Source organism: Cellulosimicrobium sp. NPDC030954, assembly GCF_055571305.1.
Genome location: NZ_JBVIFN010000003.1, coordinates 343,413 through 400,000, shown reverse-complemented (window position 1 = coordinate 400,000; position 56,588 = coordinate 343,413). Strand labels below are relative to the sequence as shown.

At 75.5% G+C, this 56,588-nt stretch carries 52 protein-coding genes, 1 tRNA gene and 1 pseudogene (2 of these 54 cut by a window edge); 39 read left to right on the top strand and 15 right to left on the bottom strand.

Going from position 1 to position 56,588, the window contains the following annotated elements; all coding sequences use genetic code 11:
* Positions 1-50 carry the end of a PD-(D/E)XK nuclease family protein gene (locus tag ACZ402_RS09475; RefSeq protein WP_375823116.1) on the top strand. The gene continues 3,424 nt to the left of window position 1, outside the view, so 50 of the gene's 3,474 nt are visible here — the last part of the coding sequence; the start codon falls outside the window, past its left edge; it ends in the stop codon at positions 48-50.
* Positions 47-3,517, top strand: coding sequence for a UvrD-helicase domain-containing protein (locus ACZ402_RS09470; protein WP_375823115.1), 3,471 nt, complete (start codon positions 47-49; stop codon positions 3,515-3,517). The genes ACZ402_RS09475 and ACZ402_RS09470 overlap by 4 nt, the downstream gene beginning before the upstream one ends.
* A gap of 68 nt (positions 3,518-3,585) precedes the next feature.
* On the opposite strand, the gene ACZ402_RS09465 is transcribed toward ACZ402_RS09470, so the two are convergent.
* Positions 3,586-4,506 carry a phosphotransferase gene (locus ACZ402_RS09465; protein WP_375823114.1) on the bottom strand — a complete coding sequence of 307 codons (921 nt, stop codon included), beginning with the start codon at positions 4,504-4,506 and terminating at the stop codon, positions 3,586-3,588.
* A gap of 71 nt (positions 4,507-4,577) precedes the next feature.
* Between ACZ402_RS09465 and nudC the strand changes: the two genes are divergently transcribed.
* Positions 4,578-5,612 (top strand): NAD(+) diphosphatase, encoded by a 1,035-nt coding sequence (gene nudC, locus ACZ402_RS09460; protein ID WP_375823113.1) that lies wholly within the window; start codon positions 4,578-4,580, stop codon positions 5,610-5,612.
* Between the two features lie 82 nt (positions 5,613-5,694).
* On the opposite strand, the gene ACZ402_RS09455 is transcribed toward nudC, so the two are convergent.
* Entirely contained in the window at positions 5,695-5,961 is a 267-nt protein-coding gene (locus ACZ402_RS09455) for a mycoredoxin (RefSeq protein ID WP_375823112.1), read from the bottom strand.
* A 181-nt stretch (positions 5,962-6,142) separates the two neighbouring features.
* Between ACZ402_RS09455 and ACZ402_RS09450 the strand changes: the two genes are divergently transcribed.
* The 3 genes from ACZ402_RS09450 to ACZ402_RS09440 all read left to right on the top strand — a co-directional run bounded on the left by ACZ402_RS09450 (position 6,143) and on the right by ACZ402_RS09440 (position 9,138).
* Positions 6,143-8,197, top strand: coding sequence for an ATP-dependent helicase (locus tag ACZ402_RS09450; RefSeq protein WP_375823111.1), 2,055 nt, complete (start codon positions 6,143-6,145; stop codon positions 8,195-8,197).
* Positions 8,198-8,363: 166 nt separating this feature from the next.
* Positions 8,364-8,519 (top strand): hypothetical protein, encoded by a 156-nt coding sequence (locus tag ACZ402_RS09445; RefSeq protein WP_375823110.1) that lies wholly within the window; start codon positions 8,364-8,366, stop codon positions 8,517-8,519.
* A gap of 181 nt (positions 8,520-8,700) precedes the next feature.
* Complete coding sequence (locus tag ACZ402_RS09440) at positions 8,701-9,138, top strand: WhiB family transcriptional regulator (protein ID WP_374614382.1); 438 nt, start codon at positions 8,701-8,703, stop codon at positions 9,136-9,138.
* Here ACZ402_RS09440 and ACZ402_RS09435 read toward each other — a convergent pair.
* Positions 9,112-10,257, bottom strand: coding sequence for a ThiF family adenylyltransferase (locus ACZ402_RS09435; RefSeq protein WP_375823109.1), 1,146 nt, complete (start codon positions 10,255-10,257; stop codon positions 9,112-9,114). The genes ACZ402_RS09440 and ACZ402_RS09435 overlap by 27 nt on opposite strands.
* 236 nt (positions 10,258-10,493) lie before the next feature.
* Here ACZ402_RS09435 and ACZ402_RS09430 point away from each other — a divergent pair, with 236 nt between their 5' ends.
* The gene (locus ACZ402_RS09430) at positions 10,494-11,078 is read left to right on the top strand and encodes a YgjP-like metallopeptidase domain-containing protein (protein WP_375823108.1); all 585 of its coding nucleotides are present in this window, start codon (positions 10,494-10,496) and stop codon (positions 11,076-11,078) included.
* A 16-nt stretch (positions 11,079-11,094) separates the two neighbouring features.
* Here ACZ402_RS09430 and ACZ402_RS09425 read toward each other — a convergent pair whose 3' ends face one another.
* Positions 11,095-12,645: a zinc-dependent metalloprotease gene (locus ACZ402_RS09425; RefSeq protein ID WP_375823107.1), complete on the bottom strand. Its 1,551-nt coding sequence runs from the start codon at positions 12,643-12,645 to the stop codon at positions 11,095-11,097.
* A 165-nt stretch (positions 12,646-12,810) separates the two neighbouring features.
* Here ACZ402_RS09425 and ACZ402_RS09420 point away from each other — a divergent pair, with 165 nt between their 5' ends.
* On the top strand, positions 12,811-13,809 hold the full coding sequence (locus ACZ402_RS09420) for an NAD-dependent epimerase/dehydratase family protein (RefSeq protein ID WP_375823106.1): 999 nt from the start codon (positions 12,811-12,813) through the stop codon (positions 13,807-13,809).
* Positions 13,810-13,899: 90 nt separating this feature from the next.
* The gene (locus ACZ402_RS09415) at positions 13,900-15,006 is read left to right on the top strand and encodes a YlbL family protein (RefSeq protein WP_375823105.1); all 1,107 of its coding nucleotides are present in this window, start codon (positions 13,900-13,902) and stop codon (positions 15,004-15,006) included.
* Positions 15,007-15,021: 15 nt separating this feature from the next.
* On the opposite strand, the gene ACZ402_RS09410 is transcribed toward ACZ402_RS09415, so the two are convergent.
* The gene (locus tag ACZ402_RS09410; RefSeq protein ID WP_375823104.1) at positions 15,022-15,630 is read right to left on the bottom strand and encodes a PPA1309 family protein; all 609 of its coding nucleotides are present in this window, start codon (positions 15,628-15,630) and stop codon (positions 15,022-15,024) included.
* A 155-nt stretch (positions 15,631-15,785) separates the two neighbouring features.
* Here ACZ402_RS09410 and ACZ402_RS09405 point away from each other — a divergent pair, with 155 nt between their 5' ends.
* The 9 genes from ACZ402_RS09405 (at position 15,786) to ACZ402_RS09365 (ending at position 24,667) form a co-directional block, all read left to right on the top strand.
* Entirely contained in the window at positions 15,786-18,830 is a 3,045-nt protein-coding gene (locus tag ACZ402_RS09405; RefSeq protein WP_375823103.1) for a UPF0182 family membrane protein, read from the top strand.
* Between the two features lie 120 nt (positions 18,831-18,950).
* Positions 18,951-19,991 carry an aldose 1-epimerase gene (locus ACZ402_RS09400; RefSeq protein ID WP_375823102.1) on the top strand — a complete coding sequence of 347 codons (1,041 nt, stop codon included), beginning with the start codon at positions 18,951-18,953 and terminating at the stop codon, positions 19,989-19,991.
* Between the two features lie 62 nt (positions 19,992-20,053).
* Positions 20,054-20,127: transfer RNA gene (locus ACZ402_RS09395), tRNA-Met, on the top strand.
* Positions 20,128-20,420: 293 nt separating this feature from the next.
* Positions 20,421-20,627 carry a type II toxin-antitoxin system VapB family antitoxin gene (locus tag ACZ402_RS09390; protein WP_465285855.1) on the top strand — a complete coding sequence of 69 codons (207 nt, stop codon included), beginning with the start codon at positions 20,421-20,423 and terminating at the stop codon, positions 20,625-20,627.
* Positions 20,624-21,037, top strand: a complete 414-nt coding sequence (locus ACZ402_RS09385; RefSeq protein ID WP_375823100.1) for a PIN domain-containing protein — start codon at positions 20,624-20,626, stop codon at positions 21,035-21,037. The genes ACZ402_RS09390 and ACZ402_RS09385 overlap by 4 nt, the downstream gene beginning before the upstream one ends.
* A 156-nt stretch (positions 21,038-21,193) precedes the next feature.
* Positions 21,194-22,075 carry an ABC transporter substrate-binding protein gene (locus ACZ402_RS09380; protein ID WP_375823099.1) on the top strand — a complete coding sequence of 294 codons (882 nt, stop codon included), beginning with the start codon at positions 21,194-21,196 and terminating at the stop codon, positions 22,073-22,075.
* Positions 22,076-22,082: 7 nt separating this feature from the next.
* Positions 22,083-23,012: an amino acid ABC transporter permease gene (locus tag ACZ402_RS09375; RefSeq protein ID WP_375823098.1), complete on the top strand. Its 930-nt coding sequence runs from the start codon at positions 22,083-22,085 to the stop codon at positions 23,010-23,012.
* Positions 23,009-23,812 (top strand): amino acid ABC transporter ATP-binding protein, encoded by an 804-nt coding sequence (locus ACZ402_RS09370; protein WP_375823097.1) that lies wholly within the window; start codon positions 23,009-23,011, stop codon positions 23,810-23,812. The genes ACZ402_RS09375 and ACZ402_RS09370 overlap by 4 nt, the downstream gene beginning before the upstream one ends.
* A 279-nt stretch (positions 23,813-24,091) precedes the next feature.
* A complete protein-coding gene (locus tag ACZ402_RS09365) occupies positions 24,092-24,667 on the top strand; it encodes a hemerythrin domain-containing protein (protein WP_375823096.1) in 576 nt (191 codons plus the stop codon).
* A gap of 7 nt (positions 24,668-24,674) precedes the next feature.
* Here ACZ402_RS09365 and ACZ402_RS09360 read toward each other — a convergent pair whose 3' ends face one another.
* A complete protein-coding gene (locus ACZ402_RS09360; RefSeq protein ID WP_375823095.1) occupies positions 24,675-26,882 on the bottom strand; it encodes a serine/threonine-protein kinase in 2,208 nt (735 codons plus the stop codon).
* A 97-nt stretch (positions 26,883-26,979) separates the two neighbouring features.
* On the opposite strand from ACZ402_RS09360, the gene ACZ402_RS09355 reads away from it, so the two are divergent.
* The 3 genes and pseudogenes from ACZ402_RS09355 to ACZ402_RS09345 form a co-directional block, all read left to right on the top strand.
* A complete protein-coding gene (locus ACZ402_RS09355; RefSeq protein ID WP_375823094.1) occupies positions 26,980-28,983 on the top strand; it encodes a thioredoxin domain-containing protein in 2,004 nt (667 codons plus the stop codon).
* 73 nt (positions 28,984-29,056) lie between these two features.
* Positions 29,057-29,533, top strand: coding sequence for a dsRBD fold-containing protein (locus ACZ402_RS09350; protein WP_375823093.1), 477 nt, complete (start codon positions 29,057-29,059; stop codon positions 29,531-29,533).
* A pseudogene (locus tag ACZ402_RS09345) lies at positions 29,530-29,766 on the top strand (acylphosphatase); the annotation flags it as partial. The gene ACZ402_RS09350 and the pseudogene ACZ402_RS09345, both read left to right, overlap by 4 nt.
* A gap of 72 nt (positions 29,767-29,838) precedes the next feature.
* Here the strand turns inward: ACZ402_RS09345 and ACZ402_RS09340 are convergent.
* Positions 29,839-30,957, bottom strand: a complete 1,119-nt coding sequence (locus tag ACZ402_RS09340; RefSeq protein ID WP_375823092.1) for a M15 family metallopeptidase — start codon at positions 30,955-30,957, stop codon at positions 29,839-29,841.
* 147 nt (positions 30,958-31,104) lie between these two features.
* On the opposite strand from ACZ402_RS09340, the gene ACZ402_RS09335 reads away from it, so the two are divergent.
* On the top strand, positions 31,105-32,235 hold the full coding sequence (locus ACZ402_RS09335; protein WP_375823091.1) for a DUF2235 domain-containing protein: 1,131 nt from the start codon (positions 31,105-31,107) through the stop codon (positions 32,233-32,235).
* 166 nt (positions 32,236-32,401) lie between these two features.
* Complete coding sequence (locus ACZ402_RS09330) at positions 32,402-32,950, top strand: DsbA family protein (protein WP_375823090.1); 549 nt, start codon at positions 32,402-32,404, stop codon at positions 32,948-32,950.
* 50 nt (positions 32,951-33,000) lie between these two features.
* Here the strand turns inward: ACZ402_RS09330 and nhaA are convergent, their stop codons facing one another.
* Positions 33,001-34,416 (bottom strand): Na+/H+ antiporter NhaA, encoded by a 1,416-nt coding sequence (gene nhaA / locus ACZ402_RS09325; RefSeq protein ID WP_375823089.1) that lies wholly within the window; start codon positions 34,414-34,416, stop codon positions 33,001-33,003.
* Positions 34,417-34,834: 418 nt separating this feature from the next.
* On the opposite strand from nhaA, the gene ACZ402_RS09320 reads away from it, so the two are divergent.
* The 4 genes from ACZ402_RS09320 (at position 34,835) to ACZ402_RS09305 (ending at position 38,710) form a co-directional block, all read left to right on the top strand.
* Positions 34,835-35,314, top strand: a complete 480-nt coding sequence (locus ACZ402_RS09320; RefSeq protein WP_375823088.1) for a nucleoside deaminase — start codon at positions 34,835-34,837, stop codon at positions 35,312-35,314.
* A gap of 68 nt (positions 35,315-35,382) precedes the next feature.
* Complete coding sequence (locus ACZ402_RS09315; protein ID WP_375823087.1) at positions 35,383-36,858, top strand: NCS2 family permease; 1,476 nt, start codon at positions 35,383-35,385, stop codon at positions 36,856-36,858.
* An 83-nt stretch (positions 36,859-36,941) separates the two neighbouring features.
* Positions 36,942-38,246, top strand: coding sequence for a molybdopterin molybdotransferase MoeA (locus ACZ402_RS09310; protein ID WP_375823086.1), 1,305 nt, complete (start codon positions 36,942-36,944; stop codon positions 38,244-38,246).
* 53 nt (positions 38,247-38,299) lie between these two features.
* A complete protein-coding gene (locus ACZ402_RS09305; RefSeq protein WP_375823174.1) occupies positions 38,300-38,710 on the top strand; it encodes a molybdenum cofactor biosynthesis protein MoaE in 411 nt (136 codons plus the stop codon).
* Positions 38,711-38,907: 197 nt separating this feature from the next.
* On the opposite strand, the gene ACZ402_RS09300 is transcribed toward ACZ402_RS09305, so the two are convergent.
* The gene (locus ACZ402_RS09300; RefSeq protein WP_375823085.1) at positions 38,908-39,180 is read right to left on the bottom strand and encodes a DUF4564 domain-containing protein; all 273 of its coding nucleotides are present in this window, start codon (positions 39,178-39,180) and stop codon (positions 38,908-38,910) included.
* Between the two features lie 98 nt (positions 39,181-39,278).
* Positions 39,279-40,385, bottom strand: a complete 1,107-nt coding sequence (gene moaA, locus ACZ402_RS09295) for a GTP 3',8-cyclase MoaA (RefSeq protein WP_375823084.1) — start codon at positions 40,383-40,385, stop codon at positions 39,279-39,281.
* 258 nt (positions 40,386-40,643) lie between these two features.
* Here moaA and ACZ402_RS09290 point away from each other — a divergent pair, with 258 nt between their 5' ends.
* The 3 genes from ACZ402_RS09290 to ACZ402_RS09280 are packed head-to-tail and all read left to right on the top strand — an operon-like array spanning position 40,644 to position 45,843.
* Positions 40,644-42,023 carry an XdhC family protein gene (locus ACZ402_RS09290; protein WP_375823083.1) on the top strand — a complete coding sequence of 460 codons (1,380 nt, stop codon included), beginning with the start codon at positions 40,644-40,646 and terminating at the stop codon, positions 42,021-42,023.
* Positions 42,014-42,889 carry an FAD binding domain-containing protein gene (locus tag ACZ402_RS09285; RefSeq protein WP_375823082.1) on the top strand — a complete coding sequence of 292 codons (876 nt, stop codon included), beginning with the start codon at positions 42,014-42,016 and terminating at the stop codon, positions 42,887-42,889. The genes ACZ402_RS09290 and ACZ402_RS09285 overlap by 10 nt, the downstream gene beginning before the upstream one ends.
* Positions 42,886-45,843 carry a molybdopterin-dependent oxidoreductase gene (locus ACZ402_RS09280; RefSeq protein WP_375823081.1) on the top strand — a complete coding sequence of 986 codons (2,958 nt, stop codon included), beginning with the start codon at positions 42,886-42,888 and terminating at the stop codon, positions 45,841-45,843. The genes ACZ402_RS09285 and ACZ402_RS09280 overlap by 4 nt, the downstream gene beginning before the upstream one ends.
* A gap of 51 nt (positions 45,844-45,894) precedes the next feature.
* Here ACZ402_RS09280 and ACZ402_RS09275 read toward each other — a convergent pair whose 3' ends face one another.
* On the bottom strand, positions 45,895-46,608 hold the full coding sequence (locus tag ACZ402_RS09275) for a nucleotidyltransferase family protein (protein ID WP_375823080.1): 714 nt from the start codon (positions 46,606-46,608) through the stop codon (positions 45,895-45,897).
* 148 nt (positions 46,609-46,756) lie between these two features.
* Here ACZ402_RS09275 and ACZ402_RS09270 point away from each other — a divergent pair, with 148 nt between their 5' ends.
* Positions 46,757-48,082: a GYF domain-containing protein gene (locus ACZ402_RS09270; RefSeq protein WP_375823079.1), complete on the top strand. Its 1,326-nt coding sequence runs from the start codon at positions 46,757-46,759 to the stop codon at positions 48,080-48,082.
* A 3-nt stretch (positions 48,083-48,085) separates the two neighbouring features.
* Here the strand turns inward: ACZ402_RS09270 and ACZ402_RS09265 are convergent, their stop codons facing one another.
* Positions 48,086-48,496, bottom strand: a complete 411-nt coding sequence (locus ACZ402_RS09265) for a winged helix-turn-helix transcriptional regulator (RefSeq protein WP_375823078.1) — start codon at positions 48,494-48,496, stop codon at positions 48,086-48,088.
* Between the two features lie 141 nt (positions 48,497-48,637).
* Between ACZ402_RS09265 and ACZ402_RS09260 the strand changes: the two genes are divergently transcribed.
* Positions 48,638-49,516 (top strand): SDR family oxidoreductase, encoded by an 879-nt coding sequence (locus ACZ402_RS09260; protein WP_375823077.1) that lies wholly within the window; start codon positions 48,638-48,640, stop codon positions 49,514-49,516.
* A 63-nt stretch (positions 49,517-49,579) separates the two neighbouring features.
* Here the strand turns inward: ACZ402_RS09260 and ACZ402_RS09255 are convergent, their stop codons facing one another.
* On the bottom strand, positions 49,580-49,963 hold the full coding sequence (locus ACZ402_RS09255) for a universal stress protein (protein WP_375823076.1): 384 nt from the start codon (positions 49,961-49,963) through the stop codon (positions 49,580-49,582).
* Between the two features lie 43 nt (positions 49,964-50,006).
* The gene (locus ACZ402_RS09250; RefSeq protein WP_375823075.1) at positions 50,007-50,912 is read right to left on the bottom strand and encodes an IclR family transcriptional regulator; all 906 of its coding nucleotides are present in this window, start codon (positions 50,910-50,912) and stop codon (positions 50,007-50,009) included.
* A gap of 73 nt (positions 50,913-50,985) precedes the next feature.
* On the opposite strand from ACZ402_RS09250, the gene eda reads away from it, so the two are divergent.
* Together eda and ACZ402_RS09240 are read left to right on the top strand one after the other, a co-directional pair.
* Positions 50,986-51,645 (top strand): bifunctional 4-hydroxy-2-oxoglutarate aldolase/2-dehydro-3-deoxy-phosphogluconate aldolase, encoded by a 660-nt coding sequence (eda, locus tag ACZ402_RS09245; RefSeq protein ID WP_375823074.1) that lies wholly within the window; start codon positions 50,986-50,988, stop codon positions 51,643-51,645.
* A gap of 3 nt (positions 51,646-51,648) precedes the next feature.
* Positions 51,649-52,770 (top strand): PfkB family carbohydrate kinase, encoded by a 1,122-nt coding sequence (locus tag ACZ402_RS09240; RefSeq protein WP_375823073.1) that lies wholly within the window; start codon positions 51,649-51,651, stop codon positions 52,768-52,770.
* 54 nt (positions 52,771-52,824) lie between these two features.
* Here ACZ402_RS09240 and ACZ402_RS09235 read toward each other — a convergent pair whose 3' ends face one another.
* Positions 52,825-53,619, bottom strand: a complete 795-nt coding sequence (locus ACZ402_RS09235; protein WP_375823072.1) for an SDR family NAD(P)-dependent oxidoreductase — start codon at positions 53,617-53,619, stop codon at positions 52,825-52,827.
* A 105-nt stretch (positions 53,620-53,724) separates the two neighbouring features.
* Between ACZ402_RS09235 and ACZ402_RS09230 the strand changes: the two genes are divergently transcribed.
* The 5 genes from ACZ402_RS09230 to ACZ402_RS09210 form a co-directional block, all read left to right on the top strand.
* Positions 53,725-54,342, top strand: a complete 618-nt coding sequence (locus tag ACZ402_RS09230; RefSeq protein WP_375823071.1) for a TetR/AcrR family transcriptional regulator — start codon at positions 53,725-53,727, stop codon at positions 54,340-54,342.
* Positions 54,343-54,451: 109 nt separating this feature from the next.
* Entirely contained in the window at positions 54,452-54,823 is a 372-nt protein-coding gene (locus ACZ402_RS09225) for a hypothetical protein (protein ID WP_375823070.1), read from the top strand.
* Between the two features lie 136 nt (positions 54,824-54,959).
* Positions 54,960-55,424 (top strand): TFIIB-type zinc ribbon-containing protein, encoded by a 465-nt coding sequence (locus ACZ402_RS09220; RefSeq protein ID WP_375823069.1) that lies wholly within the window; start codon positions 54,960-54,962, stop codon positions 55,422-55,424.
* Between the two features lie 25 nt (positions 55,425-55,449).
* Complete coding sequence (locus ACZ402_RS09215) at positions 55,450-56,220, top strand: SDR family NAD(P)-dependent oxidoreductase (RefSeq protein WP_375823068.1); 771 nt, start codon at positions 55,450-55,452, stop codon at positions 56,218-56,220.
* Positions 56,221-56,241: 21 nt separating this feature from the next.
* Positions 56,242-56,588, top strand: the start of a protein-coding gene (locus ACZ402_RS09210) for a bile acid:sodium symporter family protein (RefSeq protein ID WP_375823067.1). 640 nt of this gene lie beyond the right edge of the window; only the first 347 of its 987 coding nucleotides appear in the window; the start codon lies at positions 56,242-56,244; its stop codon lies off the right edge, out of view.

Below are 56,588 nucleotides of genomic sequence, written 5' to 3'. Positions count from 1 at the left end.
TGCGGCGCGCGTGCCCCGTGCAGCCCGAGGGCAGGAGGGTCGTGGCGTGAGCAGCGAGCTGTTCGAGCTCCCGGAACCGGACGCGACGCGTGGGTCGGTCCGGCTGGTCGCGGCCGACGGGGTCGCGGTCGAGGCGACGGCGCCCGGGGCGGGCACCGTCGAGCCGCCCCGTCCGACGCTGTCCGCGACCCGCATCGCGGACCTGCTGGGCCGGCCCCGCCCGACGCCGGAGCAGGTCGAGGTGATCGAGGCGCCGCTCGAGCCGACGCTCGTCGTCGCCGGGGCGGGCTCGGGCAAGACGGAGACCATGGCGGCGCGCGTCGTCTGGCTCATCGCGAACGAGCTCGTCGCGCCGGACGCGGTGCTCGGCCTGACCTTCACGCGCAAGGCCGCGGGCGAGCTGTCCGAGCGCGTCCAGGTGCGGCTCGCGCAGCTCGCCCGCGCCCGCGGCGGCGCGTCGTCCGCCCTGTCGCTGCTCGACCGCCCGACGGTCGCCACCTACAACGCCTACGCCGCGTCGCTCGTCGGCGACCACGGTCTGCGCGTCGGCGTCGAGCCCGGGGCGCGGCTGCTGGGCGAGGCGCAGCAGTGGCAGCTCGCGTCGGAGGTCGTGGAGGGCTGGGACGACGACCTCGGCACGGACCGCGCGCTGAGCACGGTCGTCGCGGCGGTGCTCGGGCTGTCGGGCGCGCTCGGCGAGCACCTCCTCGAGCCCGCCGACGCCCGCGACCGCCTCGCCGGCATCGTCGAGCAGCTCGACGCGCTCCCGCTCGGTCCGCGGCAGAAGGCCCGGACCAAGGAGGTCGAGAAGCTCGTCGGCGACGTCGCCGAGCGCGTCCGGCTGCTCGACGTCGTCGCGGAGTACCGGCGCCGCAAGCGCGCCACGGACTCCCTTGACTTCGGCGACCAGGTGGCGCTCGCGGCCCGGCTCGCGCGCGAGGTCCCGGTCGTGGGGGAGACGGAGCGCGCCCGGTTCCGCGTCGTCCTGCTCGACGAGTACCAGGACACGTCGCACGCGCAGGTCGAGCTCCTCGCGGGCCTGTTCGGCGGCGGGCACCCCGTGACGGCCGTCGGCGACCCGCACCAGTCGATCTACGGGTGGCGCGGCGCGAGCGCGGGCGGCCTCGCGCGGTTCCCCGAGCGGTTTCCGCGCTCGACGGGCGACCGGTCGGCGGTGCGCTTCCTGTCGACGTCGTGGCGCAACGACGCCGCGGTGCTGGCCGCGGCCAACGTCACCGCGGGCCCGCTGCGGGCGGCGGGGGCGGGCGGCCGCGACCGGGTCGAGGTGCCCGCGCTCGCGCTGCGCCCGGGCGCGGGGCCGGGCGCGGTGTCCGCGCACGTCGCGGCCACCGCCGAGGAGGAGGCCGGGGCCGTCGCGGAGCTCGTCGCCGCGCGCTGGCGACCGGCGAGCGCCCCCGGTGGGCGCGTCACGGCCGCGGTCCTGTGCCGCAAGCGCAGCCAGTTCGCCGCGGTCGAGGTGGCGCTGCGGCGCCGCGGCCTGCCGGTGGAGGTCGTGGGCCTCGGCGGTCTCCTGACGACGCCGGAGGTCGTCGACGTCGTCGCGCTCCTCGAGGCGGTGCACGACCCGTCGCGCGGCGACGCGCTCGTCCGCCTCCTCACGGGTCCCCGGCTCAACCTCGGGTCGGCGGACCTGCACGCCCTGGGCAGCCGCGCCGCGGACCTCGCGCGGCACGAGGGCGCGCTCGGGTCGCGCCGTCGCGCGGTGGGACCGACGGACGGTGCCGAGCTCGTGGTCGTGGAGGGCGACGTGGCCGACCACCGCTCGATCGTCGACGCCCTCGACGACCTTCCGGAACCGGGCGAGCCCGCCGCCGACGGCCGCACGCTCACGCCGCAGGGTCACGCCCGCCTGTCGGCGCTGGCCCGCACCCTGCGCGCGCTGCGCGGGCTCACGTACCTGTCGCTGCCGGAGCTCGTCGTCGAGGCGGAGCGCGCGCTCGGTCTCGACGTCGAGGCCGTGACGAACGAGGCGCTGCTCGCGTCGCGCCGGCTCGCGGACCCGGAGGCCGTGAGCGACCGCGCGCGGGAGCACCTCGACGCGTTCCGCGACGTGGCCGCGACGTTCACCCAGACGGCGGACGTCGTGACGCTGGGTGCGTTCCTGGCGTGGCTCGGGGTCGCGTCGACGCGCGAGAACGGGCTGGACCTGCCGGTGCGCGAGCCCGACCCGGACGCCGTGCAGGTCATCACCGCGCACGCCGCGAAGGGGCTCGAGTGGGACGTCGTCGTCGTCCCGGGGCTCGTCGACGGCGTGTTCCCGACGACGGCGCAGTCGTCCTCGGGGGTGCGCGCGGACAGCGGCTGGCTCACCGACGTGAGCCAGCTCCCGTACCCGCTGCGCGGCGACGCCGCCGACCTCCCGGAGTTCCGCTTCGACCTCGCGTCCGACACCAAGGAGCTCGTGGTGCGGCGCGACGAGTTCCGCGCGGCGAGCGGCGAGCACCAGCTCGCGGAGGAGCGCCGGCTCGCCTACGTCGCGTTCACCCGGGCGCGCCGCGAGCTGTACCTCATGGCCTCGTGGTGGCAGACGGGCTCCCGCCCGCGCGTGCTCTCGCCGTTCCTCCTCGAGCTCGTGGAGTCCGGGGTCGTGGCGGCGGACGGGTGGTCGGCCCCGCCCGGGCCCGACGACACGAACCCTCTGGAGGACGTCGAGGTCACGGGGGAGTGGCCCGCGCCCGACGACGCCCCCGACGGGTCGGCCCGCGCCCTCCTGCGCGACACCGCGGCCGCGGTCGAGCGCGCAGCCTTCGTCCGCGCGGGCGGGAGCGGTCCCGCGGGGCTCACCGCGCCTGCGGGCGTGCTCGTCGACGCCGAGGGGCGCGACCTCGTCGCGCTCGCCCGGGTCCTGCTCGCGGAGCGGGCCGAGCGCTCGGGCCGGGAGGTCGAGCTGCCCGCGCACGTCTCGGCGTCGAGCCTCGTGCGGCTCGCGGCCGACCGCGACGAGTACGCGCTGCACCTGCGGCGCCCGGTCCCGGTCGAGCCCACGGTGCACGCGCGCCGCGGCACGCGGTTCCACCTGTGGGCCGAGCGCTACTTCACGACGTCGTCGCTCCTGGACGTCGAGGACCTCCCCGGCGCGGACGACGACGACCTGGACCCGGACGCGGACCTCGAGACCCTGCAGCGGACGTTCCTCGCGTCGGAGTGGGCGAGCCGGACCCCGGTCGCGGTCGAGGTCGACGTCGAGACCCCGGTCGGCGGCACGGTGCTGCGCTCGCGCATCGACGCGGTGTTCCCCGAACGGCCGGAGCACGCCGGCGGGGCGCGCGACGCCGTCGTGGTCGTCGACTGGAAGACGGGACGGGCACCGTCGGACGCCGCCGCGCGCAGCGTGCGCGAGGTGCAGCTCGCCGTCTACCGGCTCGCGTGGTCGCGGTGGACAGGGCTGCCGCTGGAGAAGGTGAACGCCGCGTTCTACTACGTCGCGTCCGACGAGACGGTGCGCCCGCGCCGGCTCCTGGGCGAGGCGGAGATCGAGGCGCTGCTGGCGGGCTGACCGGTGGGACCGGCCCGCGCGGACGTGGGCGTGGTCCGGCCGGGGCCGACCAGCGCCAGGACGACGCGTCAGTCGTCGGTGTCCTGCGTGGCGTCGTCGAGGTCGGCGAGCATGTCCAGCGCGTCGGCGACGACGTCGTCGAGCCCGTGCCGGACGCCGTGCAGGAGCCAGCGGGCGAGCGCGAGCTCGCCGACGAGGAGCGCGCGGTCCACGAGGTTCTTGTCGGTGAGCTCGGTGCGGCGCAGCTGGTACGCCTCCATGATCGAGTCGATCGCCTCGGGCGGCGCGGAGACGAGCAGCCACGCGAGGTCGTCCGCGGGGTCCGCGACGCGCGCGCTCGCCCAGTCCGTCACGGCGACGACGCGGCCGCGCGCGACGAGGACCTGCTCCGGGCCGAGGTCCCCGTGCACGACGACCGGCTGGAACCGCCACAGCGACACGTCCTCGAGCGCCGTCTCCCAACGGCGCAGGAGGGTCGTCGGCACCTTGCCGGTCGCGGCAGCCTCGTCGAGCTCCGCCATCCGCCGGGCGCGGTACTCCTCGACGTCGTACCCGGGCAGCCCCGCGTCGTCGACGATCGTGCGGGGCAGCTCGTGGATCGACGCGAGGACGCGACCGAGGTCGGCGGCGAGCCCGGGTCCGGGGCGCAGCGCGTCGACGTCGAGCGTCGTCCCGTCGAGCGCCGGGTGCACGATCGCGCGACCACCCTCCGGCAGGAGCGCGGTCCCGCTGATGCGGGGCACCGAGAAGGACAGCACGCCGGTGTCGGCGTAGAGCTGGAGCGAGGTGAGCAGCTCCGCCTCCGCCTCGAGGGCGGCCCCGGCCTGGAGGCTGCGCGGGGCGCGCACGGTCCACCGGGCGCCGTCGGCGTCGGTCACGACGGCGGTGTCGTAGTCGCCAGGGTCCTCGACGGCCAGCGCGCTGCGGGCGTCGAGACCCGGCACGGCGGCGGTCGCGAGCGCGGCGAGGGTCAGCGGAGAGCGAGGCACCCGACCACGGTAGTCGCTCCCCGCCCGCCGCCCGGGGCACCCACGCCGGTCGCGTGGCCTACGGTCGGAGGGTGACCACCCCCGCCACCCCGCCGTCGTCGGGCACGCTGCCCGTGACGACCCTCCGCGACCTCCCGCTCCCGCTCGACGGCGCGGTCCTGGACCGCGCGGCCCACCGCCGCGGCGAGCCGGACCTCGTGCGCGTGCTGCGCGGCGAGGCCTCGACGCGCGTCGTGCTCGTCCACCGGGGCCGCCTCGCGCTCGCCGGCCCGGGACCGACGGACGGCGTCGCGCTGCTCGACCCGGCAGACCTGGCCGACGTCGGTGCCGCCGCCGACGAGGACCAGGCGCGCTGGCTCTTCCTCGGCGAGGGGGACGGCACGACATACCTGGCGCTCGTCCTGCCCGACGACGCCGACGCGGAGGAGGTCGACATCGAGGGCGTCGACGCCTCCGACCCGTTCGCCGTGCTCGCGCGCGAGCGGTCGTGGTCGGGGCTGCGCGAGCTCGTCGGCGGGCTCGGCGCGCCGCTCGCGGGTCTCGCGACGGAGGCGGTCGCGCTCGCGGCGTGGCACGCGAACCACACCCGGTGCCCGCGCTGCGGCGGCCGGACGACGGTCGAGAACGGCGGGTGGACGCGGCGCTGCGTGGCGCAGGGCGTGGAGCTGTACCCGCGCACGGACCCGGCCGTCATCATGACGGTCGTGCACGGGGAGGGCGACGACGAGCGGCTGCTGCTGGGCCACGCGGCGCACTGGCCCGAGCGGCGCTTCTCGACGCTCGCCGGGTACGTCGAGCCCGGCGAGTCGCTCGAGAGCGCGGTGCGACGGGAGGTCGCGGAGGAGGCGGGCGTCGTCGTCGGCGAGGTCGCCTACCGCGGGAGCCAGCCCTGGCCGTTCCCGGCGTCGCTCATGCTCGGGTTCGCCGCCCGGGCGCTGACGACCGACCTGCACGTCGACGGCGTCGAGCTCACCGACGCGCGGTGGTTCACGCGCGCCGAGCTCGCCGCCGCGGTGCGCGCGGAGGAGGTGCTGCTCCCGGGCCGCGCGTCGATCGCGCGCTCGCTGGTCGAGGACTGGTTCGGCGACCGCCTCCCCGACGCCTGAGCGCCCCAGCCGTTGTGGGCATGAAAAGGGCCCGGTCCGGACGTCCGAACCGGGCCCATCTCATGCCCACAACGGGGTGGGGTCAGGCGGCGAGGCGCTCCTTGACCTCCGCGAGCGACGGGTTGGTGGCGGCCGAGCCGTCGGGGAAGACGACGGTCGGGACCGTCTGGTTGCCGCCGTTCACCGACTCCACGAACTCCGCCGTGCCGGGCGTCTCCTCGATGTTCACCTCGGTGTAGCCGATGCCCTCGGAGTCGAGCTGCGTCTTCAGGCGGCGGCAGTACCCGCACCAGCTCGTCGAGTACATGACGATCGAGCCGGGGTCGGGAAGGGTCGGGGCGGTGCTCATCGAGGGCTCTCCAGGTGCTGGTCCGGGCGGCGCGTGCCGCGGGCGATCGGTCGTGACGGTAACACCGGCGGCCCGCGCGCTGTTCCCGCCGTGAGGCCGCCCCGGGCCCCGGCAAGCGTCCGGCCGGCGTCCGAGCGAGCCGGCTCCCGCGTGTCGGCGACGCCTGCGAGAATCGCGGGTGATGTCCACGCCACCGGTCTCACGCCCGCCGTCCCTGCGCACCGCCGACGAGATCCTCGACGCGCTCGACCCCGACCAGCGCGACGTCGCGGTCGCGCTGCGCGGCCCGGTCTGCGTGCTCGCGGGCGCGGGGACCGGCAAGACGCGGGCGATCACGCACCGCATCGCCTACGGCGTCCGCACCGGCGTCTACGCCCCGACGAGCGTGCTCGCCGTGACGTTCACCGCGCGGGCCGCGGGAGAGATGCGCACGCGGCTGCGCGAGCTCGGCGCGACGGGCGTCCAGGCGCGGACGTTCCACGCCGCGGCGCTGCGGCAGCTCGGCTACTTCTGGCCCCAGGTCGTCGGCGGGGCGCCGCCGCGCATCCTCGAGCACAAGGCCCCGGTCATCGCCGAGTCGGCGCGCAGGCTCGGCGTCGGCGTCGACCGCGTCGCCGTGCGCGACCTGTCGTCCGAGGTCGAGTGGGCCAAGGTCTCGCTCGTCACCGCGGACGACTACGTCCGGGCGTGCGAGGCGATCGACCGCGAGCCCCCCGCCGGGTACGACCACCAGACGGTCGCGCGCCTCATCACGGCGTACGAGGACGTGAAGACCGAGCGCTCCGTCATCGACTTCGAGGACGTGCTCCTCATGCTCGGCGACATGCTCTCGACGCAGGGCGGGGTCGCGGACGAGGTGCGCCGTCAGTACCGGCACTTCGTCGTCGACGAGTACCAGGACGTCTCGCCGCTCCAGCAGTTCGTCCTCGACCAGTGGCTCGGGGGACGCGAGGAGCTGTGCGTCGTCGGGGACCCGTCGCAGACGATCTACTCGTTCACGGGCGCGACGCCGCACCACCTCCTCACGTTCTCGCGCACGCACCCGGACGCCCAGGTCATCCGGCTCGTGCGCGACTACCGCTCGACGCCGCAGGTCGTGAACCTCGCGAACCAGCTCCTCGCGCGCGCCGGGCGCGCGGGCGGCGCGCACCAGGCGCTCGAGCTCGTCGCCCAGCGGCCCGCCGGCCCGCCGGTCGCGTTCACCACGTACGACGACGACGAGGCGGAGGCCGCCGGCATCGCGCAGCGGATCTCACGGCTCCTCGCCGCGGGGACGCGCGCGAGCGAGATCGCGGTCCTGTACCGGACCAACGCGCAGTCGGAGGCGTTCGAGTCGGCGCTCGCGGACGCGGGGATCGGCTACCTGGTCCGGGGCGGCGAGCGCTTCTTCCAGCGCAAGGAGGTGCGCGACGCGATCGTGCTCCTGCGCGGGGCGGCCCGGTCGGCCGATCCCGACGTCGCGATGCCCGAGACGGTGCGGGACGTCCTCGCCGCCGCCGGGTGGGCCCCGGCACCTCCCGCCGCGCGGGGGGCGGCGCGCGAGCGGTGGGAGTCCACGCAGGCGCTCGTCGCGCTCGCCGACGACGTCGCGGCGCTCGCGGAGGCGGCCGAGGGGCCGGCACCGACGGTCGCGACGTTCGTGGCCGAGCTCGACGAGCGCGCCGCCGCACAGCACGCACCGACGGTGGAGGGCGTGACGCTCGCGTCGCTCCACGCGGCCAAGGGCCTCGAGTGGGACGCGGTGTTCCTCGCGGGCACGAGCGAGGGACTCATGCCGATCTCCCTCGCCGAGACGGACGAGGCGATCGCGGAGGAACGGCGGCTGCTCTACGTGGGCATCACCCGTGCCCGCGAGCACCTGGAGCTGTCCTTCGCCCGGTCGCGGAACCCCGGCGGTCGCGCGACGCGGCGCCGGACCCGGTTCCTCGACGGGCTGTGGCCCGACGAGCCGGGCGCCCACGGCACGCGTCGTCCGCGCTCCGGGCAGGCGAAGCTGCGGCTCACCGGGGAGTACGACCGCGAGCTGTTCGAGAACCTGCGCGAGTGGCGACGCCAGGTCGCGCAGGAGACGGACAAACCCGCGTTCACCGTGCTGGTGGACTCGGCGCTCGCGGCGATCGCGGAGTCCCGGCCCACCAGCACCGCCGCCCTGGCCCGCATCAACGGGCTCGGGCCGGCGAAGATCGAGCGGTACGGCGCGACGATCCTGGAGATCGTGGGCCGCGCGGAGCGGTGACGACGAGCCGTTCCTGGGCCGCGAGGAGGGCCGGGAAAACTCGTCGAAGAAACTCTCGTAAATAAGTTGTGCGTCCTGCGACGCGCGACATATGGTCGACGAGTCCTGATGGAGAGGGGCGCGCCGGGAGGCGGGCCTCGAACGGAGAGAGGGGGTGGGAAAGCTGATGAAGAACCAGATCGCCATGGCGAACCTGCTGGATAACGCGTCCGTCTACACGGGCACGCCAGGAGGGCTCCGTCCGCGTGCAGCCGCGCACCGCGGCGGCACCTTCGTCACCCGCCCCGCTCCCGACTCCGCCTCCAGGACACCTCTGGTCTGACCGACCAGAACCTTCCAGGCCGCGGAGTCCGTCTCGGACCCGTGGCCTTCGTGTTCTCCAGAGCACGTCTGCCGATGAGGATCACCGGTCTCTCCCGTCCTTCCTACGGACGGGGACCGCTGTCCTCAGGTCCTGTGACGACGACGTTCACACCCACGACAGGACATCACTGGAGGACATCGTGCGGCTCACCGCGCTGCTCGACAACATCACTGCCCAGGGCGGATCCGGCCCCTGGGTCCCCCACCAACCGCTGGCCACGCCGCTCGGCGAGCAGGACTCCGCGGAGTTCGACCGTCTGCTCGCGGGCCTGCTGCCCTGCCGCACCAACGACCCGGAGCTCTGGTTCGCCGAGCGGTCCGCCGAGGTCGAGGAGGCCAAGGCCCTGTGCCGCACGTGCCCCCTCGTCGAGGGCTGCCTCGCCGGCGCGATCGAGCGCCGCGAGCCCTGGGGCGTCTGGGGCGGCGAGGTCTTCGTGGACGGCGTCGTCGTCGCGCGCAAGCGCGGCCGCGGCCGCCCGAGCAAGGCCGAGGTGCTCGCCCGCGAGGCGGAGCGCCAGGCGCAGGAGGCGTCGCGCGTCGAGGCCGGGGCGTCAGTCGGCGCCTCGACGGCGGCCTGACATGGTGAGCGACGCCCCGTCCGGGGGCGTGCGCGCCAGCTCGTCGCACCCGCAGCGCGGGTGGCGACCCGTCTCGCGCAGCCGCGGCACCGCATCGGGAGCAGGGATCTCGATGCAGGCCGTGGCTGCGCGGGGCACCAGCCCGTCCAGGGCTGCCAGGACCTGACCGAGCGCGACCGCGGCCGCCGACGCCGCGAGCGACGACTCCTCGGCCGAGCGCACGCCCCGCTCGCGCAGCTGCCGCGCGAGCTGCGGCCAGCACGGGTCGGCATCGGCGTGGTGCAGGTCCACGCACGTCAGGCACGGGTCGAGCCCCGGCCGGACGAACGGTCCGACGACGACGTCGGCCTCGCGCACCACGACCGACAGGTGCGCCACCCCCTCTCCCACGAGCCGCCCGACCCGTTCCGGGTCCGCCGCGCCGTGCTCGACCACGACCACGACGTCCGGCACCCGGCCCGGTGCTCCGGCCGCCCGGTCGTCCGCCAGGACACCTGCACCCGTGCCCGGGCGCGCGCCCGCGCCGGTGCCCGCGGTGACCACGACCCCGGGCGCCACGTCCTCGACGAGCCGCCGCACCGCGGTCTCGCGGGGCGTCCCGACGTCGCGCAGCCGGTACGCGCCCACCCCGACGTCCGTGGCGAGGACCGTGCCGTGGTCCTCCAGGACGACCGTGCCGACCCCGGCCGTCGCGAGGTGCACGGCGAGCGCGGCACCGACCCGTCCCAGCCCGACGACGGCGACGGTCGCGCGGGCGCGGGACGCGAGGACCCGGTGACCCGCGCCGTCGGGCCGCAGCGCCGAGAGCACGCCCACGTCCGCCGCGCCGTTCGCCGGGGCGGGCGAGACGGGCCGTCGCCGGCGGGCAGGGACGAGCAGGTGCGCATCCTCGAGGAGCCGGACGAGCGCGGCCCGGCGGGCGGGCGGCGCGGGCGGCCCGGCCTCGTGCCCGTCGCCCTGCCGGGCGGCTGGCGACGCGAGCGCGCGCAGCCACTCCTCCTCGCCGGGCTCGAGCCCGGCGAGCCGGACCGACCACCGTGGGTCGGTGCCGACCTGCACCTCGCCCGGGGCGCGCCGCAGCAGCGGGGCCTCGGGCCGTAGCACGCGTCGTCGCTGCACGTGTCCTCCGCGGGTCGTGGGGCCGGCGGCGCGGTCGGCCGCCCGCCGGTCAGCGTGGCACGGGAGCGACCCCCGACCCGAGTTGTCCACAGGAAGACCTCGACGGCGGTTCCGAGGCGGTTCCTTGACCGGGAGCACAGCTGCTCGCGACGTCTGCCCGACCCGTCGGCGCGGAAATCCGCGCCGCGCGGCGTGGGCCCCTGCCTTTTCGTGGCGAGAACCACTACGGTCTGAGCGTGGTCCGGGAGACGATCGTGGAGGTTCGGCGCAGCCGCCGACGCAAGAGCACGGTGAGCGCCTACCGCGACGGCGAGCGCACCATCGTCGCGATCCCGGCGCGCTTCACCCGCGCGCAGGAGCGGGAGTGGGTCCAGCGCATGCTCGACCGCCTGGCCGACTCCGAGCGGCGGCGACGCCCCTCCGACGACGAGCTCGAGCGTCGCGCCGTCGAGCTGTCCGAGAAGTACCTCGACGGCCGCGCGCGCCCGACGAGCGTGCGCTGGTCCGGGAACCAGGACCGGCGGTGGGGGTCGTGCACCCTCATCGACGGGACGATCCGTATCTCGACCCGCGTGCGGGGGATGCCCTCGTGGGTGCTCGACTACGTGCTGCTGCACGAGCTCGCGCACCTGCTCCACGCCGGCCACGGCCCGGGGTTCTGGAAGCTGCTCGAGTCGTACCCGCGGACCGACCGGGCGCGCGGCTTCCTGGAGGGCTTCTCGTTCGCGCGGGACGCGGAGCTCGAGCCCGGTGGCGACGAGTCCGACGCCCCCGGGGAGGATGCCGGGCTCGCGGCCGGAGGGTCGTCGGGCGCCTCCTGACGGACGGCGCCGAGGCTCAGCGCGTGCCGCCGCCCGCGTCGGTCGGCCCGTCGTCGGTCGCGTCGTCCGTCGTCGCGTCGTCCGCCGTGCCGGTCGAGGGCTGGGCGCCGCCCGTCCCCTCGGCGGCGCGGAAGATCTCCTCGAGCGCGCGGTCGACGTCGGCCTCCTCGATGCGGGTGACGGCCCGCCGGCTCTCGTAGCCCGCGGGGTCGTCGAGGTCCGTCGCGTCGGGCAGGAGGTCGGGGTGGTCCCAGACGCCGTCGCGCGCGCTCGCCCCGGACTGCGCGGCGATGAGCGCCCACAGGGCCGCCGCGTCGCGCGAGCGCCGGGGGCGCAGCTCCAGGCCGACCAGGGTCGCGAACGTGTGCTCGGCGGGGCCGCCCGCCGCGCGCCGGCGTCGCAGCATCTCGCGCAGCGGGACCGCGTGCGGCAGGTGGGGGAGGGCAGCGGCGGCCGTCACCTCGTCGACCCAGCCCTCGACGAGCGCGAGCGTCGTCTCGAGCCGCAGGAGGGTGGCCTGCTGCTCGGGCGTGTTCTGGAGCCCGAAGACGCCGCCGGACAGGGCGCGCTGGAGGGCGTCCGTGTCGGTGAGGTCGACGTCGGAGAGCTGCGACTCGAGCGCGGACAGGTCGATGGTGATGCCGCGCGCGTACGCGTCGACCAGGCTGCGCAGGTGGCCGCGCAGCCACGAGACGTGCGTGAAGAGGCGCGCGTGGGCCGCCTCGCGGAGCGCGAGGAACAGGCGGACCTCGTCCGCGGGGGCGTCCAGCCCCGCGGCGAACGCCTCGACGTTCGTCGGCAGGAGGACCGTCCCGGGCTGGTCGAGCAGCGGCAGCCCGACGTCGGTGGCCCCGAAGACCTCGCGCGACAGCGTCCCCGCCGCCTGGCCCACCTGCATGCCGAAGACGGCTGCACCGAGGCGCTGCATGAGCGCCGCGGGGTCGCCCGGCATCCCGAGCGCGCCGGCGGGGAGCCCGGGCACCTGGCCCGGGAGCGTGAAGCCGACGCCGGGCAGCGCCGACGGGTCGTCGCCGAGTCCCTCCGGGAGCTGGTCGCGCAGGACCGTCGCGAGCGCGTCGGCGACGGACGCCGCGACGGGCGCGACGAGCTCGTTCCACGCGGGGAGCGTGTGCTCGACCCACTCGGACCGGCTCCAGGCCTGGGCGCGTCCGCCGGACGGCGGGAGGTCGGTGACGGCGTCGAGCCACAGCTCGGCGACGGACAGCGACTCCGTCACGGCGCGCTGCTGCGCCGCCGTGACGGAGGGGTCGCCCTCGGCCACGGCGACCTGGCGCGCGACGTCGTGCGAGACGTCCGTGTTCACCGGGCCGTCGCTCGGCGTCGACAGCAGGCGCTGGACCTGCGCGAGGACGTGCTGGAACAGCTGGGGGTCCGCCGCGCCCCCGGCGGCGAGCGCCTGGGGGTCGAGGCCGCGGGCGCGCAGCTCGCGCAGCGCCTCGTCCGCGTCGGGTCCGAGCATCGAGCGGAGCAGCTCCTCGAACCGCGGGTCGAAGGGCGTGTCGTCGTCGCCCGGTCCGGGCGTGCGGTCGGGGGGAAGGCTGCTCATCGCGACTCCTCACGGTAGCGTCGGTGATCACCGTAACCACGATCGACCGCCGAGAACGGGGGCTGGGCCATGTCCGAGGGCCGGGTTCGCTCACGGCGCAGCGACGCGGTCCCCGCCGGGGGGCAGCCCCCGGGCGACCCGGGGGAGGCCCCCCGGTCCGAGCCCGTGAGGCCGCCGGGAGACCCCGTCGTGGTCGTCGGCGTCGGGCAGGTCGCCGGCGCGGTGCGTCGCGGGCTGGGCGCGGCGGACGCGTCGCCCGTGGACGCCGAGGGGTGGCCCGCCGGCGCACGCCGGCTCGTCGTGGTCGCCCCGGCGGGGGAGTTCGGGGCGCCGCGCGCGAAGACCGACGCCGAGCAGCGCGCCCGGCTGGCGCTCCTCGGGCGGCGCGCGGGCGAGGCCGCGGTCTCCGCGGGGATCGAGCACGTCGTCGCCGTGACGTCGGCCGCGGTGCACGGGGCCGCGCCCGGCCGGGCGGTGATCGAGGACGACGACCCGGTCGCCGTCGACGACGGGCCCGGCTTCGCGGGGGACGTGGCCGCGTTCGAGGACGCGCTGCGCGAGGCGCTGGGCGGGGTGCCGTTGGGGCTCGTGCGGCCGACCGTCGTCGTCGGGCCGGGGATCGACACGCTCCTGACGCGGCACTTCGAGGCCCCGCGCCTGCTCACGGTCCGCGGCGGGGAGCGCACGTGGCACCTCGTGCACGTCGAGGACGTCGTCGCGGCGGTCCGCGTCGCGCTCGACGGCGGCCTCGTCGGCGGGCTGACGGCCGGCCCGCTGCGGGACGGGCTGCCCGACGCGCTGGACTCCGAGACGGTGGCGGCCGCGGCCGGGCTGCGCACGGTGCAGCTCCCGCCCGCGACCGCGTTCGGCGCCGCGGAGCGGCTGCACCGGGTGGGGGTGCTGCCGTCGCCGGCGAGCGACCTCGCGTTCGTCGTGCACCCCTGGTCGGTCGCGGCCGGGCGCCTGCACGACGCCGGGTGGTCGCCGGCCTGGTCGGGCGCGGCGGCGCTGGAGGTGCTGCTCGCGGAGGTGCGCGGCCGGGTGGGCGTCGCGGGGCTCCGGTTCGGAGGTCGTGACGCGGCGGCCCTCGGCGCCGCGGGCGCGGCGGTCGCGGTCCTGGGGACCGCGGCGGTCTGGCGGCAGGCGCGGTCGCGCCGTCCCTGACCGTCCGCCGTCGGGCCGCGGTCGGGGGCCCCTGCGGCGCGCGGGCGCGGTCGGCAGGGAGATCCCAGCATCCTCGGGGATGATGTCCCGGTGAGCGACGCCCCCTCCTTCGACGCCCTCCTCACGGAGGACGAGCACGTCCCGCCGCCGGTGACCCGGCGGTCCCTGACGTTCGGCATCTCCCTGCTCGCGACGACGCTGCTCGTCGCGGGCCTCGCGATCCTGCCCGCGCCCTACGCGGTGCGGTCGCCAGGGCCCACGGAGGACACGCTCGGCGAGCAGGACGGCACGCCGCTCATCTCCATCACGGGTGCCGAGACGTTCGACTCGACGGGGGAGCTGCGCCTGACGACGGTCTCCGTCGCGGGCGGCCCCGGTTATCCGGTGAACCTCGGCCAGGTCGTGCAGGGCTGGTTCGACCGGTCGCGCAGCGTGCGCCCCGTCGAGGAGGTCTTCCCGACCGGGCGCACCAAGGAGGAGACGGAGCAGCAGGGGCAGGCCGAGATGATCTCCTCGCAGGAGAACGCGACGGTCGCGGCGCTCACCGAGCTCGGGTACGAGGTGCCGGCGACGCTCACGGTCGAGGCGGCGGTCCCGGACAGCGGGTCGGACGGGGTCGTCGAGCCGGGCGACGTCATCGTCGCGCTCGACGGCGCACCGGTCCCGACGTACCAGGACCTCATCGACGGGCTGGCCGCCGTCGACCCGGGCGCCGACGTGACGCTCGGCGTCCTGCGCGACGGCGCGGAGACCGACCTCACGGTGACGACGACCGACGGCGGCGACACCGCGCTGCTCGGCGTGTTCATCGACCCGACGTTCGACTTCCCCGTCGACGTGTCGATCCAGATCGAGGACATCGGCGGCCCGAGCGCCGGGACGATGTTCGCGCTCGGCATCGTCGACCAGCTCACGCCCGAGGACGAGGCGAACGGCGTCGTCATCGCGGGGACCGGCACCATGAGCGTCGAGGGCGACGTCGGGCCGATCGGCGGCATCCAGCAGAAGCTGTACGGCGCCCTGCGCGACGGCGCGACGTGGTTCCTCGCGCCGCAGGCCAACTGCCCGGAGGTCGTGGGCAACGTGCCCGACGGCCTGCACGTCGCGGCGGTCTCGACGCTGGCCGACGCCCGCGCGGCCATGGAGGCGATCGGCGCGGGCGAGGGCGACTCGCTCGCGACGTGCGAGGCGCGTTGACGACGACCGCTCGCGTCAGTCCTCGAGCGTCGCGCGCAGCGCGGTGACGAGGCCCGGGACGAGGTCGGGGCCGCCCGCGACGTCCGTGGCCGAGTCGTGCGCGCGCGACCGGACGGCGCACCAGGCCGGACCGTCCCGCAGCACCCCGACGGCGAGGCGCACGTCCTGCCGGTCCGGGTGCGACGTGAGGTAGGCGAGCGCCGCGTCCGGGTCCTCGGGCACGCCCTCCTCGGCGGCCGGGGGCAGGACGATCCGCTCGACGACGAGCGCGGCGCCGTCGACCGTCGCGGGCCAGGCCACGCGCGCGAGCCCGTCCTCGAGGTCGCCGTTCACGGCGAAGCCCTCCTGCTCGATCGAGAGCAGGTGGTGCGGGTCCGCGGTGGCCGCGGCGACGACGTCGGGCGGCAGGCGGTCCGCGAGCGTCGGGTCCGCCGCGAGCGCGCCGGCCGTCGCGACGAGCGCGAAGAGCCGCGGCGAGGCGTCCCAGCCGGCGTCCGCCGCGTGCACCTCGATCTCGTGGACGGCGAGCGCGAGGGCGTGCTGCGGCGTCGGGCCGCCGGGCGCGACCGGGTCGGGGCCGGGTGCGGGGAGGGCGGAGGGGGCTGCGTCGTCAGGCTGGGGCATGCCCCCATCGTCCCCCATCGCGCGCCGACGGGCGGTGGACGGCGGCCACCGACCGTGCCGTGCCCCACGGGGCCGCGGACCGTGGGAACCTTGGGGGAGGACCGGGCGTTGACCCCGGTGCACGCCCGAGCCACGACCGAAGAGGTATACCCACCGTGTCATTCGCCGCAGCGCCCCGCCGGCCGTCCTCCGGGGGGCGGCCCGCCCGGCGCCGGAGCCCGATCGGGATCGCGATCGCCGTCGTCGGCGCCCTCGTGGTCCTCCTGCTCCTGCTCGCCCAGTTCTGGACCGAGGTGCTGTGGTTCCGGCAGCTCGACTTCGCGAACGTCCTGTGGACGCAGTGGGGCGCGCGCATCGCCCTCTTCGTCGGCGGGTTCCTCGTGATGGGCGGTCTCGTCTTCCTGTCGTTCTCGATCGCGTACCGGTCGCGGCCGATCTACGCGCCCTCGACGCCCGAGCAGGCGACGCTCGACCAGTACCGCGAGGCGATCGAGCCGCTGCGCAAGGTCGTCATGATCGTCGCGCCCGCGCTCGTCGGCTTCTTCGCCGGCGCGGCGGCGGCGTCGCAGTGGCAGACCGTCCTGCTGGCGCTGAACTCGGTGCCGTTCGGCACGACGGACCCGCAGTGGGGCATCGACCTGTCGTTCTACGTCTTCACGCTGCCCGCGCTCCGGTTCGTCGTGAGCTTCCTCATGGCGGTCGTCATCATCGCGGGCATCGCGGCGGTCGCGACGCACTACCTGTACGGCGGGCTGCGCATCGGCGGCGGCTCCGACGCGGGCCCGCGCACGACGACGGCCGCGCGCGTCCAGCTCTCGGTGACCGCCGCGCTCCTCCTGGTCCTCATCGGGGCCAACTACTGGCTCGACCGGTACTCGATCCTCACCTCGGGCGGCGCCAAGTTCGACGGTGCGTCGTACGCGGACGTGCACGCGGTGATCCCCTCGAAGGCGATCCTCACGGTCGTCGCCCTGTTCGTCGCGGCGCTGTTCGTCGTGACCGCGGTGCGGGGCAACTGGCGCCTCCCGGCGATCGGCGTCGGTCTGATGGTCGTGTCGGCCATCGCCATCGGCGGCATCTACCCGAGCGTCGTCCAGCGCTTCCAGGTCACGCCGAACGCGCAGGACTTCGAGGAGGAGTACATCCAGCGCAACATCGACGCGACCAAGGCTGCGTACGGGATCGACCAGGTCGAGACCGAGCAGTACAACGCGAAGACCGAGGCGGAGGCGGGCGCGCTGCGCGAGGACGCCGACACCACGGCGTCGATCCGCCTGCTCGACCCGGAGATCGTCAGCCCGTCGTTCAGCCAGCTCCAGCAGAACAAGCAGTACTACCAGTTCTCGAGCTCGCTGTCGGTCGACCGGTACACGATCGACGACGAGAGCCGCGACACGGTCATCGCGGTGCGCGAGCTCAACCAGGACGGCCTGGGCGCCGACCAGCGCAACTGGGTCAACGACCACACGGTGTACACGCACGGCTTCGGCGTCGTCGCCGCGTACGGCAACCAGATCGGCCCCGACGGCCGCCCCGCGTTCTACGAGGGCTCGATCCCGTCGACGGGCGCGTTCACCGACGCGGGCGGCTACGAGCCGCGCATCTACTTCTCGCCGGAGGCGCCGCAGTACTCGATCGTCGGTGCCCCCGAGGGCCGCGACGCGTGGGAGCTCGACTACCCCGTCGACGACGAGGGCGGCCAGGTCAACAACACCTTCCCGACGCAGGACATCGAGGCGGGCCCGAGCGTCGGGTCGTTCATGAACAAGGTGCTGTACGCGCTGAAGTTCGGCTCCGAGCAGATCCTGTTCTCCGACCGCGTCACGGAGGAGTCGCAGATCCTCTACGACCGCAGCCCGCGCGACCGTGTCGCGAAGGTCGCCCCGTACCTCACGCTCGACGGGCGCGTGTACCCGGCGGTCGTGGACGGCCGGGTCAAGTGGATCGTGGACGGCTACACGACGTCGAACGCGTACCCGTACTCGACGTCCGAGTCGCTCGAGGACTCCACGCGCGACTCGCTCGTCGCGGCGAACTCCGTGGAGGCGCTCGCGCCGCAGCAGGTGAACTACATCCGCAACTCGGTCAAGGCGACCGTGGACGCGTACGACGGGTCCGTCGACCTGTACGCGTGGGATGCGGAGGACCCGGTGCTCCAGGCGTGGACCCAGGTCTTCCCGACCTCGGTCCAGCCGATCTCGGAGATCTCCGGCGACCTCATGAGCCACCTGCGCTACCCCGAGGACCTGTTCAAGGTGCAGCGCACGCTGCTCGCGAGCTACCACGTGGACGACGCCAACGAGTTCTTCTCGGGCCAGGACTTCTGGCGCAGCCCGGAGGACCCGACGGCGAGCGGCCAGGTCAAGCCGCTGCAGCCGCCGTACTACCTCACGCTCCAGATGCCGAGCCAGGACGCCCCGACGTTCTCGCTCATGTCGACGTACATCCCGGGTGGTGGCTCGGACCGCAACATCCTCACGGGCTTCCTCGCGGTGGACGCCGAGCCGGGCAACGAGGCGGGGGTGCGGTCGGAGGACTACGGCACGCTGCGTCTCCTCGAGCTGCCGCGCAACGCGACGGTGCCCGGACCGGGCCAGGTGCAGAACAACTTCAACACCGACCCGACGGCCGCCGACGGCCTGCTGGCGCTGCGGCGCGGTGACTCGACGGTCATCAACGGCAACCTCCTCACGCTCCCCGTGGGCGGCGGTCTGCTGTACGTCCAGCCGGTCTACGTGCAGTCGACCGAGGGCACGCGGTTCCCGCTGCTGCGCAAGGTCCTCGTGTCCTTCGGCGACGAGATCGGGTTCGCCGACACGCTCGACGAGGCGCTGGACCAGGTGTTCGGCGGCGACTCGGGTGCGAACGCGGGAGACGCCGACGGCGGGGTCGAGACCGAGGTCCCGGACCAGCCGGCCGACGGCGAGAGCGCCGACCCGGGGACGACCGACCCGGGCACGGAGCCTCCCGCGACCGAGGAGCCGGCGCCGCCGGCCGACGGCGGCACGGTCGACGGCGGTGCGCGCGCCGAGCTCGACCAGGCGCTGCGCCAGGCGCAGCAGGCCATCGAGGACGGTCAGGCGGCGCTCGCGGAGGGCGACTTCGCCGCGTACGGCGAGGCGCAGGACCGGCTGCAGCAGGCGCTCGAGGCGGCGCTCGCCGCGGAGCAGTCGCTCGACACCGAGTCGTCGGCGGGCTGACGAGGCCCTCGCGCCGGCGCGACGCACGACGGGCGGGTCGGGACACCTTCGGGGGTCCCGGCCCGCCCGTCGTCGTGCCGGAGTTGTCTTTTCGTGCGCCGACCGGGAGGATCGCTCCTCGTGACTTCTGCAACGGTTTGCAGCAACGCTTTCAGCGCGGCGGGTGACGAGGCTGCGGCCGTCCCCGCGGTGCGCCTGCACCACCCGTCCGGGGCCGAGCTGGTCGTGGCGCTGCGCGGTGCCGCCGTGCTCGCGTGGCGCGCGCCGTGGCGCGGGGCGGACGGGGTCGTGCGCCTCGAGGACCTGGTCGACGGGTATGCCGACGAGGCCGAGGTCGCCGCGCACGACGCCGCGCGGTCGGCCCTCATGGCCCCCTTCGTCAACCGCCTCTCCGGCGGGGAGTACGTGTTCGACGGAGCCCGGCACCAGGTGCCGCCCGTCCTGCCGTGGGAGCCCGTCACGATGCACGGCTTCGCCCGCACGCTCGACTGGACGGTCGTCGAGCGGGTCGAGGGGCCGACGAGCCCCGCCGAGCCGGGGGCCGCGCGTCCGACGTCGGTCCGGCTGGCGGCGACGGTGGCCCCCGACGCGCACGTCGGGTACCCGTTCGCGCTCGCGCTCGAGGTCGAGTACGTCCTCGGCGCGGGCTCGCTGGACGTCACGATGCGGGCCCGCAACGTCGGGGCGACGGCTGCGCCCGTCGCCCTGGGCTGGCACCCCTACCTGCGCGTCCCCGGCCACGGGACGATCGACCGGCTCGAGCTCACCGTCCCGGCCGCGTGCGCCGTCGTGGCCGACGCCGGGCGGCTCCCGCTCGCGGGGACCGAGGCGTTCGCCGCGGTCGACGGCCTCGGCCCGGTCGTGCTCGCGGACGTCCGCCTCGACCACGCGTTCGGCGCCCTGCGCGCCGACGCCGACGGTCGCGCCCGGACCCTCGTGCGCGACCCCGCCACGGGGCAGGGGCTCGCCGTGTGGCAGGACCGTGGGTTCGTCCACGTGTACACGGGCGACGGCCTGGCACGGCGCGAGCGGGCGGCCGTCGCGGTCGAGCCCGTCGAGACCCTGACCGACGCGTTCAACCGCCCCGACTGCGCGGCGGACGTCCGGCTGGAGCCGGGGACCGTGCGCGAGTTCGCGTTCGGGGTCGAGGTCCTGGCGTGACCCACGTCTCGTCCACCCGATTTGGCCTGGTCCGGAACCTCACGTAGAGTAGTGATCACCGACGCGGGGTGGAGCAGCTCGGTAGCTCGCTGGGCTCATAACCCAGAGGTCGCAGGTTCAAATCCTGCCCCCGCTACAAAATGAAGGGCCCGTGGTCAGCAGAAATGCCGACCACGGGCCCTTCGCCTTTTCCGTGAAGCGAGGTGCTGGCGGTCTGTCGCTCTCGCCTCCGGCCGTGGTCACCACCACGCGTCGTCGCCCCGCCACGCTTCCAGTCCGGAGCTGGCGTGGCCCTGGCGCAGTGGGGCCAGTGGCCGGTCGCGGCGCGGCCGCGCCACCGAGGTCGGGCGGCAGGTCGTGTCCTGTGACACCGGCTCGACGCGACATATGATGATCCATATATCCGTCGATGGAGGAGTTCACATGGCCATGACCAGTGTCGATCTCGACCCTCGCCTGATCGAGCGTGCCCGCGAGCTCACCGGAGAGCGGTCGAACCGCGCCGTCCTCGACCTTGCGCTGCGCCGACTCATCGCTTCGAAGCAGAAGGGCGCGATGATCGACGGTATCGCCGGGCTCTCCGACCTTCCGGAAGGGCTCGACGCTCCCGTCGTCCGCAGCGACGGAGCATCGTGACCGACTACCTCGTCGACAACTCCGTGTGGGCCAGGCTCGCCCGCGGTGACGCGGCCGTCACCGCGCGCCTGCGTCGCGTCGAGCGTGCCCCCGCCGACCTGTTCGTCACGTGCCCGCCGCAGGCCCTCGAGTTCTGCCACAGCGCGCGGACGCCCGACGAGCACGCGTTCTACCGCGAGCAGATCTCTCTCGGGTTTCCGCTCGAGCACGCGCCCGACGAGTCGCTCGTCCTCGACATCCAGGCTGCGCTCTGGACCTCCGGGCTCGTCCGCTCCGCCGGGGCGGTCGACATCCTCGTCGCGGCCTACGCGATCGTCAACGACGCGACGGTGCTCGCCGCCGACCACGACTTCGACCACATCGCCCGGGTGAGCGACCTGCAGCACGAGTACGTCGCGCCCGCGCAGTAGTGCTACGGGCGTCATCGCACGATCGAGCGGGCCGCCCTGTGACGCGACCCACCCCGCCGAGGAGCGGCCGAGGGAAGCCACGGCCCACGGCCCGGCGTTATCGTCAGTGGCCGGTGCCCACCACTCCCGCGGGCGCCCGACACCCGGAAGGTCACCATGCGCCGTCTGCGTCCCCGTCCCGCCGTCCTCACCGCCGTCACGGCGGTCGCCGCGCTCGCGCTGACGGCCTGTTCCTCGGGAGGCTCCGACGGCGGCGACGCCGCGAGCCCGAGCGGCAGCGCGTCGGGCGACGCCGCGCAGTGCGAGCCCGGCGCGCTCCCGACGCTCACCGACGGCGTGCTGACCGTCGGCGCGGGCGAGGCGTACGCGCCGTGGTACGTCGGCGAGCACGACTCGGGCGAGGGCTTCGAGTCGGCGCTCATCTACGCGGTCGCGGACCGCCTCGGCTACGCGGCCGACGACGTGGTCTGGGAGACCGTGACGTTCGAGCAGATCATCAGCCCGGCGGTGAAGCCGTTCGACGTCGCCGCCTACCAGACCTCGATCACCGACGAGCGCAAGCAGGCCGTCGACTTCTCCAGCCCGTACCTGACGACGCGCCAGGGCGTCATCGTCATGGAGGACGGCCCGTACGCCGGCGCGACGACGCTCGCCGAGCTCGACGGCGCGCGCATCGGCGTGACGGCCGCGCAGACGAGCCTCACGCTCGCGGAGGCCGCGTGGGGCGAGGACGCGGACATCTCGCCGTACAACGCGGCGGGCGACGGCATGCAGGCGCTGCAGTCCGGGACGATCGACGCGATGGTCATGGACGTCGACCAGGGCGTCGCCGCGTCGACCGAGTACTTCCCCGACTCCGTGGTCATCGGCACGCTGCCGGACCAGGGCGTCGTCGAGCAGTACGGGCTCGTGCTCGACCTGGACTCGGCGCTGACCGGCTGCGTGACCCAGGCGGTCGACGAGCTCGAGGCCGACGGCACGCTCGCCGAGCTGCGCACGACGTGGCTCAAGTCGGACGACATCCCCGTCCTCGAGTGACCCGGCCGTGACCGTGCCCGACGACGCGCGCCTGCCCGGGCGGGCCGGGACGCCGGACGGCGGCCCGGGAGTCGCGTGGACGCCGTCGCCGCTCGCGCTCGACCGCGCGGCGTTCCGGCGCGCCCAGCGGCGGCGGTCGCTCCTCGTCGCGCTCGCGAGCACGGTGCTCGTCGTGGCAGCGGTCGTGCTCGTCGTCGTCAACGCGCCCGGCTGGGAGCGCGCGCGGACCGCGTTCTTCGACCCGGCCATGGCGTGGGAGTCGCTGCCCGCGATCCTCGAGGGGCTGTGGCTCAACCTGCGCGTGTGGGTCGTGGCGGGCGTCGTCGGCACGCTGCTCGGTCTCGGCCTGGCGATCGCGCGCACGAGCCGGATCCCGGCGCTGTTCCCGCTGCGCGCGTTCGCGACCGCCTACGTCGACCTGTTCCGGGGCGTGCCCCTCCTGCTCGTCCTGCTGATCGTGGGCTTCGGGCTGCCCGCGCTGCGGCTGGAGTGGCTGCCGACGTCGGGCGCGTTCCTCGGGGCGCTCGCGATCGTCCTCACGTACACCGCGTACCTCGCCGAGGTGTTCCGCGCGGGCATCGAGTCGGTGCACCCGTCGCAGGTCGCGGCGGCGCGCTCGCTCGGACTCTCCCGTGCGCAGACGACCCGCCGCGTCGTGCTGCCGCAGGCCGTCCGCAACGTCACCGCGCCGCTCGCGAACAACCTCGTCTCGCTGCAGAAGGACTCGGGCCTCATCTCGGTGCTCGGCGCGGTCGACGCGATCCGCGCGGCGCAGATCGCCACGACGGGGAGCTACAACTTCACGCCGTACGTCGTCGCGGGGATCCTGTTCTTCCTCGTGTCGTTCCCGTTGACGCGGGCGGTCGACGCCTACCAGGCGCGCCGCGGCTGGGGCCGGTCGCTCGCGACCGTGAGCGGGGCGGGGGACATCCGATGAGCGCGTCCGTCCCGCCGTCCGGCGCGATCCCGCAGGACGCGGGCGCGCACCACCTGCTCTCCCTGCGCGGCGTCCGCAAGACCTTCCCCGCCGCGGGGGCCCCGCGCGGGCGCCGGGTCGTGCTCGACGGGATCGACCTCGACGTCGACGCGCACCGGTGCGTCGTGCTCGTGGGGTCGTCGGGCTCCGGCAAGTCGACGCTCCTGCGCGTGGTCAACCTCCTCGACGAGGTGGACGACGGCCAGATCCTGCTCGACGGCGAGGACGTCGCGGACCCGCGCCGCGACGCCAACCGGGTCCGGGCGCGCATGGGCATGGTCTTCCAGGCCTACAACCTCTTCCCGCACCTCACGGTGCTCGACAACGTGACGCTCGCGCCGCGCCTCGTGCACCGGCGGGCGCGCGCGGAGGCGGAGGCGGCGGCCGTCGAGATGCTGGGCCGGGTCGGGCTGGGGCACAAGGTGACCGCGTACCCCGACCAGCTCTCGGGCGGCGAGCAGCAGCGCGCCGCCATCGCGCGCGCCCTCGTCAACGGGCCGGAGCTGCTCCTGCTCGACGAGGTGACCTCGGCGCTCGACCCCGAGCTCGTCGGCGAGGTGCTCGACCTGCTCGCCGAGCTGCGGGCGGAGGGGCGCACGATGCTCGTCGCGACGCACGAGATGGGCTTCGCCCGCCGCGTCGCCGACGAGGTCTGCTTCCTCCACGAGGGCCGCGTCCACGAGCGCGGGACCCCGGATCAGGTGCTCGGCGACCCGCAGCGCGAGCGCACCCGCACGTTCCTCCGCCGCCTCCACGCCTGACTGTCTCTCTCCCCGGGGCCGCCGAACACGACATGAGGGTCGTTCTGAGCGTCTTCGCGGCCTTCAGGTCGTGTTCGACGGCGCGTGGTGTCGTTCTCGTCGACCAGTGCGCCCGGGGCAGGGCGACCCTGCGGGCGGCTGGTAGGGTCGCGCGCAGCGTCGCGTGCTGGTGGCGGACCACGTCAGGCATGGAGGCGCCGAACCCGGAAGGGGGAGCCGTGACGGCACGGACCCTTTCCTCGTTCCTCACCGGTGAGTGAGGGCGAGAAGACCAGGCTCGTGGCCTGGTACGACGAGATGCAGGCGGTGCACGGCCGGCTGCGGCGCGCGCTGGCGCTGGTGCGTCAGGCGGCAGCGGAGGCGGACGAACCACCCGGCTCCCGGCGACCCGGAGCAGAGCCGCCCCCCGGGGCGCGACCTGGTGCCGAGACAGGAGCCGCGGAGCACGACCGTCCGGCACGGGACGGCGGGGCGCAAGGGGCCGGCCCCGACCCGGCGCCCGCCGCGGACCTGCTCGTGTGGTGCCGCGGGTTCTGCACCGCGCTGACCCGCCATCACACCGCCGAGGACGCCGTGCTCTTCCCCGAGCTGGAGCGTCGCCACCCCGACCTGGCCGACGTGCTGCGGCGCCTGCGCCAGGACCACGGGATGATCGCGTACCTCGTCGCCGACCTCGAGCACGCGCTCGACCGGGCGACGGACACCGATGCGTCGCGCGACGCCGTCGGACGCCATCTCGACGGGGTGGGCGCGATCATGGAGTCGCACTTCCGGTACGAGGAACGGGCGCTCGGCGGCGTCCTGGCCGCGCTCGACCTCGCGGCCCCGCGCGACGACGTGCTCGGGCCGCTCTGAGCGCTGCTCAGCCGCGCACGACGAGCACCGCCGTGGTCACGACGGACGCGGACGCGAGGAGCGCGTACGGCCAGATCCACGTCCGCTGCCCGGCGACGCGCAGCACCACGGCGACCGCGAGCGCCGCCAGGGCCAGCACGGGGCCGTCGACGAGCGGGGCCAGGTCGACCGAGACGCGCAGGGTCTCCAGGAGCTGCGGCGGCACGGGGATGAACGGCTCGCTCTGCCGGGCTGCGCCGTCGGGCACGAGCCACAGCGTGCGCAGGACGGCCAGGACCGCGAGCAGGCGCGGCAGCGCGCGCAGGAGCGCGCTCCCGACCCGGGACCGGTCCACGCGCGACGACGCCGCGGACCGCGAGGATCCTGCCGACCGCGAGGAAGCCCCCGACCGCGACGGCGCCGTGGACCGGGACGCTGGCGCGGCCGTCGACGCCGGGTGCTGGTGCGGTGGCGCGGGGAACGCGGGTGCGTCCGGCCGCGCGATCGAGGGCTGCGGGGCCGGGGCGCTCGCGACGGGCGCGCCCGTGATGCGCGGCCGGGCGGACCGCGGTGTGGGCCCGAGGTGCTGGACGGGGCTCCGGCGCGGCGGGACCGACGGCGGGACCGGTCGCCCGACCTGCGTGGCGACGAGGTCGGGGGAGTCCATCACCCGGGTCCCCGCGACGGCCGCGGGCGCAGGCTCCGCGGGGGCCGACCCCGACGGCGGTCGGCCCAGCGTGGACACCCGCCGTACGGGCACCGGCCAGGCGCGCCCGCCCGCGGCGCCGCGCGGCGGGACGACGTCGGGCTCGTCGGTGCGCAGCCGGGCGACCCCGGCCGCGGGCTCGGGCCCGGCCGGCGTCACGTGCGGCGGGCGACGGTACGCCCGCCACCCGCGCAGGGTGTCCGGGTGCCCGGCAGGAGGGGTGGCGGCCTGCCACTGCATCGCCTGCCAGAGCCAGTCCTTGAGCTCGGCGGGGGTCCGGCCGTCGGCGACGTGCGCGCCGATGCTCGCCACGTGGTCGGCGATGACCTCGGACGCGGCGCCGTCGAACCCGTCGCCGTGCACCTCGGCGAGCACGCTCATGAGCGTGGCGTCGTACACGAGGGCGTGCCACGGCTCCCGGGCCCGGCCCGCGCCGGCCTCGGTCCCGGTGGGCGCGTCCTGAGCGGGCGGCTCGGGCCGGACGGGCGCACCGGTCGCGGCGGACAGCCCCGCGACGGGGCCGAGCGCCCGCTCGGCCGCGGTGGCGCCGTCCGCCACGATGCGCTGCGTGAGGAGCAGGGTGTCGTCGGCGGCCTCCCCGGCGAGCCGGGCGCGGAGCACCTCGGCGACGCTCTCGAGCGCGGGGCGGTGGTTCGGCTGGTACCGCGTCATCGACAGGATCAGGTCCTGCAGGTGCGGGTCGATCTCCGGCAGCTCGGCCGGGGACGGGGCGAGCTCCATCCCGGCCGGGACCCCGACGAGGTCGTCCGGCACCTCGCGCACGAGGTCCTCGGCCTCGAGGTCGCGGCCGAGGAAGTTCAGGTCCGCCGGCACGACGCCGGTGCTCGCGAAGATCAGCAGCAGGCCCAGCGCGTACACGTCCGAGCGGGGGTGCACGCGGCGGGCGAACAGCTCCGGCGCCATGTACGCGAGCGTCCCGACGGGCTGGGTGGACGTCGCGGTGTCGAACAGCTTGGCGATGCCGAGGTCGATGAGGACGGCGCGGTCGCCGTCGACCATGATGTTGGCGGGCTTCAGGTCGCGGTGCACGCAGTGCTGCTCCTGCAGCACGAGCAGCGCCTCGGCGACCTGCGAGGCCAGCCGCAGCGCCTGCCGTCCGTCCAGCGGGCCCGACGCGCGGACCTGCTCGCGCAGCGTGCTGCCGGGCACGAGCTCCATGGCGAACCACGGCTGGTCGTCGTCCAGGCCCGAGCGCACGAACGCGGGGAAGCCGCGTCCGCCGACGGCCTCCAGCAGCCGCGCCTCCTGCGTGAAGCGCTCGCGCGAGCCCTCCTGCAGGCCCGTGAGCACCTTCACGGCCACCTCCGCGCCGTCCGCGTCCGTGGCGCGGTAGACGTGCGCGAACCCGCCGTGCCCGAGCACCTCGCCGAGGGTGAACGGGCCCCGGCGGTCGCCGCTCGCCGGCACCTGACGGACGGGTCGACGGGGCAGCGGCGCGGGCGACGGCGGGCTCGGGTGGGTGTCGTCGTCGGTCGCCGCCGCGAGGACGGACTGCTCGGGGCCGGGCATGGGCGCAACGTTACAAGCGCGCACGTCCTGGACGTAGCAGACAAACCCGTTCTGGACTCCGCTCGCCGCCGCGCCGCCACCTGGCAGGCTGGGACGCATGGTCAACCGCCTCGCCGACGCCGTGAGCCCGTACCTGCGTCAGCACGCCGACAACCCCGTCGACTGGTACCCGTGGGGCGCCGAGGCGTTCGACGAGGCCCGCCGCCGCGACGTGCCCGTGATGGTGTCGGTCGGGTACGCGACGTGCCACTGGTGCCACGTCATGGCGCGCGAGAGCTTCTCCGACCCCGCGATCGGCGCGCTGCTCGGGCGCGGCTTCGTCGCGGTGAAGGTCGACCGCGAGGAGCACCCCGACGTCGACGCGAGCCTCCTCGCCGCCGCGAGCGCGTTCACGCCCGACCTGGGCTGGCCGCTCACCGTGTTCACGACGCCGGACGGCGCCCCGTTCTACGCGGGCACCTACTGGCCGCCGGTCCCCGTGGCGGGGCGGCCCGCGTTCCGGGACGTGCTCGACGCCGTCGCGCAGGCCTGGGAGCTGCGGCGCGACCAGGCCGTCGAGACGGGGGAGACGGTCCGCGCGGCGCTCCGGGACGCGGCCGCGGGGCGGCGGACGGGCGTCCCGCGCGCCGCGGCGACGACGGTCGCCGCCCCGGGGGAGCCCGGCGCACCCTCCGGGGCCGACGACGGTCCGGTCGGGCGGCTCGCCGACCACGCGCGGACGGTCGTCGACCGGCTGGAGGCCGCGGAGGACCGCGTGCACGGCGGGTTCGGCGGCGCGCCGAAGTTCCCCGTCGCGCCGACGCTCGAGCTCCTCCTCGACGTGGCGGCGTCGTCGGTCGCGGACCCCGAGGTCGCCCGGCGCGCGCTCGTCCTGGCCGGGCGCACGGTCGACGCGATGGCCGCGAGCCCGCTGCGCGACGTCGACGGCGGGTTCTTCCGGTACGCGACCCGGCCCGACTGGTCGGAGCCGCACTACGAGCGGATGCTCTACGACAACGCGCAGCTCCTCTCGGCCGCGACGACCCTCGCCGTCCTGCGGCGCACCGGGCCGGTCGACGGCCCGCTCCGCACGCCCGCGTCCGCTCCCGGGACGCCCGACCCGGGCGAGGGCGCCGCGCGGGTCGCGGCCGACGTCGGGCGCTTCCTGCTGCGCGTGCTGCGCCTGGCCGACGGCGCGTTCGCGAGCGCGCAGGACTCCGAGTCCGTCGTCGACGGCGAGCGCGTCGAGGGCGGCTACTACCTGCTGCCGCCCGCCGAGCGCGCGCGCCACGAGCCGCCCCGGCTCGACACCAAGGTGCTCACCGGCTGGAACGGTCTCGCGATCGAGGCGCTCGCGCGCGCCGGCCACCACCTCGACCTGCCCGACCTCACCGACGCGGCGCGCGCCGCCGCCGACCGGCTCCTCGCGACGCACGTGCGGTCCGACGGGACGCTCGTGCGGGCCTCGGAGGGTGGCGTCGCGTCGGGCGCCGTCGCGACGCTCGAGGACCACGGCGCGCTCGCGACCGCGCTCCTCGTCCTCGGCGGCCTGACGGGGGAGGCCCGGTACGTGCGCGAGGGCGTGCGCCTCGTCGACGCGACCCTCGGCGCGGACGGCGAGCTGCGGGCCCCGCAGGGCACCGACCCCGTGCTCACCGACCTCGGGCTCGCGGCGGGCGCCGCCGCGGACGCGTCGGAGGGCGCCGTGCCGTCCGGCACGACGGCCGCCGCGCGGGCCGCGCTGCTCGCCCACCTCGCGACCGGCGAGCCGCGCTTCCGGGACGCCGCCCGCGCGCACGTCGCCGCGTCCCCGACGGCGAGCGACCACCCGCTCGGCGCTGCCGGGGTGCTGCGCGTCGCCGTCGGGCTGGCCGAGCCGCCCCACCAGCTCGTGCTCGTCGCCGACCCGGGCCTGCGCGAGTCGTTCCGGCAGGTCGCGCGGGACTGGTACCACCCGGGCGCGCTGCTCCTCGGCGCGACGCCCGGCGACGCCGCGGCGCTCGCGGTCGACGGCGTCGGGCTCCTCGCCGGCCGCGGACCGGGCGCGTACCTGTGCGCCGACTTCGTGTGCCGCCTCCCGGCGCACGACCCCGACGCGCTCCGGCTCCAGCTCGGCGCGTGACCGGCCCGCCCGGGGGTGCAGGGCGCCCGTGCCGGTCGCATGATGGAAGAGCGGTGCGGCACGAGGAGGAGCCATGAGGGCATCGGTCGGGGACAGGATCGTGACCGCCTCGGGGGTCGTCGGCGGAGCGGTGCGCGACGGGGTGGTGGTCGAGCTGCGGCACGAGGACGGGTCGCCCCCGTACCTCGTCGAGTGGACCGACACGGGCGAGCGCACGCTCGTCTACCCGGGGTCCGACAGCTACGTCGAGCACGTCCCCGGCGCGGAGGCCGGGGGCGGGACCGGCTCGACCAAGGTGTGGCGCGTGCAGGTGAGCGTCGTCGAGTCGGAGGGTCGTACGACGGCGGAGGCCGTCCTGGTCGCGGAGGCGCCCGGCCACGTCCGGACGGTCGGGCGCGCACGCCGCGACCCGCACGACCTGGACGTCCCCCTCATCGGCGACGAGATCGCGGTCGGGCGCGCGCTGCGGCGGCTCGCGGACCGGCTGCTGGACGACGCCGAGTCCGACATCGAGTCGTCGACGGGCGTCCCTGCGCACGTGCACCTGTGACGGGGTCGCCCGACGCGCCCGTCGTCGTGCGCGCCGTCGTGCACGGGCGCGTGCAGGGCGTCGGGTTCCGCTGGGCGACGCGCGAACGGCTCACCGTGCTGGGCCTCGACGGGGCCGCGACGAACCGTCCCGACGGCACGGTGGAGGTCGTCGCCACCGGGCCGCCTGACGCCGTCGACCGCCTCGTGGCGTGGCTGCGCGACGGCCCGACGCCGGGGCACGTCACCCGGGTCGACGTCGACGCGCGCGGGGTGACGCCGTCGCGCGGGGCGCGGACCGACGCGGGCGCCGGGTCGGGCGACCGCTCAGGCGTCCGCGCGGGCGAGGACCGACTCCCAGTGCCACGGCTCGGGCACGCGCCCGTCCGGCTCGGCGAAGTCGGGGTGCGTCCAGCCGAAGGCCTCGGCGTTCTGCTTGAGCCACTCGTACTGGGGGGTGCCGAACGCCTGCACGCCGCCACCCAGGTCGACGGCGAACCCCAGGCCGTGGTTCGAGCAGCCGGGCGGGGCGGCGATCGGCGACGACGGGTCGTAGAGCCCGGCCTGCTCCTCGTAGGTGCGGTAGGAGGAGTTGATCGTCAGGTGCACGCCGAACCGCTCGACGTAGGCCGCGTCGAGCGCGACGAGGCCGTCGAGCACGTCGGCACGCACGCGGTCCGACGGCGACCACGGGATCGCGGCCAGGGCGGAGTCGGGCACGCGACCGCCGTCCGGGTCCCACACCTGGTCCGGCGCGGGGCAGGAGACGGCGTCCTGCGCGGTCGACGTCTCCTCCGTGGACGTGGCGACGGACGCCAGGTCCGCCTCCAGGTCGAGCACGGCCTGCTCCAGCGCGGCGAGGTCGTCGGCGGCCGCACCGGTCCCGGCCGTCACCGACGTCGCCGCGGCCGCGTCGAGCGCCTCCCGCAGCCGGGCGCGCACCGCCTCGTCGGCGCCCAGGCCCTCTGTCGCGGCGTAGATCTTCTCGCCCTGCTCCTGGACGGGAGCGAGGCTCGCGCGGGCCGCGTCGACCGCGGCCCGCGCGTGCTCCAGCATCGAGGCGTGCACGGCTTGTGACGCCTCCTCCAGCGAGACGGTCGCGCCCGTCGTGCCGGTCGTCATCCGGTCGACGAACGACGCCCCGAGCAGGGCGCGCGCGTCGTCGACCTCGACCGCGAGGTCGTCCCGGACGGCGGGGTCGGCGACCTTCCCGTCGGAGGTCGTGAGCAGGGCCTGCGCCGTGGTGGTCTGCGCGGCCAGGTCGTCGTAGGTCGACCCCCGGTACCAGACCAGGCCACCCCCGGCGGCGCCGAGGAGGAGCGTCAGCGTCACGACGACCGCGACCCACACGCCGCGGTGCCGGCGCGTCCCCCGGGCGTGCCGCCGCTCCCGCCCGGTCGGGTAGCCCGAGGGGCCGGTGGAGGGTGGGGTGCTCGTGACGGTCACACCGCCAGAACCTACGCCACCCCGCGGGTGCCCCCGGACCGTTCGCCGGGTGAGCGTGGACACGCTCACCGAAGTATCACGATCCCCGCCGGACCCTCCCCAGATGGTGACCCCGGTGACGGTGCCGGGGCGAGGTGGGGAGGGGCCATGAAGCGGCTGGTGCTGTGCTGCGACGGCACGTGGAACTCGCCGGTGAACGCGAGCGTGTCGAACATCGAGAAGATCGCGCGCTCGGTCCGCACCGGCATCGGACCGGACGGCGTGCAGCAGATGGTGTTCTCCGTCGAGGGCGTCGGGGCGCAGGGCTACCTGGTCGACCGCCTGCTCGGCGGGGCGTTCGGGTACGGTCTGACGCGCAACGTCGTCGCCGGCTACCGCCACCTCGCGCTCAACTACGAGCCCGGCGACGAGATCTACGTGTTCGGCTTCAGCCGCGGTGCGTACACGGCCCGCAGCATCGTCGGCATGGTCGCGACCGTCGGCCTGCTCACCCAGGACTCCCTGGCGCGCGACCACCTGTGCGACGCCGAGCGGATCTACCGCGTGCGCGACGCCGCCCAGCGGTCGGAGCGGGCCGCCGCGTTCCGCGCCGAGCACTGCCACGACCACGTCCCGGTCGCGTTCCTCGGGGTGTTCGACACCGTCGGCGCGCTCGGGGTCCCCGGGCTGTCGCGCCGCCGCAGCCGGTTCCACGACCTGCGCCTGTCGACCGACGTCGAGTGCGCCCGGCAGGCCCTCGCGATCGACGACCGCCGCATCACGTTCGAGCCCTGCCTCTGGGACGTCCCCGTCGCCATGGCGGCCCGGGTCAAGCAGGTGTGGTTCCCCGGCGGGCACAGCGACGTCGGCGGCGGAGCCCGGGCCCGCGCGCTCTCCGACACCGCGCTCCTGTGGATGGTCGGCGAGGCGATCGCGCGCGGGCTCACCTTCGACGAGGACCGGCTGTTCGCCCAGCTCCACCACGAGGACGAGTTCGTGTGCCGGTTCCGACCCGGCCTGCTGTTCGGTGCCCTCAACCTCCTCAAGCGCCTGCACCCGCGCCCGCGCTTCCGCGGCGACCGGCGCGTCCTCGCGGGCGTCCCGACCCCGCCGGACACCGTCGACGCCGTGTACCTCGCCCAGACCGCGGCGTACCTCACGGCCGACCCGTCCTCCGAGTACGCGCGTCACGCCCGCAACGTCACGTGGTGGCGCGAGAGCGCCGGTCCCGGCCTGGACCGCCTGGTCGAGCCGATCCCCGGCGGCACCCGGGAGGACCGGCCGCTCGTCCTCGCGTGAGGGAACGAGCGGACGCGATCGGCGACCGGCGCCCGGCGGCCGGCGACGGGCGATCGGTGATCCGCGACGGTCCGGACGTGGACGCGCCGCCGCGGTGCCCGGGTGCGGGGACGACGTCGCCCGCTCGCCAGGTGCGACGCGCCCGCCCCGTGCCATGCTGGGCGGCGTGAGCGAGCAGACCGCAGCACCCGTCCCGGCCGAGCAGCTCGTCCCCGCCGACGCGCACGTGCTCGGCAACCCGGACGCGCCGGTCACGATCGTCGAGTTCGGCGACCTCGAGTGCCCGTACTGCGCCGCCGCCGCGCCCGTGCTGCGGCAGGTCGTCGAGTCGTCCGGCGGTCAGGTGCGCCTCGTGTTCCGGCACTTCCCGCTCTTCGAGATCCACCCCCACGCGCTCTCCGCGGCGCTCGCGGTCGAGGCCGCCGCGGCGCAGGGGCGGTTCTGGGAGATGCAGGCCGCGCTGTTCGAGCACCAGGACCAGCTCGGCGAGGCCGGCCTCGCCGACAGGGCCGAGGAGCTCGGCCTCGACGGCGCCTCGGTCGTGGGGGACGCCGCGCAGCAGCATGCCGCGCCCGTGCAGCGCGACTACGCCGACGCCCTCACCCTGGGAGTCCAAGGCACCCCGACCTTGTTCGTCAACGGCGTCCGCTACCGCGGCCGCGTCACCGCGGACGGCCTCCGCGCTGCGATCGAGGCCACGGCCCCGCCGAGGTAGTACCTACGACGTCGGTGGACCAGGGTTCTGGCTCGACGGGGGCTGGGTGCTCAGGCGGTCGCGGGTGGGCGCCAGGGGAGGGGTGGGAGCTCGGGCGGGGGGCCGTCGGCGCCGGGGGAGCACAGGGGCCAGCGTTCGCCGACGAACCGGAGGGCGAGGGAGCCGAGGACGGCGGCGACGAGCGAGCCGGCGAGGATACCGATCTTGGCCTGCTCGATGAGCACCTCGTCGTCGAAGGCGAGCTCGGCGATGAAGAGCGAGATGGTGAAGCCGATACCGGCGAGGATCGCCCCGCCGAGCAGGTGGGAGTAGCGCACCCTGCCGGGGAGGTCGCCGAGCCCGAGGCGCAGGGCGAGCGTCGCGGCACCGAAGATGCCGACGGCGTTGCCCACGACGAGCGCGACGGCGACGCCGATCGTCACGGGCGACGTCGCCGCGGTCCGCAGCGACTCGGCGTCGAGCTGCACGCCCGCGTTGGCGAGGCCGAACACGGGCACGACGACGTAGGCGCTCCACGGGTGCAGGACGCGCTGGAGGCGTTCGCTCATGGGCACCGCCGCGCGCGCGGCGAGCTCGGTGAGGTGCTCGCGCTCCGCCGTCGTCTCCTGGGCGAGACGTTTGGCGTACTTGGGCACGACCGCGACGTCGACGGGACGCGACGAGCGCGACGGGACGAGCAGGCCCACGAGCACACCCGCGAGCGTCGCGTGGACGCCGGACGCGTAGACCGCGCCCCACAGCGCGATCCCGACGAGGACGTACGGCGCCAGACGCCACACGCCGAGCCACCGCAGTCCGACGATGACGACGACGAGCACGGCGGCGACGAGGAGCCCGGGGAGCCAGAGGTCGTCGGTGTAGAAGAGCGCCATGACGGTGATGGCCCCGATGTCGTCCACGACGGCGAGCGTGAGAAGGAAGAGCCTGAGCTGGTCGGGGCAGCGTGGACCGAACAGTGCGAGGATCCCGACGAGGAACGCCGTGTCGGTCGACATGACGATGCCCCACCCGTGCTGCGCGGGCGACCCGGCGTTGAAGGCGACGTAGATGAGCGCGGGCACGGCGAGGCCGCCGAGCGCGCCGAGCGCGGGCACCGCGACGGTCCGGCGGTTGCGCAGCTCGCCGCTGGTCACCTCGCGGTTGATCTCGAGCCCGATGACGAGGAAGAACACGGCCATCGCGGCGTCGTTGACCCAGTGGTGCAGGTCCATCTCGAACGACCACGGCCCGACGTGCCAGCCCGCGGTCGCGGCCCACACCGCGTCGTAGGCCCCCGACCAGGCGGAGTTCGCCCAGACGAGCGCGACGACGGTCGCGGCGAGCAGCAGCACCGCGCCGCCGGCCTCGGTGGCGAGGAACGAGCGCAGGGAGGTTGCGACGGGGCGGAGCTGGAAGCGCAGCGGGGGGCCGGGGCGCGCGGGGACGTGGACGACCGGGAACGACGACGGCGGGGCGGGCTCGGTCACGGGGCCTCCGGGTGGTCGGGAGCGGGGCGACGCCCCCGGCGTCGGACCTTCGGGTGGGACCTGCGGACCGACGCTGCGTCGGACCTGCGCTGGGACAACTCTCGCGGGCGGGAGTTCCTTCCGCAACGGCCCGGCGACGGCGAGATCTCCACCACTCTGTCCACAGTATGGAAAAGTTCTTCCGAAACCCTTGTGGCCCCTGTCACGCGCTGCTAGCGTCGTGCGTGCCAACGGCGGGCCCGGGCCGAGCGGACGCTCGGTGGTCGACGCGATCGATCCGACACCGGCAGCTACCTACCAGGCGGAAGTGACAACTCGCCTGCAGCGGCCCGCCGGCCGCCTCCTCCCGGCTCACCGACGAGCCGGACAGCCGGAGGCGGAGCACCCGGCGTCGCTGCCCGAACCGTGGAGACTCACCATGGACACTCTTGTCGTGGACGCAGCACACCTGGACCGAGCCGTCGCCCTCGCGGTCGACAGCGTCGCGAACGCCGGAGGACCCTTCGGCGCCGTCGTCGTCACCGCCGACGGGCAGGTGTTCGAGGGCAACAACCGGGTCACGCAGGACAACGACCCCACCGCGCACGCCGAGGTCACCGCGATCCGGCGCGCCTGCGCCGCGCTCGGCACGTTCGACCTCACGGGCGCGACCCTCTACTCGAGCTGCGAGCCCTGCCCCATGTGCCTCGCGTCCGCCCTCTGGGCGCGCGTGCAGACCGTGTACTTCGCCGCCGACCGCCACGACGCCGCGAGCGCCGGGTTCGACGACGCGGAGTTCTACGACTTCTTCGCCGCGGACCCGGCCGACCGGAGCATGCAGGTCGTGCACGAGCGCACGGCCACCGCCACCGCGCCGTTCGACGCGTGGCGCGTCCTCGAGTCCCGGATCGAGTACTGAGCGGCCGCGCGGCCGATCGGCACCGCGATCTCGCACCGAGAGGACACAAGGACGTGACCCTCCTCGGCATGCGGCGGGAGACCGCCGAGAACGACGACGCACGCGGCACCGGCCCGGCCACCGGCCGGCTGGACCGCTTCTTCAAGATCACCGAGCGCGGCTCGACCACGGGGCGCGAGCTCCGCGGCGGTCTGGTGACCTTCTTCGCGATGGCGTACATCGTCATCCTCAACCCCCTCATCCTCGGCGGGACGAGCGCCGAGAACGCTCCCGTCGACGTCGCGGGCGGGTGGCTCCAGACGGCGCAGGTCGGCGCGATGACCGGCCTCGCCGCCGGCGGGCTGACCATCCTGTTCGGCCTCGTGGCGAACCTCCCGTTCGCGCTCGCGGCCGGGCTGGGCATCAACTCGTTCCTCGCGGTCGCCGTGATCGGCGACGTGACGTGGCCCGAGGCGATGGGGCTCGTGCTCGTCAACGGCCTGCTCATCGTGCTGCTCGCCGTGACGGGCGCGCGGTCGGCGATCTTCAACGCCGTCCCGCGCCAGCTCAAGGCGGCGATCACGGTCGGCATCGGCCTGTTCATCGCGTTCATCGGGTTCGTCGACGCGGGGTTCGTCACGCGCACCCCGGGAGGTCCGCCGGTCCAGCTCGGCGACGGCGGGTCGATCACCTCGGTCCCGACCCTCGTGTTCGTCGTCGGGCTGCTCACCATGGGGATCCTCGTGGCGCGCAAGGTCAAGGGCGGCCTGCTCATCGGGCTCGTCGCGACGACCGTCGTCGCGATCGTGGCCGAGTCGGTGCTGCAGCTCGGTCCGGCGTCCGACGACAACCCCGGCGGCTGGCACCTCACCGTGCCGACGCTGCCGAGCTCCCTCGTCTCCGTGCCGGACCTCAGCCTGTTCGGGCAGCTCTCGTTCGGCGCGTTCGACCGGATCGGGGCGCTCGCGGCGACGATGCTCGTGTTCACGCTGTTCTTCACGAACTTCTTCGACGCGATGGGCACGATGACGGGCCTCGCCAAGCAGGGCGGCCTCGCCGACGCGGACGGCAACTTCCCGCGCATCAAGTCGGCGCTCGTCGTCGAGGGCGTGGGCGCGGTCGTGGGCGGCGCGACGTCCTCGTCGTCGAACACGGTGTTCGTCGACTCGGCCGCGGGCGTGGGCGAGGGCGCGCGGACGGGCCTCGCGTCGGTCGTCACCGGCGGGCTGTTCCTGGTCGCGATGTTCCTCACGCCGCTCACGGCGGTCGTGCCGATCGAGGTCGCGAGCGCGGTGCTCGTGGTCGTGGGCGCGATGATGATGGGCCAGATCAAGGAGATCGACCTGACCGACTTCACGGTCACCCTCCCGGTCTTCCTGACGATCGTGACCATGCCGCTCACGTACTCGATCGCCAACGGCATCGGGATCGGGTTCGTCACGTGGGTCCTGCTGCGGTTCGCGTGCGGCAGGGCGCGCGACGTCCACCCCCTGCTGTGGGTGGTGGCGGCCGGGTTCGTCGTGTACTTCGTGCGCGGTCCCCTGACCGCGGTCGTGGGAGGCTGAGCCTCGACATCGACCGCACGGCCGACGGGTCGCCCGCTCCTCCGGGTGGCCCGTCGGCGTGCACGGAACGTGGGAGGGCAGGCATGGCCGGGACTGCACGCGTGAGCGTCGACCAGCACCGCGCGGACGTCGCGGCGCTCCTCGCCCCCCTCGTCGAGGCGGCCCGACGGCGCACGCGCACCGAGGACGTCGTCCTCGCCGACGCGCTCGGCCGGGTCCTCGCTGGCGACCTCGTCGCGCCCGTCGCCGTCCCGCTGTTCCGCAACTCCCAGATGGACGGCTACGCCGTGCTGGCCGCGGACGTCGCCGGGGCGAGCGCGGACGCGCCCGTCCGGCTCGGCGTCGCGGCCGAGATCCCCGCCGCCCCGGGCGTCCCGCCGCGGCTCGCCCCGGGCACCGCGGCCCGCATCATGACGGGCGCACCCGTGCCCGACGGCGCGGACGCCGTCGTCCCCGTCGAGGACACCGTCGCAGGGACGTTCTCCGGCACGCCGCGACCCGACGCCGCAGGTCCGGCGGGCGACGACCCTGCCGGTCCCGGTGCGAGCCACGCCGTCGAGGTCCGCGTGCCGCGGTCGGCGGGGGACTTCGTCCGGGAGGCGGGCTCCGACGTCCGGCCTGGGGACGTGCTCCTGCGGGACGGGACGGACCTCGCGCCGCACCACCTGGCCGCCGCGGCGGCGTGCGGGGTGGGGAGCGTGCGGGTGGTCGCCCGGCCGCGCGTCGCCGTCCTGTCGACCGGGTCGGAGCTCGTCGGTCCCGGGGAGACGCCGGGGCCCGGGCAGGTCTTCGACGCCAACGCCGACGCGCTCGGCGCCGCCGTGCGGCGCGCGGGCGGGGAGGTCGTGCGCACGGCACGCTGCGGTGACGACGCCGCGCGGTTCGCCGCCGTGCTTGCCGAGGCGGCCGCGGTCGCAGAACTCGTCGTCACGTCGGGCGGCGTGTCGCAGGGCGCGTACGAGGTGGTCAAGGACGTGCTCGGTGGCGGTGCGTCGTCGGGCGTCACGTTCCGGTCGGTCGCGATGCAGCCCGGCGGGCCGCAGGGGTTCGGCGCCGTGCACGGGACGCCCGTGCTCACGTTCCCCGGCAACCCGGTGAGCGCCCAGGTGTCGTTCGCGATGTTCCTGCGCGAGCCGCTCGAGCGGGCGTCGGGTCTGCCCGCCGTCGACCGGGTGCGCACGGCCGTCCTTGCCGAGGCCTTGACCTCGCCCGCCGGGAAGCGTCAGCTGCTGCGCGGCGCGACCGGCCCCGACGGCACGGTCCGCGTCGTCGGGGGAGCGGGGTCGCACCTCGTCGCGTCGATGGCGCGGGCGGACGTGCTCGTGGACGTCCCGGCGGACGTGACAGAGTGGGACGCCGGGACCGAGGTGGAGGTACGAGAGCTGTGAGCGAGACGCAGGGCGAGTCCCGAGGCGCTGGCCAGGGTGGTGCGTCCGAGGACGTGAGCCGCGTGACGACGGACGTGCTCGACGACGCCGTGTCGCGCGCCGTCGAGGACGCGGTCGCGAGCCCGGAGTGCGGCGCCGTCGTGACGTTCCGCGGGGTCGTGCGCGACGTCGACGGCGGCCGCGGCGTGAGCCGGCTCGACTACGAGGCGCACCCCGACGCCACCGCGGTGATCCGGCGGTGCGTGGCCGGTGTGGCGGCCGAGACCGGGCTGCGCGTCGCCGCCGTCCACCGGTACGGGACCCTCGGGATCGGCGACGTGGCGCTCGTCGCGTCGGCGGCCGCGGGTCACCGCCGGGAGGCGTTCGAGGCCTGCTCGCTGCTCGTCGAGCGCATCAAGGCGGAGGTGCCGATCTGGAAGCGGCAGCACTTCGACGACGGCGTCTCGGAGTGGGTCGGGCTGTAGCGGACCGCGCTCCGGCCGCGCCGCCGACCGGGCCGACGAACGACGAGAGGCGAGAAGTGGCCCCCGGCTCGGGCCGGGGAGGGACCACTTCTCGCCTCTCGTGCGTCTGGCTGCGGATCCGCCGTGCGACGACGATGTCAGGCGGCACGCTCCCGGTCTCGCGCTCGCCGCGCGGACCGTGGGTGGGACGGGACGGGTCAGCGCGTGGTGGGGCGGTTGTCGAGCAGCATGCCGATGCCCAGCCCGACGGCGGTGCCGAGGACGAGGCCGAACCAGCTCAGCACGACGGTCCCGACGACGGCGCCGATCGTCGCGCCCAGGACGCTCTTGGTCCCGGCCTTCCAGCTCCCGGACCGGTCGTCGGTGCGGTAGATCGGCAGCGCGGAGGTGCCGTTGTCCGGCGTCGCCGTGGGCGCGTCGGAGGAGGAGGTCGCGGGGCGGTTGATGGGTGCAGGGGAGATCGTCGTCACGGCATCCATGGTAGGAAGGTCCGTCCGCTGTGACCTGGGCAGACGCGGCAGGGTGACCGGCTTCACCCTATGATCTGCGCCACCGTGCGCAGCGTCGTTCAGCCGCCGATCGCGCCCATGCTGCGCGACGTCGGCGCGAACGCGTCGGCGGCGAGCGTCCGGGTGTCGCTGCCGTGGGCGAGCGGCTTGCGCCACATGGCGCCCTGCCACGCGCGGGCGAGGGCGTCGTCGCGCTCGTCCTCGGTGAGGTCCGCGGAGCGGAGGATCGCGCGCAGGTCGGTCTCGTCGTCGCCGAACAGGCACGACCGGACGGTGCCCTCGGCGGTGAGCCGGGTGCGGTCGCACGCGCCGCAGAACGAGCGCGTGACGGACGCGATGATGCCGACGGTCTGGGGACCGCCGTCGACGAGCCACTCCTCGGCGGGCGCGGACGGGTCGTCGCGGCCGACGGCGAGCAGGTCGAAGCGGCTCCCGAGCGCGGCGAGGAGGTCCGTCGCGGAGACGAGGTCGTCCCGCGTCCAGTGCCCGTCGGCGTCCAGCGGCATCTGCTCGATGAACCGCAGGTGGCAGCCGTGGTCGACGGCGAACGCCAGGAGGTCCGCGGCGCCCGTCAGCGTCTCGGGCATGAGGACCGCGTTGAGCTTGACCGGCGCGAGCCCGGCGGCGAGCGCGGCCCGGATCCCGGCGAGCACGTCGGGCAGCCGGTCGCGGCGCGTGAGGCGCGCGAAGTCGGCCCGGTCGACGGAGTCGAGCGAGATGTTCACGCGGTCGAGGCCCGCGGCGACGAGCTCGTGGACGCGCTTGTCGAGCCCGATCGCGTTGGTCGTCAGCGAGAGCGACACGTCGGGCGCGGCTGCGCGCGCGGCGCGCAGGATGTCCGCGAGGTCGCGGCGCATGAGCGGCTCCCCGCCCGTGAACCGGACGTCGGTGATGCCGAGCCGCCCGACGGCGACGCGCACGACCCGGCCGATCTCGGCCGGCGTGAGGAGGTCCTCCCGCGGGATGGCGGGGAGGCCCTCGGCGGGCATGCAGTAGGTGCAGCGCAGCGAGCACTTCTCGGTGATCGAGATCCGCAGGTCGCGCGCGACGCGGCCGTAGCGGTCGACGAGCGCCTCGGTCGCGGGACGGCTCGGGTCGAGGTCCGGTGAGCCGCCGGCGGGCGCGGTCGAGCGCAGCCTGGGCATCCCGAGCGAGACCGCGGTCATGGGCCGATCGTACGTTCCCGGCCGGGGACTCGTGACCCACGCGGGGCCGCGTGCTAGCCTCGAGTCCATCGGATGGAAGTTGAATTCCATTCAGCGGAACACCTCTCTTCTCGGAGGAGAGCAGTCCAAGGGCGGATTCAAGCCCTGCGTCTCCGGAGCGTCACAGCCGACGCGTTCCCGGGCACGCAGGGGACTCACCGCAAGGGTTCACTGGAAGGACGCCGGTTCGCCGGCACCCTGGCGGAAGCGAGGCCCACGATGCTCCAGATCGTCGACCGGCTCGCCCCCTGGCTCGGCCCGGGGCAGCCCCCGTTCGCCGTCGCGACGGTGGTCGCGGCGTCCGGCTCCGTGCCGCGACCGGTCGGCACGGCGATGGCCGTGCGCGCCGACGGCGCCGTCCTCGGCAGCCTGTCCGGCGGGTGCGTCGAGGGCGCGGTGCACGCCGCCGCGCTCGACGCCATCGCCGCCGGAAGGTGCCACCGCGAGACGTTCGGCTACAGCGACGACGACGCGTTCGCCGTCGGGCTGAGCTGCGGCGGCACGCTCGACGTGCACGTGCAGCCGGTCTTCCCGGGCGACGAGGCGGCACGGGCGCTCGCCGCGACGACGGCACGGCCCGACGGCGGAGCGCGCGCGGGCTCGGACGCCCCACCGGGTCCGGGGGCGGGGCCGTCCGACGGCGCGGCGGCGGCCACCGGGCTCGGGTCCGTGGCGCTCGTGCGCCGGATCGACGGGGCGCGGCGCACCGCGGTCCTCGTCGACGACCCCGCGGCCGCGGACGAGCGGAGCGTCGCCCGGGCGCTGCGCGACCTGGTCGGACCGGCCGCTCTCGACGCCGCGGCGGCCCAGGTGGTCGCCGTGCTGCGTGCGGGCGGCACGGCGGCGGTCCACGCGGCGCACGGAGCGCCGCGGGTCCCGGCGCCCGGCACACCCGGCACGGCGCCCGGCACCACGCTCGACCCGCAGACCGGCGCATCGACGCACGACGGCGGCGCGTGCGACGAGACCGAGCCCGTCACGCTGCTCGTCGAGACCCGGCTGCCCGCGCCGCGGTTCCTCGTGTGCGGGGCGAACGACTTCGCCGGCGCGCTCGTGCGTCACGTGCGCCTGCTCGGCTACCGCGTGACCCTGGTCGACGCGCGCGAGGTGTTCGCCGACGCGCGCCGGTTCCCCGAGGCGGAGGTCGTCGTCGAGTGGCCGGACCGGTACCTCGCCACCGAGGCTGCCGCCGGTCGCGTCGACCCGCGGACCGCCGTCGCGGTCCTCACGCACGACGCGAAGTTCGACGTGCCGCTCCTGCACCTCGCGCTCGACCTGCCGCTCGCGTACGTCGGCGCGATGGGGTCGCGCCGCTCGCACGCCCAGCGTGTCGCGGCCCTGCGCGCGGAGGGCGTCACCGAGGCGGCGCTCGCGCGCCTGCGCTCACCCATCGGCCTGGACCTCGGGGCGGTGACGCCCGAGGAGGTCGCCGTCTCGATCACCGCGGAGCTCGTCGCGACCCGGCACGGGCGGGCCGCCGTCGTCCCGCTCAGCGGCACGGACGGGCCGATCCACGCCGACCCTCCCGCCGCGTCGTCCGACCACGACCCCGCGACCACGTCCGCGCCGATCCCCGAGGAGGCCTCCCGATGGACCTGAGCACCGTCACCGACCTCGTCCCGACCGTCGACCCCGGCGACTGGCGCGAGGGCGACGCCTGGCTCGCGGGCGGCACCGTCCTGTTCTCCTACGGCAGCCAGACGCTGCGGCGCCTGCTCGACGTGACGAGCGCCGGCTGGCCCGCGCTCACGGTCACCGACGACGGCCTCGAGATCGCCGCGACCTGCACGGTCGCCGAGCTGTGGGGCTTCGAGGAGAGCCCGCAGGCCGCCCCCGTGCGTGGACGCTGGACCGCGCTCGACCTCGTGCGCCCGTGCTGCGACAGCTTCGTCGCGTCCTTCAAGATCTGGAACACGTCGACGGTCGGCGGCAACGTCTGCACGTCCCTCCCGGCCGGGCCGATGATCTCCCTCACGGCCGCGCTCGACGGCGTCGCGGAGGTCTGGGGACCGGGCGGCACCCGCCGGGAGCAGCCGGTCGCCGAGCTCGTCACGGGAGAGCTGGCCAACACGCTCGCGCCCGGCGAGCTCCTGCGCGCGATCCGCGTGCCCGACCACGCGCTGCGCGCGCGCACCGCGTTCCGGCGCCTGTCCCTCTCGAACCTCGGGCGCTCGGGCGTCCTCCTGATCGGCCGGGTCGACCCGCCCGACGCGGGAGGCGGGCTCGTCCTCACGGTCACCGCCTCGACGCGGCGGCCCGTGCAGCTCCGCTTCCCCGCGGACGCGCTCCCGACGGCGGCCGGGCTCGCTGCCGCGCTCGACGCCGCGATCCCCGTCGAGCTCTACCACGACGACATCCACGGACTGCCCGCGTGGCGCCGGGACATGACCTACCGCCTCGGCGAGGAGATCCGCGCCGAGCTTCTCGGCTGCCTCGTCGACGGCACGGACGGAGACCCCCGATGACCCCGATCGACCCCCGCCCGACCCCGCCCGTCTCGATCGACGGCCGCACGGCGCAGACCGAGCCGCGCGCGGGCCAGTGCCTGCGCACCTACCTGCGCGAGCAGGGCGCGCTCGGCGTCAAGAAGGGCTGCGACGGGGGTGACTGCGGGGCGTGCACGGTCCACGTCGACGGCGTCCCCGTGCACTCGTGCGTCTACCCGGCGCGGCGCGCGGCGGGCCACGAGGTGACGACCGTCCAGGGCCTCGCCGCGACGGCGTGCCAGGGCAGCGGCGCCGGGGACGAGGGGACCGCCGCGTGCGACCAGGACCCGCACGGGCCGCAGGACGCGCTGCACCCTGTGCAGCAGCAGTTCCTCGACGCGCAGGGGTTCCAGTGCGGGTTCTGCACGGCGGGGATGATCATGACCGCCGCGACGTTCGACGACGCGCAGCGCGCGAACCTGCCGCGCAACCTCAAGGGGAACCTGTGCCGCTGCACCGGCTACCGCGCGATCGAGGACGCCGTCCTCGGCCGGGGCGACACGACCGGGACCGCCCCGGGCACGGGGGAGCGCACGCCGTCGGGCGGTGGCCATGCCTCTACCTCGGGTGACCACGCCTCTACCTCGGCGTTCGGGCGGGACGTGCCCGCGCCGGCCGGGCGCGGGGTCGTCACCGGGACGGCGCGGTACACGCTCGACGTCGACCCCGCCGACTACCCGGGGCTGCTCCACCTCAAGCTCGTCCGGTCGCCGCACGCGCACGCGCGCGTCGTCGCGATCGACGCGTCCGCGGCGCTCGCGGTGCCGGGCGTGCACGCCGTGCTCACCCACGAGGACGCGCCCGCGGCGCGGTTCTCGACCGCGCAGCACGAGCTGTTCACCGACGACCCCGACGACACCCGCGTCCTCGACGACGTGGTCCGGCACGTCGGGCAGCGCGTCGCGGCCGTCGTCGCGGACACGGTCGCGGCGGCCGAGGAGGGCGTGCGCCAGGTGCGCGTCGAGTACGAGGTGCTGCCCGCCGTCGTCGACCCCGAGGACGCGATGGCGCCCGGCGCGCCGCTCGTCCATCCCGAGCTGGACGCCGCGGACGCGCGCGTCTCGCGGCCCGAGGCGAACGTCGTCGCCGAGGTGCACAGCGAGCTCGGCGACGTCGAGCGCGGACTGGCGGAGGCCGACGTCGTGCACGAGGCCACGTACCGCACCCACCGCGTGCAGCACGCCGCGCTCGAGACGCACGGCGCCATCGCGTCGCTCGACGACGACGGCCGGCTCGTCGTGCGGTCGTCCACGCAGGTGCCGTTCCTCGCGCGGCGCCACCTCGCGCGCGTGCTCGACCTGGACCCGGAGCACGTGCGCGTGCACTGCGAGCGCGTGGGCGGCGGGTTCGGCGGCAAGCAGGAGGTGCTCACCGAGGACGTCGCGGCGCTCGCGGCGCTGCGGCTCGGGCGCCCGGTCCAGCTCGAGCTCACCCGCACGGAGCAGTTCGTCGGGACGACGACGCGCCACCCCTTCCGCATCCGGGTGCGCGCGGGCGCGCGCCGCGACGGAACGCTCACCGCCCTGCACCTCGACGTGCTCACCAACACGGGCGCGTACGGCAACCACGGCCCCGGCGTCATGTTCCACGGGTGCGGCGAGTCGCTCGCGGTGTACCGGTGCGAGAACAAGAAGGTCGACGCGCACTGCGTCTACACGAACACCGTGCCCGCGGGCGCGTTCCGGGGCTACGGGCTGTCGCAGATGATCTTCGCCGTCGAGTCGGCGGTCGACGAGCTCGCGCAGCAGCTCGGGATGGACCCGCTCGAGCTGCGGCGGCGCAACGTCGTGCTCGACGGCGACCCCATGCTCTCCACGCACCCGACGCCGGAGGAGGACGTGCTCTACGGCAGCTACGGCCTCGACCAGTGCCTCGACCTCGCCGCCGACGCGCTCGCGCGCGGGCGCGCCCGCGACGTCGCCGCGTACGGGGCGGGAGCCGGGTCGGGTGCTGACGCCCTGCCGGACCTCGGTCCGGAGTGGGGCGTCGGCGAGGGCACCGCGCTGTCGATGATCGACACCGTGCCGCCGCGCGGGCACTACTCCCACGCGCGCGTGCGGCTGCGTGCCGACGGCGTGGTGGAGGCCGAGGTCGGCACCGCCGAGTTCGGCAACGGCACGACGACGGTCCACGCCCAGCTCGTCGCGAGCGCGCTCGGGCAGGACGCCGGGGACGTCGTCGTGCGGCAGTCGGACACCGACCTGCTCGAGCACGACACCGGCGCGTTCGGGTCCACGGGCACGGTCGTCGCGGGCAAGGCGTCGCTCGCCGCGGCGCAGGACCTCGCGGAGGCGGTGCTCAAGGTCGCCGCCGGGATGGCCGGCGCGGCGCCGGGGGACTGCCGGCTCGTGCCCGGGGGCGTCGACTGCACGGGAAGCGATCGAGCGACGACCGTCCTGCCGCTGGCCGACGTCGCGCGCGCCGCCACCGACGCCGGGATCGAGCTCGTCGCCGAGGGGCGCTGGGGCGGCACCCCGCGCTCCGTCGCGTTCAACGTGCACGGGTTCCGCGTCGCGGTCCACCACGGCACGGGGGAGATCCGCATCCTGCAGTCCGTCCAGGCCGCCGACGCGGGCGAGGTCGTCAACCCGCGCCAGTGCCGCGGCCAGGTCGAGGGCGGCATCGCGCAGGCCCTCGGCGCGGCGCTCTACGAGAACGTGATCGTCGACGAGACCGGCCGCGTCACGACCGACATCTTCCGCCAGTACCACCTGCCGACCTTCGCGGACACCCCGCGCAGCGAGGTCTACTTCGCGCGCACGTCGGACACGGTCGGGCCCATGGGAGCGAAGTCGATGAGCGAGAGCCCGTTCAACCCGGTGGCCCCCGCGCTCGCCAACGCGCTCCGCGCCGCGACGGGCGTGCGGTTCACCGACCTCCCGCTGGCCCGAGACCGGGTCTACCTGGCCATCAAGGCCGCGTCCACCCGCTGAGTGCTGGCTATCTGTCGTCCTCCCGGCTGTCCGACGACAGAGACCCAGCACTCAGCGGGCGCGGGGGCGCGGGTCCAGGAGGTCGAGGTCGGCTTCCGTGTCGAGGTCGCGGCCGTCGCCCGGGTGGTCGACGACGTCGATGAGGTCCGCGTGGGCGCGCAGGAAGTCGCGGGCGCCGTGGTCGCCCCGGGCGCTCGCGACGGCGGGCTCGGCGAGCGCGGCGTCGAGGACGAGCGGGTGCGCCCACCGCGGGGTCGGTTCGGCGCCGAGCACGGCCTGAGGGTCGTTCTCCGCCTCGGGGCGACCTCCAGGTCGTGCTCGACGCGCGGGGCTCGTCGTCCAGCGCGACGCCGTCACGCGGCCGGGGTGGTGGGACGCGAGGAGGCGCGCGACGTCGTCGGGCACGACGCCGGGCTGGTCCACGTGCGCGACGACGACCCTTGCGGGTGCGAGGTCGAGCGCCGCGGCGACGCCGACCCGCAGCGACGACGCCATGCCGGTCGCCCAGCCGGGGTTGTCGACGACGCGCACCCGGGGGTCGTCGAGCGCGGTCGCGGCCCGCACGTCCTCGGCCCCGGCGCCGAGGACCACGACGACGGCGTCGCACCCGCCCGCGAGCAGCACCCGGGCCGCGTGCTCGACGAGCGTCCCGCCGCGGTGGGGGAGCAGCGCCTTGGGCCCGCGCCCGAGCCGCGTCCCGGCACCCGCGGCGAGCAGGACGGCGACGGTGGGCGTCGCGGGCGCGGTCGTCGGCGGGTTCGGCACCCGGCCAGGATAGGTCGCCGCCGAACCCGGGGTCCCTAGCGCCGACGGGTCCACGACCTGCAGCGCGTACGTCCCGAACGCGCGGATGCGGACGGCGCCGAGCTCCGGGACGCCGGCGCCGCCCGCGGGGCCGCCGCCCCTTCCCGCCGTGGAGTCGCCCTGGTACTGGGCGGTCGGCGGCACGCAGGCCGGGCCCGGCACGACGGCGGACCTCGCCGGCCGCGTCCGGTCCGGCGAGGTGACGCGCGCGTCGCTCGTGTGGCAGGAGGGCATGGCCGCGTGGACCGCCGCGGGCGAGGTCCCCGCGCTCGCGGCGCTGTTCGCCGCGACACCGCCGCCGCTGCCTCCGACCGGCGCCCCGACCGGAGACCCGACCGGACAGGTGGCGGGGCTGACGGTGAGCGACGCCCAGGGAGAGCTCGTCCGCACGCGCTGCGAGGCGTGCGGGTCGCAGCTCGCGTACGCGCCGGGGACGCAGCACCTGCGGTGCGTGGCGTGCGGCGGGACGGTCGCGATCGTGCACGCGCCGGGCGACGCCGTCGACGAGCACTCGTTCGACGCGTGGGCCGCCGCACAGGGCGGGGTGCGCGCCGGGATCCTCGACGCGCGGGTCCTCACGTGCGACGGGTGCGGCGCGACGACGCAGGGGACCGACCTGTCCGTCGCGTGCCGGTTCTGCGGCGGCCACCTCGTCGCGGCGGCCGAGACGGACGGCCTGGTGCAGCCGGAGGCGGTCGTGCCGTTCGGCGTCGAGCAGGCGCAGGCGCGCGAGGCGTTCCGGCGCTGGGTGCGCTCGCGCTGGTTCGCGCCGGGCGAGCTGAAGAAGGTCGGGGACACGGAGTCCCTGCACGGCTCGTACGTGCCGCACTGGACGTTCGACGCGCGCACGTCGTCGGCGTACTCGGGGCAGCGCGGCGACGCCTACTACGTGACCGTCAAGAACGGGGACGAGGAGACCCGGGAGCGACGGGTGGCCTGGACGCACGTCTCGGGGCACGTCGCGCGCGACTTCGACGACGTGCTCGGCCCCGCGTCCTCGCAGGTGGCCGAGCGGGACCTGGCGACGCTCGGCCCGTGGCCGCTGTCGCACGCGGTGCCGTTCCGCGCCGAGTACCTCGCGGGGTTCGCGGCTGCCCGGTACGACGTCGAGCCCCCGGTCGGCCTGGACCGCGCGAAGCAGAAGATGGCGCCGGTGATCAAGGACGACGTCGAGCGCGACATCGGGGGCGACGAGCAGCGCGTCGGCTCGATCCGCACCGCCTACGCGGACGTGATGTTCAAGCTCGTGCTGCTGCCGCTGTGGATCGCGACGTACGTGTACGCGGGCAAGCAGTGGCAGGTCATGGTCAACGCGAACACCGGCCAGGTGATCGGGCGGCGCCCGTACAGCGTCGGCAAGATCGTGCTCGCCGTGCTGGCGGGCCTGCTCGTCGTCGGCGCGCTCGTGTTCTGGTACGTGCGCTCGCAGACGTGAGCCTCAGGCGTCCCGGCGCGCGTCGTACGCGTGCTGGGACGCCGTCACCTCCGTGACCGAGCCCTCGAGGACGTCGAGCAGCCCCGTGAGGCTGTCGGCGACGCGGCGCCCGAGGTCGGTGAGGGAGTACTCGACGTGCGGCGGGATGGTCGCGCGCACCTCGCGCACGACGATGCCGTCGCGCTCGAGGGACTGGAGGGTCTGGGCGAGCATCTTCTCGCTGACCCCGTCGATGCGGCGCCGCAGCGCGTTGAACCGCACCGCGCCGTCGCGCAGGCCCGCGACCGTGAGCACGCCCCACCGTCCGGTGACGGTCTCGAGGACGTGTCGCGACGTGCAGCCGCGCTGGAAGACGTCGGCCACCATCGCGTCGGTAGGTCCGGTGTCCTCCGCGGGGCGGGCGTCGGTCGTCATCGCCCCAGGATACGGCGCGTGCACGTTGGGTGGCACTGTGAGATAGACCGCACCTGCTCCTAGTTGGCACTATCGAAAAGTAAGTGCATGCTGGGACGGCGCGACCGCCCGGTCGCGTCCCCGCACCGAAGGAGTCCTCGCATGTCCATCGCCGTCACCGGAGCCAGCGGCCACCTCGGCCGCCTCGTCGTCGAGTCCCTCCTCGCCCGCGGCGCCGACCCGTCCCAGGTGATCGCCGCCGCGCGGACCACCGCCAAGGTCGCCGACCTCGCCGACCGTGGTGTCCAGGTCCGCGAGGCCGACTACGCGCGCCCCGAGACCCTGGCGGCGGCGCTCGCGGGCGTCGACGTGCTCGTCCTCGTGTCGGGCTCCGAGGTCGGGCAGCGGGTGCCACAGCACCGCAACGTGGTCGAGGCGGCCGCCGCGGCCGGGGTCTCCCGCGTGATCTACACGAGCGCGCCGCACGCGACGACCTCCGCGCTCGTCCTCGCGCCCGAGCACAAGGCCACGGAGGAGCTCCTGGCCGCCTCGGGACTGGCGACCACGATCCTGCGGAACAACTGGTACACGGAGAACTACGTCGGCGACGTCGTGGGCGCCCGCGAGTCCGGCGAGCTCGTGTCGAGCGTCGGCGACGGTCGGGTCGCGAGCGCGACCCGTGCGGACTACGCCGAGGCCGCGGCAGTCGTCGCGCTCGCCGCGCAGGCGGACGCCTCCGCGCACGCGGGGGCCGTCTACGAGCTGAGCGGCGACGTCGCGTGGACGTTCGACGACCTCGCCGCCGCAGCCGCCGAGGTGCTCGGGCGCCCCGTCACCTATCGGCGCGTGAGCCCTGACGCGCACCGGGCGTTCCTGCTGGGGGCTGGACTGGACGAGGGCACCGCCGGGTTCGTCGTCGCGCTGGACGGCAACATCCGCGACGGGCTGCTCGCCGAGACGTCGGGGGAGCTCGCAGGCCTGCTGGGCCGCCCGACGACCCCGCTGGTCGACGGGCTGCGCGCCGCCGTCGCGCAGGACTGAGAGGTCGCGACGTGGCCGTCCGGGGTACCGGGAGGCCGCGTCGCGGCACCCGTCAGGAGGGCGTCAGTGCGACGCCTTGACGACGAGCACCGGGACGGGCGAGTCGAGGAGCACGCGCTGCGTCGTGCTGCCGAGCAGGAACTTGCCGACCGGCGAACGCTTGCGCGCACCCACGACGACGAGGTCGGGGCCGGTGCGCTCGGCCGCGGCGATGATCGCCTCGGCGGGGTCGAGGTGCTCCGAGCGGTAGGAGATCTCGGGACGGGCGACCTCGGCGGGAAGCGTGTCGAGCAGGTGCGCGAGGGTCGCGGGGACGCCCGCGTCGGCGTCCTGCGGGGTGAGGACGAGGACCGCGAGGGCGGTCGAGCGGTGGACCGCCTCGGCGACGGCCGCCCGGAACGCGGTCTCGCCCTGCGGGGAGTCGTTGTACGCCACGAGGACGGTCATCGCGGGCCCTTCCGTCATTCCGTCGTGCTGCGGTTGAACTCTCTCACAGCCCCGCTGGCGTCGCCGGTCGACGCGCTCCGGTCGCGGCGGGGTCGTCGTGCGGGCCGTGCCGGCCGGGCCGGCCGAGCACGGCGTCCGGCACGGTGAGCGTCGGCGGCAGCAGGGGCGGGACCACCTCGCGGAGGACGGTCTCGATCTCACGGCGCCGGCGCGCCCCGAGCCGCTCGGCCGGCGCGGTGACGCTCACCGCGGCGACGGACTGGCCGTCGCGCAGCACGGGCACCGCGACGCAGCTGATGCCCGGCTCGTTCTCCTCCGTCTCCGTCGCGAAGCCGCTCGTCCGCGTCGCGTCGCACGTCGCGCGGAGCGCGGCGGCGGTGACCGGATGCTCGTCGGGGGCGGCCGCCGCGTACCAGGCGAGCGCGGCCTCGTCGAGCGGCCGGTGGGCCAGCAGCGCGCGCCCGAGGGCCGTGGTGGCCGCGGGGCGACGTCGGCCGACGGCCGACCAGACGCGCACGGCGCGCGCGGGCTCGACCTTGTCCAGGTACACGATCTCCGTCCCGGCGAGGGCTCCGAGGTGCACGAGCTCGTCCGTCGCCCGGCAGACCGCGACGAGCACCGGGTGCAGGAGCGCGGGCAGGTTCTCCTCGCCGAGGTAGACCGTCGCGAGCGCGGTCGCCGCCGGGCCGAGCCGGTAGTCGCCGGTCGTGGCGTCCTGCTCGGCGTAGCCGCGGTAGCGCAGCGCCGCGAGCGTGCGGTGGAGGGAGGCCTTGTGCAGCCCGAGCGAGCGTGCGAGGTCGCCGAGCGCGACCCCGGTGGGGCCCGCCGCGGCGAGGGCCTCGAGCGCGGTCAGCGCCCTGTCGACGCTCCCGAGCGGGCTCGCGGCGTGCCCGCCCGCCGCGTGCTCGCTGCCCTCCCGCGGGCCCGACGCCGTGCTCCCGGTTTCCATCGTCGTGGCTCCTTCGCCTAGAGTGCGTTCCGTAGTGAACAACAGGCGTTCACCATAGCGAAACGGAGCGAGGATGTCATCCCACGGACCCCTGGAGGCGATCGCACGCGTCCGCGTCGTGCCGGTCGTCGTCGTCGACGACGCGGAGCAGGGTGTGCTCGTCGCGACCGCGCTGCGCGACGGCGGGCTGCCGGTCGCGGAGGTCACCTTCCGCACCGCGGGTGCCCGCGCCGCGATCGAGGCGATCGCGCGCGAGGTGCCGGACGTGCTCGTCGGCGCGGGGACCGTCGTCAAGGCGGCCCAGGTCGACGAGGCCGTCGAGGCCGGGGCACGCTTCCTCGTCTCGCCGGGGCTCTCGGCCGCCGTCGTGCGCCGCGCGCAGGAGCTCGGGGTGCCGGTCCTGCCCGGGGTCGCGACGCCGTCCGACGTCATCGCCGCGCTCGACCTGGGCCTGGACGCCGTGAAGCTCTTCCCGGCGAACGTCGTCGGAGGCCCCGCGGCGGTCAAGGCCTTCTCCGCGCCTTTCCCGGGCCTGCGCTTCGTCCCGACCGGCGGCGTGAGCGCCGCCAACCTGCTCAACTATCTCGCGCTGCCGTCGGTGCTCGCGGCCGGCGGTTCCTGGATGGTCGACGCCGCCCTCGTGCGCGCGGGCGACACCGCCGAGATCACCCGCCGCACGCGCGAGGCCGTCGAGCTCGCCGCCACGGCCCCGCACCCCGCCGAAGGAGCCTGACCCGTGCCCGACACGACCCAGAACCAGCCCCCGCTCGCTCTCCGCCCCGCGGGCGAGTGCGCCTACGACGTCGTCGCCCTCGGCGAGGTCATGCTGCGCCTCGACCCGGGCGAGCGCCGCATCAAGACCGCCCGCAGCTTCGACGCGTGGGAGGGCGGCGGCGAGTACAACGTCGCGCGCGGCCTGCGCCGCGCCTTCGGCCTGCGCGGCGCGGTCGTCACCGCGCTCGCGGACAACGAGGTCGGCCGCCTCGTCGAGGACCTCATGCTCACCGGCGGGCTCGACACGCGCTGGGTGCAGTGGCGCGAGTACGACGGCATCGGCCGCACCGTGCGCAACGGGCTCAACTTCACCGAGCGCGGCTTCGGCGTGCGCGGCGCGGTCGGCGTCTCCGACCGCGGCAACACCGCGATCGCCCAGCTCCGGCCCGAGGACGTCGACTGGGACGACGTGTTCGGCCGTGGCGTGCGCTGGTTCCACACCGGCGGGATCTTCGCGGCGCTGTCCGAGTCGTCGGCCGACGTCGCGGAGGCGGCCATGGCCGCCGCGCGCCGCCACGGCACGGTCGTGTCCTACGACCTCAACTACCGCCCGTCGCTGTGGACGGGCATCGGGGGCGTCGAGCGCGCGCAGGAGGTCAATCGCCGGCTGGCGCGCTACGTCGACGTGATGATCGGCAACGAGGAGGACTTCACGGCCTCGCTGGGCTTCGAGGTGGAGGGCGTCGACGAGAACCTCACCGACCTCGACACCGGGGCCTTCCGCGCGATGATCGAGCGGGCCGCCGCGGAGTACCCCAACTTCCAGGTCGTCGCGACGACGCTGCGCGGCGTGAGGACGGCGACCGTCAACGACTGGGGTGCGATCGCGTGGTCGCGCGTGCAGGGCTTCGCCGAGGCGACGCACCGCCCCGGCCTGGAGATCCTCGACCGCGTGGGCGGCGGCGACTCGTTCGCGTCGGGCCTCGCGTACGGGCTCATGGAGCTCGGCTCGATCCACGAGGCGGTCGAGTACGGCGCGGCGCACGGCGCCCTCGCCATGACGACGCCGGGCGACACGTCGACGGCGTCGCTCGCCGAGGTGCGCAAGCTCGCCTCGGGCGGCAGCGCGCGCGTGCAGCGCTGACGTCCCGCTCGTCCCGGGCGCACCGCGGGTCGCGGTGCGCCCGGGAGGACGGGCTCAGTGCGCCGGGGAGAGCATCCGCCCGGACAGCGTGACGATCGCGCGCGTCGGGGCGAGGCGCGCCGCGAGCGTCTGGAGGCGGTTGCCGAGCCCGGGGACGACGCCGGGCGGCGCGTCGCGGCGGTCGAGCGCGCGCAGCGCGTCGCGCACGACCTGCTCGGCGCTGCGGACCTGGCCGATCTTCGCCTCCTCCGCGCCGAGCACGTCGAAGAACTCGGTCGGGACCGGTCCGGGGGACAGGGCGAGCGTGCGCAGGCCGGTGCCCCGCGTCTCGTACCAGAGCGCCTCGGTGAAGGAGCGGACGAAGGCCTTGGTCGCGCCGTACACCGCCATGCCGGGCGTCGCCTGGTAGGCGGCGGTGCTCGCGACGTTGACGAGCGCGCCGCGCCCGGTGGCGACCAGCTCGGGCAGGAACGTGCGCGTGAGGTCGACGAGGCTCGCGACGTTCACCTGGACCTCGGCGGCGACGCGGTCCGCGTCCGCGTCAGCGAGCGCGCCGTGCGAGCCGAACCCGGCGTTGTTCACGAGCGTGCCGAGGGTGATGCCGCGCTCCCGGAGCATCGCCGCGAGGGCGGCGCCCGGCCGGGGGGTGGCGAGGTCGTAGGGGAGCACGGTGACGGTCGCCCGCGTGCGGGTGCGCAGCTCGGCGGCGAGCTCCTCCAGGCGGTCGGCGCGACGGGCGACGAGCACGAGGTCGGCGCCGCGCCCGGCCAGGCGGCTCGAGAGCTCGCGGCCGAGGCCCGAGCTCGCGCCGGTGACCAGGGCGGTGGTCCCGCGGTAGTCGAGGGGCATGGCGGTCCTCCAGGGTGGTGGGATCGAAGGTGTACACCTGTTCACCGAGTATGGTGAACAGGTGTACACCGAACTCGCGCCCGCCGCAAGCCCCGGTCGACGCCGATGACCGCCGCGCCGAGCCGTCGCGTGCCGCACGCGCGGGGGCAGGGCGAGCAGCTCCGTCGTGAGCTCGTCGACGCCGCCGCGACGCTCCTCGCACGACCCCGGGGCGTGCCGGCCCCGTCCCTGCGCGCCGTGGCGCGGGCCGTCGGGGTCTCACCCGCCGCCGTCTACCTCCACTTCGCCTCGCAGGCGGACCTCGTCTGGGCGGTCCTCGAGCGTCACCTCGACGGGCTCGCGGCAGCGTTGGGCGCCGCCGACGACCCGGCGCTCGACGCGCGCGAGCGCCTGCACCGGGGGGCCGCGGCGTACGTGGCGTGGGGCCTCGACCATCCCGGTGCGTACCAGCTCCTCTTCGAGAGCATCGACTCGCTGGACATCGAGGGCGGGCAGGACCTGCCCGGCGACAGGCTCGTCGAGGAGACCGCCCAGATCCTCGTCGACGGGGGCGCGGACCGGGAGAGCGCGCGGCTCGCGGCGACCCGGGTGTGGGTCGCGCTCCACGGCCTCGTCTCGCTCCGCCTGCACAAGCCCCACCAGCAGTGGCCCGGCGACCTCGTCGACGACCGCCGCGCGCTCGTGGACGCGGTCCTCGCCACCGTCCTCGCGCCGGAGGCGTGACCGACCGGGGTCGACCAATGGGTCGGGCCACCCGTGCCGGCGGCTCCCCGGCGTGGTCCTGGGCCGCGGGTTAGGGTGACAGGACGCGTCGGGGGCGGGAGGTGTCGTCGTGACTGGTGGCCGGGCTGCCTCGGCGAGCCTGCCCCGGCGCAGGGTGGACCCGGCGCTCGACCTGGCACGCGCCGTCGAGCACGCGCGGATCCTGCGAGGTGCGGGCGACGCCGCAGGGGCTGCCCGCGTCCTCGACCGCGCGTTCGACGCCGAGGGCGTCCGGGCCCGCACCGTCTCCGAGCCCCTCCGGTTCCGCGCGCTCGTGCTGCGCGCCGACCTCGCGCTGCGGCTGCACGACGACGCCGGGGCGGCCCGGTTCCTCGCGGGCGCCGAGGCTTTGCCCCTGCTCGCGGACGCGCTCGCCGCCCTCGACGACGAGCGGCACCTCGCCGAGGAGCTGCGCGAGCAGCTCGCGGCGGACGAGGACTGAAGCGCGGCGGCGCGGCCCGGGGCGTCGCACGCACGGACCGCGAGCGTGCGGGAACCCGGGCGGCGCGTGGCGCGTTGGACTGCCAGCACCCGTGCCGCGAGTCGGACGGACGACGCCCACCCGAGCGGAGGACCTCATGCTGTGCCCCACCGACCAGACCGTGCTCGTCATGACCGAGCGCAAGGGCGTGGAGATCGACTACTGCCCGACGTGCCGCGGCGTGTGGCTCGACCGTGGCGAGCTGGACAAGATCATCGACCGCTCGCTGGAGAGCGAGATCGCCGCCGAGGCCGCGGGCCCGGCCGCCGCCGCGCCCGCCCCGGCCCCCGTGCCGCCCGCGGCCCCGGCCCCCGCGCCGACGTCGTACCCGCCGGCGCCGGCCGTGGACTACGGCACGCCCGGGTACGACGGGCACCGCGACGAGCGCCGGTACGACGACCGTGACCGCTACCGGGGCGGCCAGTACGGCGACGACCGGTACCGGGACGACCGCTACCGCGACGACCGCGACCGCCGCTACGACGGGCGCGACGGGTACGACCCCCGCTACCGCAAGCGGAAGAAGAAGGAGTCGTGGCTCGAGGACCTCTTCGACTTCTGACGCGGCCCGTGGTCGACTGTCCCGCGTGACCGTCCTCGACTCGTTCTCGCTCGTCGGCCGCACGGCCCTGCTCACCGGCGGGAGCCGGGGCATCGGGCGGGCCGTCGCCCGCGCGCTCGGCGAGGCCGGGGCGCGGGTCGCGCTCACCGCGACCACCGCGCCGGCCGCCGAGGACGCGGCCGCCGCGCTGCGGGCGGGCGGGATCGACGCGCGCGGGTACGCGCTCGACGTGACGGACCGCGCGCAGGTCGACGACGTCGTCGGGCGCGCGGCCGCGGACCTCGGGACGGTCGACCTCCTCGTCAACAATGCGGGGATCTCGATCGGGGGAGCCGCGCTCGAGATCGACGACGACGTGTGGCACCGCACGCTCACGACCAACCTCGACGGCGTCTGGTACTGCTCGCGCGCGGTCGCGCGGGCCCTGGTCGCGGAGGGCCGCCCGGGCACGATCGTCAACGTCGGTTCGATGTCGGCGTCGATCGTCAACCGGCCGCGCTGGCAGCCGGCCTACCTCGCGTCCAAGGCGGCGGTGCACCAGCTCACCAAGGGCCTCGCGGCCGAGTGGGCGCCGCACGGCATCCGCGTCAACGCCGTCGCGCCCGGCTACGTGCGCACCGAGGCGTCGCCCGTCGACCAGCCCGAGTACTACGACGACTGCGTCGCGCCCGCCGCGATGCGGCGCTGGGCCGAGCCCGAGGAGATCGGACCGCCCGTCGTGTTCCTCGCGAGCGCGGCGTCGAGCTTCATGACGGGCGCGGTCGTCACCGTCGACGGCGGCTACACCCTGTTCTGAGCCGGGCTAGGCTCGGTCCCCGTGCGTGCAGTCCTGAGCCGGTGGGTCGACCCGTTCGTCGTCACGCTGCTGGTCGTGCTCGTGCTCGGGCTCGTCGTGCCGGTGGGGCCGGGCGCGCAGCGCGTGGTCGACGCCGTCGCGGACGTCGCGGTCACGGTCCTCTTCCTCGTCTACGGCATGCGCCTGTCCACGCGCGAGGTCTGGGCGGGCCTGCGGAACTGGCGCCTCCAGGGCGGGATCCTCGCGGCGACGTACGTCGTCTTCCCGGTGCTCGGGCTCGTCACGGCGTGGGTCGTCGAGCCGCTCGTCGGGGCACCGCTCGCCGCGGGGGTGCTCTACCTGTCCCTGCTGCCCTCGACGGTGCAGTC

Coding starts and splice junctions, on each gene's coding strand:
- ACZ402_RS09285 (WP_375823082.1), top strand. CDS start 42,014: ATGGACCTGAGCACCGTCACCGACCTCGTCCCGACCGTCGACCCCGGC.
- ACZ402_RS09290 (WP_375823083.1), top strand. CDS start 40,644: ATGCTCCAGATCGTCGACCGGCTCGCCCCCTGGCTCGGCCCGGGGCAG.
- ACZ402_RS09390 (WP_465285855.1), top strand. CDS start 20,421: ATGACCAGTGTCGATCTCGACCCTCGCCTGATCGAGCGTGCCCGCGAG.
- ACZ402_RS09355 (WP_375823094.1), top strand. CDS start 26,980: ATGGTCAACCGCCTCGCCGACGCCGTGAGCCCGTACCTGCGTCAGCAC.
- ACZ402_RS09280 (WP_375823081.1), top strand. CDS start 42,886: ATGACCCCGATCGACCCCCGCCCGACCCCGCCCGTCTCGATCGACGGC.
- ACZ402_RS09250 (WP_375823075.1), bottom strand. CDS start 50,912: ATGGAAACCGGGAGCACGGCGTCGGGCCCGCGGGAGGGCAGCGAGCAC.
- moaA (WP_375823084.1), bottom strand. CDS start 40,385: ATGACCGCGGTCTCGCTCGGGATGCCCAGGCTGCGCTCGACCGCGCCC.
- ACZ402_RS09350 (WP_375823093.1), top strand. CDS start 29,057: ATGAGGGCATCGGTCGGGGACAGGATCGTGACCGCCTCGGGGGTCGTC.
- ACZ402_RS09235 (WP_375823072.1), bottom strand. CDS start 53,619: ATGCCCCTCGACTACCGCGGGACCACCGCCCTGGTCACCGGCGCGAGC.
- ACZ402_RS09455 (WP_375823112.1), bottom strand. CDS start 5,961: ATGAGCACCGCCCCGACCCTTCCCGACCCCGGCTCGATCGTCATGTAC.
- eda (WP_375823074.1), top strand. CDS start 50,986: ATGTCATCCCACGGACCCCTGGAGGCGATCGCACGCGTCCGCGTCGTG.
- ACZ402_RS09450 (WP_375823111.1), top strand. CDS start 6,143: ATGTCCACGCCACCGGTCTCACGCCCGCCGTCCCTGCGCACCGCCGAC.
- ACZ402_RS09410 (WP_375823104.1), bottom strand. CDS start 15,630: ATGCCCCAGCCTGACGACGCAGCCCCCTCCGCCCTCCCCGCACCCGGC.
- ACZ402_RS09445 (WP_375823110.1), top strand. CDS start 8,364: ATGAAGAACCAGATCGCCATGGCGAACCTGCTGGATAACGCGTCCGTC.
- ACZ402_RS09370 (WP_375823097.1), top strand. CDS start 23,009: ATGAGCGCGTCCGTCCCGCCGTCCGGCGCGATCCCGCAGGACGCGGGC.
- ACZ402_RS09310 (WP_375823086.1), top strand. CDS start 36,942: ATGGCCGGGACTGCACGCGTGAGCGTCGACCAGCACCGCGCGGACGTC.
- ACZ402_RS09260 (WP_375823077.1), top strand. CDS start 48,638: ATGTCCATCGCCGTCACCGGAGCCAGCGGCCACCTCGGCCGCCTCGTC.
- ACZ402_RS09255 (WP_375823076.1), bottom strand. CDS start 49,963: ATGACCGTCCTCGTGGCGTACAACGACTCCCCGCAGGGCGAGACCGCG.
- ACZ402_RS09265 (WP_375823078.1), bottom strand. CDS start 48,496: ATGACGACCGACGCCCGCCCCGCGGAGGACACCGGACCTACCGACGCG.
- ACZ402_RS09230 (WP_375823071.1), top strand. CDS start 53,725: ATGACCGCCGCGCCGAGCCGTCGCGTGCCGCACGCGCGGGGGCAGGGC.
- ACZ402_RS09425 (WP_375823107.1), bottom strand. CDS start 12,645: ATGAGCAGCCTTCCCCCCGACCGCACGCCCGGACCGGGCGACGACGAC.
- ACZ402_RS09320 (WP_375823088.1), top strand. CDS start 34,835: ATGGACACTCTTGTCGTGGACGCAGCACACCTGGACCGAGCCGTCGCC.
- ACZ402_RS09335 (WP_375823091.1), top strand. CDS start 31,105: ATGAAGCGGCTGGTGCTGTGCTGCGACGGCACGTGGAACTCGCCGGTG.
- ACZ402_RS09380 (WP_375823099.1), top strand. CDS start 21,194: ATGCGCCGTCTGCGTCCCCGTCCCGCCGTCCTCACCGCCGTCACGGCG.
- ACZ402_RS09220 (WP_375823069.1), top strand. CDS start 54,960: ATGCTGTGCCCCACCGACCAGACCGTGCTCGTCATGACCGAGCGCAAG.
- ACZ402_RS09360 (WP_375823095.1), bottom strand. CDS start 26,882: ATGCCCGGCCCCGAGCAGTCCGTCCTCGCGGCGGCGACCGACGACGAC.
- ACZ402_RS09315 (WP_375823087.1), top strand. CDS start 35,383: ATGCGGCGGGAGACCGCCGAGAACGACGACGCACGCGGCACCGGCCCG.